This is a genomic window from Streptomyces sp. GESEQ-35 (genome assembly GCF_017948485.1).
Taxonomy (GTDB): Bacteria; Actinomycetota; Actinomycetes; order Streptomycetales; family Streptomycetaceae; genus Streptomyces.
Window position 1 is genome coordinate 57,164 of record NZ_JAFFSX010000026.1, and the last position, 55,805, is coordinate 112,968.

At 69.3% G+C, this 55,805-nt stretch carries 61 protein-coding genes, 1 tRNA gene and 3 pseudogenes (2 of these 65 running past the window's edge); 38 read left to right on the forward strand and 27 right to left on the reverse strand.

Annotated elements, in window-relative coordinates; genetic code table 11:
• The 4 genes from KCH87_RS36930 to KCH87_RS36945 all read right to left on the reverse strand — a co-directional run.
• Positions 1-155 carry the start of a triphosphoribosyl-dephospho-CoA synthase gene (locus KCH87_RS36930; protein ID WP_210592230.1) on the reverse strand. 682 nt of this gene lie to the left of the window's left edge, so the window shows 155 of its 837 coding nt (coding positions 1-155); the start codon lies at positions 153-155; its stop codon lies beyond the left edge, outside the window.
• A gap of 9 nt (positions 156-164) precedes the next feature.
• Positions 165-1,091, reverse strand: a complete 927-nt coding sequence (locus tag KCH87_RS36935) for an intradiol ring-cleavage dioxygenase (protein ID WP_210592231.1) — start codon at positions 1,089-1,091, stop codon at positions 165-167.
• An 82-nt stretch (positions 1,092-1,173) separates the two neighbouring features.
• Positions 1,174-1,734, reverse strand: a complete 561-nt coding sequence (locus tag KCH87_RS36940) for a GNAT family N-acetyltransferase (protein ID WP_210592232.1) — start codon at positions 1,732-1,734, stop codon at positions 1,174-1,176.
• Between the two features lie 50 nt (positions 1,735-1,784).
• Positions 1,785-2,231, reverse strand: a complete 447-nt coding sequence (locus tag KCH87_RS36945; RefSeq protein ID WP_210592233.1) for an ATP-binding protein — start codon at positions 2,229-2,231, stop codon at positions 1,785-1,787.
• 270 nt (positions 2,232-2,501) lie between these two features.
• Here KCH87_RS36945 and KCH87_RS36950 point away from each other — a divergent pair, with 270 nt between their 5' ends.
• The 9 genes from KCH87_RS36950 (at position 2,502) to KCH87_RS36990 (ending at position 12,295) form a co-directional block, all read left to right on the forward strand.
• Complete coding sequence (locus KCH87_RS36950; protein WP_210592234.1) at positions 2,502-3,290, forward strand: hypothetical protein; 789 nt, start codon at positions 2,502-2,504, stop codon at positions 3,288-3,290.
• A gap of 194 nt (positions 3,291-3,484) precedes the next feature.
• Entirely contained in the window at positions 3,485-4,228 is a 744-nt protein-coding gene (locus tag KCH87_RS36955) for a YcnI family protein (protein ID WP_210592235.1), read from the forward strand.
• A gap of 102 nt (positions 4,229-4,330) precedes the next feature.
• Positions 4,331-4,978, forward strand: a complete 648-nt coding sequence (locus tag KCH87_RS36960) for an SCO family protein (protein ID WP_210592236.1) — start codon at positions 4,331-4,333, stop codon at positions 4,976-4,978.
• Positions 4,975-5,430 carry a copper chaperone PCu(A)C gene (locus KCH87_RS36965; protein WP_210592237.1) on the forward strand — a complete coding sequence of 152 codons (456 nt, stop codon included), beginning with the start codon at positions 4,975-4,977 and terminating at the stop codon, positions 5,428-5,430. Before KCH87_RS36960 ends, KCH87_RS36965 begins: the two co-directional genes overlap by 4 nt.
• Positions 5,431-5,445: 15 nt before the next feature.
• Positions 5,446-7,314, forward strand: coding sequence for a copper resistance protein CopC (locus KCH87_RS36970; protein WP_210592238.1), 1,869 nt, complete (start codon positions 5,446-5,448; stop codon positions 7,312-7,314).
• A 9-nt stretch (positions 7,315-7,323) separates the two neighbouring features.
• Positions 7,324-8,628, forward strand: a complete 1,305-nt coding sequence (efeB, locus tag KCH87_RS36975) for an iron uptake transporter deferrochelatase/peroxidase subunit (protein WP_210592239.1) — start codon at positions 7,324-7,326, stop codon at positions 8,626-8,628.
• 70 nt (positions 8,629-8,698) lie between these two features.
• Positions 8,699-9,631: a prephenate dehydratase gene (gene pheA / locus KCH87_RS36980; RefSeq protein ID WP_210592240.1), complete on the forward strand. Its 933-nt coding sequence runs from the start codon at positions 8,699-8,701 to the stop codon at positions 9,629-9,631.
• Positions 9,632-10,217: 586 nt separating this feature from the next.
• The gene (serS, locus tag KCH87_RS36985) at positions 10,218-11,495 is read left to right on the forward strand and encodes a serine--tRNA ligase (protein WP_210592241.1); all 1,278 of its coding nucleotides are present in this window, start codon (positions 10,218-10,220) and stop codon (positions 11,493-11,495) included.
• On the forward strand, positions 11,492-12,295 hold the full coding sequence (locus KCH87_RS36990) for an HAD family hydrolase (RefSeq protein ID WP_210592242.1): 804 nt from the start codon (positions 11,492-11,494) through the stop codon (positions 12,293-12,295). Before serS ends, KCH87_RS36990 begins: the two co-directional genes overlap by 4 nt.
• A 108-nt stretch (positions 12,296-12,403) precedes the next feature.
• Here KCH87_RS36990 and KCH87_RS36995 read toward each other — a convergent pair.
• The 6 genes from KCH87_RS36995 to KCH87_RS37020 all read right to left on the reverse strand — a co-directional run bounded on the left by KCH87_RS36995 (position 12,404) and on the right by KCH87_RS37020 (position 16,618).
• Positions 12,404-12,508, reverse strand: a tRNA-OTHER gene (locus KCH87_RS36995).
• Between the two features lie 271 nt (positions 12,509-12,779).
• Complete coding sequence (locus KCH87_RS37000; protein WP_210592243.1) at positions 12,780-13,013, reverse strand: hypothetical protein; 234 nt, start codon at positions 13,011-13,013, stop codon at positions 12,780-12,782.
• Between the two features lie 87 nt (positions 13,014-13,100).
• Entirely contained in the window at positions 13,101-13,820 is a 720-nt protein-coding gene (locus KCH87_RS37005; RefSeq protein ID WP_210592244.1) for an ABC transporter permease subunit, read from the reverse strand.
• Between the two features lie 11 nt (positions 13,821-13,831).
• Positions 13,832-14,743, reverse strand: a complete 912-nt coding sequence (locus tag KCH87_RS37010) for an ABC transporter ATP-binding protein (RefSeq protein WP_210592245.1) — start codon at positions 14,741-14,743, stop codon at positions 13,832-13,834.
• A complete protein-coding gene (locus KCH87_RS37015; protein ID WP_210592246.1) occupies positions 14,740-15,648 on the reverse strand; it encodes an ABC transporter permease in 909 nt (302 codons plus the stop codon). The genes KCH87_RS37010 and KCH87_RS37015 overlap by 4 nt, the downstream gene beginning before the upstream one ends.
• Positions 15,638-16,618, reverse strand: coding sequence for an ABC transporter ATP-binding protein (locus KCH87_RS37020; RefSeq protein WP_210592329.1), 981 nt, complete (start codon positions 16,616-16,618; stop codon positions 15,638-15,640). Before KCH87_RS37020 ends, KCH87_RS37015 begins: the two co-directional genes overlap by 11 nt.
• Before the next feature lie 258 nt (positions 16,619-16,876).
• On the opposite strand from KCH87_RS37020, the gene KCH87_RS37025 reads away from it, so the two are divergent.
• The 7 genes from KCH87_RS37025 (at position 16,877) to KCH87_RS37055 (ending at position 22,743) form a co-directional block, all read left to right on the forward strand.
• Positions 16,877-17,719: a M24 family metallopeptidase gene (locus tag KCH87_RS37025; RefSeq protein ID WP_210592247.1), complete on the forward strand. Its 843-nt coding sequence runs from the start codon at positions 16,877-16,879 to the stop codon at positions 17,717-17,719.
• Positions 17,716-19,473: an SDR family oxidoreductase gene (locus KCH87_RS37030; RefSeq protein ID WP_210592248.1), complete on the forward strand. Its 1,758-nt coding sequence runs from the start codon at positions 17,716-17,718 to the stop codon at positions 19,471-19,473. Before KCH87_RS37025 ends, KCH87_RS37030 begins: the two co-directional genes overlap by 4 nt.
• The gene (locus KCH87_RS37035) at positions 19,470-20,339 is read left to right on the forward strand and encodes a metal-dependent hydrolase (protein WP_210592249.1); all 870 of its coding nucleotides are present in this window, start codon (positions 19,470-19,472) and stop codon (positions 20,337-20,339) included. Before KCH87_RS37030 ends, KCH87_RS37035 begins: the two co-directional genes overlap by 4 nt.
• The gene (locus KCH87_RS37040) at positions 20,336-21,283 is read left to right on the forward strand and encodes a MerR family transcriptional regulator (RefSeq protein WP_210592250.1); all 948 of its coding nucleotides are present in this window, start codon (positions 20,336-20,338) and stop codon (positions 21,281-21,283) included. The genes KCH87_RS37035 and KCH87_RS37040 overlap by 4 nt, the downstream gene beginning before the upstream one ends.
• Positions 21,284-21,405: 122 nt before the next feature.
• Complete coding sequence (locus tag KCH87_RS37045) at positions 21,406-21,954, forward strand: RNA 2'-phosphotransferase (protein ID WP_210592251.1); 549 nt, start codon at positions 21,406-21,408, stop codon at positions 21,952-21,954.
• Positions 21,955-22,000: 46 nt separating this feature from the next.
• On the forward strand, positions 22,001-22,447 hold the full coding sequence (locus tag KCH87_RS37050) for a hypothetical protein (protein WP_210592252.1): 447 nt from the start codon (positions 22,001-22,003) through the stop codon (positions 22,445-22,447).
• Positions 22,448-22,488: 41 nt separating this feature from the next.
• On the forward strand, positions 22,489-22,743 hold the full coding sequence (locus KCH87_RS37055) for an LLM class flavin-dependent oxidoreductase (RefSeq protein WP_282613044.1): 255 nt from the start codon (positions 22,489-22,491) through the stop codon (positions 22,741-22,743).
• 25 nt (positions 22,744-22,768) lie between these two features.
• On the opposite strand, the gene KCH87_RS37060 is transcribed toward KCH87_RS37055, so the two are convergent.
• Positions 22,769-23,671: an LLM class flavin-dependent oxidoreductase gene (locus tag KCH87_RS37060; RefSeq protein WP_210592253.1), complete on the reverse strand. Its 903-nt coding sequence runs from the start codon at positions 23,669-23,671 to the stop codon at positions 22,769-22,771.
• A gap of 392 nt (positions 23,672-24,063) precedes the next feature.
• Here KCH87_RS37060 and KCH87_RS37065 point away from each other — a divergent pair.
• Positions 24,064-24,461: pseudogene (locus KCH87_RS37065) on the forward strand (hypothetical protein).
• Between the two features lie 11 nt (positions 24,462-24,472).
• Here the strand turns inward: KCH87_RS37065 and KCH87_RS37070 are convergent.
• On the reverse strand, positions 24,473-24,622 hold the full coding sequence (locus KCH87_RS37070) for a hypothetical protein (RefSeq protein WP_247197361.1): 150 nt from the start codon (positions 24,620-24,622) through the stop codon (positions 24,473-24,475).
• A 1-nt stretch (position 24,623) separates the two neighbouring features.
• Between KCH87_RS37070 and KCH87_RS49660 the strand changes: the two are divergent.
• Positions 24,624-24,698, forward strand: a pseudogene (locus KCH87_RS49660) (alkylphosphonate utilization protein); the annotation flags it as partial.
• Between the two features lie 220 nt (positions 24,699-24,918).
• Here KCH87_RS49660 and KCH87_RS37075 read toward each other — a convergent pair.
• Both KCH87_RS37075 and KCH87_RS37080 read right to left on the reverse strand, forming a co-directional pair.
• A complete protein-coding gene (locus KCH87_RS37075; RefSeq protein WP_210592254.1) occupies positions 24,919-25,224 on the reverse strand; it encodes a helix-turn-helix transcriptional regulator in 306 nt (101 codons plus the stop codon).
• Between the two features lie 51 nt (positions 25,225-25,275).
• Complete coding sequence (locus KCH87_RS37080) at positions 25,276-25,578, reverse strand: hypothetical protein (RefSeq protein ID WP_210592255.1); 303 nt, start codon at positions 25,576-25,578, stop codon at positions 25,276-25,278.
• 195 nt (positions 25,579-25,773) lie between these two features.
• Here KCH87_RS37080 and KCH87_RS37085 point away from each other — a divergent pair, with 195 nt between their 5' ends.
• Both KCH87_RS37085 and KCH87_RS37090 read left to right on the forward strand, forming a co-directional pair.
• On the forward strand, positions 25,774-26,580 hold the full coding sequence (locus KCH87_RS37085) for a class I SAM-dependent methyltransferase (RefSeq protein ID WP_210592256.1): 807 nt from the start codon (positions 25,774-25,776) through the stop codon (positions 26,578-26,580).
• Entirely contained in the window at positions 26,577-26,984 is a 408-nt protein-coding gene (locus KCH87_RS37090) for a hypothetical protein (RefSeq protein WP_210592257.1), read from the forward strand. Before KCH87_RS37085 ends, KCH87_RS37090 begins: the two co-directional genes overlap by 4 nt.
• 54 nt (positions 26,985-27,038) lie before the next feature.
• Here KCH87_RS37090 and KCH87_RS37095 read toward each other — a convergent pair whose 3' ends face one another.
• The 9 genes from KCH87_RS37095 to KCH87_RS37135 form a co-directional block, all read right to left on the reverse strand.
• The gene (locus KCH87_RS37095; protein ID WP_247197362.1) at positions 27,039-27,920 is read right to left on the reverse strand and encodes an anchored repeat-type ABC transporter permease subunit; all 882 of its coding nucleotides are present in this window, start codon (positions 27,918-27,920) and stop codon (positions 27,039-27,041) included.
• Entirely contained in the window at positions 27,917-28,690 is a 774-nt protein-coding gene (locus tag KCH87_RS37100) for an anchored repeat-type ABC transporter ATP-binding subunit (RefSeq protein WP_374199084.1), read from the reverse strand. Before KCH87_RS37100 ends, KCH87_RS37095 begins: the two co-directional genes overlap by 4 nt.
• Positions 28,683-30,200, reverse strand: a complete 1,518-nt coding sequence (locus KCH87_RS37105) for a TIGR03773 family transporter-associated surface protein (RefSeq protein WP_210592258.1) — start codon at positions 30,198-30,200, stop codon at positions 28,683-28,685. The genes KCH87_RS37100 and KCH87_RS37105 overlap by 8 nt, the downstream gene beginning before the upstream one ends.
• Positions 30,200-31,732: an anchored repeat ABC transporter, substrate-binding protein gene (locus tag KCH87_RS37110; protein ID WP_210592259.1), complete on the reverse strand. Its 1,533-nt coding sequence runs from the start codon at positions 31,730-31,732 to the stop codon at positions 30,200-30,202. Before KCH87_RS37110 ends, KCH87_RS37105 begins: the two co-directional genes overlap by 1 nt.
• A gap of 97 nt (positions 31,733-31,829) precedes the next feature.
• Positions 31,830-33,494, reverse strand: a complete 1,665-nt coding sequence (locus KCH87_RS37115; RefSeq protein ID WP_210592260.1) for a choice-of-anchor M domain-containing protein — start codon at positions 33,492-33,494, stop codon at positions 31,830-31,832.
• Complete coding sequence (locus KCH87_RS37120) at positions 33,494-34,135, reverse strand: choice-of-anchor M domain-containing protein (RefSeq protein ID WP_210592261.1); 642 nt, start codon at positions 34,133-34,135, stop codon at positions 33,494-33,496. The genes KCH87_RS37115 and KCH87_RS37120 overlap by 1 nt, the downstream gene beginning before the upstream one ends.
• Positions 34,136-34,259: 124 nt before the next feature.
• Positions 34,260-35,141, reverse strand: a complete 882-nt coding sequence (locus tag KCH87_RS37125) for a metal ABC transporter permease (protein ID WP_210592262.1) — start codon at positions 35,139-35,141, stop codon at positions 34,260-34,262.
• Positions 35,138-36,004: a metal ABC transporter ATP-binding protein gene (locus tag KCH87_RS37130; RefSeq protein WP_308299001.1), complete on the reverse strand. Its 867-nt coding sequence runs from the start codon at positions 36,002-36,004 to the stop codon at positions 35,138-35,140. Before KCH87_RS37130 ends, KCH87_RS37125 begins: the two co-directional genes overlap by 4 nt.
• An 11-nt stretch (positions 36,005-36,015) precedes the next feature.
• The gene (locus KCH87_RS37135; protein ID WP_210592263.1) at positions 36,016-36,957 is read right to left on the reverse strand and encodes a metal ABC transporter solute-binding protein, Zn/Mn family; all 942 of its coding nucleotides are present in this window, start codon (positions 36,955-36,957) and stop codon (positions 36,016-36,018) included.
• Between the two features lie 256 nt (positions 36,958-37,213).
• Between KCH87_RS37135 and KCH87_RS37140 the strand changes: the two genes are divergently transcribed.
• The 18 genes and pseudogenes from KCH87_RS37140 to KCH87_RS37220 all read left to right on the forward strand — a co-directional run bounded on the left by KCH87_RS37140 (position 37,214) and on the right by KCH87_RS37220 (position 52,511).
• Positions 37,214-37,525, forward strand: a complete 312-nt coding sequence (locus KCH87_RS37140; protein ID WP_210592264.1) for a DUF1490 family protein — start codon at positions 37,214-37,216, stop codon at positions 37,523-37,525.
• A 12-nt stretch (positions 37,526-37,537) separates the two neighbouring features.
• Positions 37,538-39,763 (forward strand): cation-translocating P-type ATPase, encoded by a 2,226-nt coding sequence (locus KCH87_RS37145; RefSeq protein WP_210592265.1) that lies wholly within the window; start codon positions 37,538-37,540, stop codon positions 39,761-39,763.
• 120 nt (positions 39,764-39,883) lie between these two features.
• Positions 39,884-40,372 (forward strand): Fur family transcriptional regulator, encoded by a 489-nt coding sequence (locus tag KCH87_RS37150; RefSeq protein WP_308299002.1) that lies wholly within the window; start codon positions 39,884-39,886, stop codon positions 40,370-40,372.
• The gene (locus tag KCH87_RS37155; RefSeq protein ID WP_247197363.1) at positions 40,369-40,593 is read left to right on the forward strand and encodes a hypothetical protein; all 225 of its coding nucleotides are present in this window, start codon (positions 40,369-40,371) and stop codon (positions 40,591-40,593) included. Before KCH87_RS37150 ends, KCH87_RS37155 begins: the two co-directional genes overlap by 4 nt.
• Positions 40,594-40,612: 19 nt before the next feature.
• Positions 40,613-40,909, forward strand: a pseudogene (locus KCH87_RS50245) (GTP-binding protein); the annotation flags it as partial.
• Between the two features lie 112 nt (positions 40,910-41,021).
• A complete protein-coding gene (locus tag KCH87_RS50250) occupies positions 41,022-41,624 on the forward strand; it encodes a GTP-binding protein (RefSeq protein ID WP_308299003.1) in 603 nt (200 codons plus the stop codon).
• 2 nt (positions 41,625-41,626) lie between these two features.
• Complete coding sequence (locus KCH87_RS37165; RefSeq protein ID WP_308299007.1) at positions 41,627-42,652, forward strand: hypothetical protein; 1,026 nt, start codon at positions 41,627-41,629, stop codon at positions 42,650-42,652.
• Positions 42,653-42,705: 53 nt separating this feature from the next.
• Positions 42,706-43,098, forward strand: coding sequence for a (2Fe-2S) ferredoxin domain-containing protein (locus KCH87_RS37170; RefSeq protein WP_210592333.1), 393 nt, complete (start codon positions 42,706-42,708; stop codon positions 43,096-43,098).
• A gap of 43 nt (positions 43,099-43,141) precedes the next feature.
• A complete protein-coding gene (locus KCH87_RS37175) occupies positions 43,142-43,468 on the forward strand; it encodes a metalloregulator ArsR/SmtB family transcription factor (RefSeq protein ID WP_210592334.1) in 327 nt (108 codons plus the stop codon).
• A gap of 56 nt (positions 43,469-43,524) precedes the next feature.
• Positions 43,525-44,100, forward strand: coding sequence for a GNAT family N-acetyltransferase (locus KCH87_RS37180; RefSeq protein WP_308299004.1), 576 nt, complete (start codon positions 43,525-43,527; stop codon positions 44,098-44,100).
• 130 nt (positions 44,101-44,230) lie between these two features.
• Positions 44,231-45,721 carry a Y4yA family PLP-dependent enzyme gene (locus KCH87_RS37185; RefSeq protein ID WP_210592269.1) on the forward strand — a complete coding sequence of 497 codons (1,491 nt, stop codon included), beginning with the start codon at positions 44,231-44,233 and terminating at the stop codon, positions 45,719-45,721.
• The gene (locus KCH87_RS37190) at positions 45,718-47,061 is read left to right on the forward strand and encodes a pyridoxal-phosphate dependent enzyme (protein ID WP_210592270.1); all 1,344 of its coding nucleotides are present in this window, start codon (positions 45,718-45,720) and stop codon (positions 47,059-47,061) included. Before KCH87_RS37185 ends, KCH87_RS37190 begins: the two co-directional genes overlap by 4 nt.
• Before the next feature lies 1 nt (position 47,062).
• Entirely contained in the window at positions 47,063-48,289 is a 1,227-nt protein-coding gene (locus KCH87_RS37195; protein ID WP_210592271.1) for an aminotransferase class V-fold PLP-dependent enzyme, read from the forward strand.
• Positions 48,290-48,337: 48 nt separating this feature from the next.
• Positions 48,338-49,093, forward strand: coding sequence for a trans-aconitate 2-methyltransferase (locus KCH87_RS37200; RefSeq protein ID WP_210592272.1), 756 nt, complete (start codon positions 48,338-48,340; stop codon positions 49,091-49,093).
• A 347-nt stretch (positions 49,094-49,440) separates the two neighbouring features.
• Complete coding sequence (gene rpmF / locus KCH87_RS37210) at positions 49,441-49,611, forward strand: 50S ribosomal protein L32 (protein ID WP_210592273.1); 171 nt, start codon at positions 49,441-49,443, stop codon at positions 49,609-49,611.
• Between the two features lie 4 nt (positions 49,612-49,615).
• Positions 49,616-50,788 carry a GTP-binding protein gene (locus KCH87_RS37215; RefSeq protein WP_210592274.1) on the forward strand — a complete coding sequence of 391 codons (1,173 nt, stop codon included), beginning with the start codon at positions 49,616-49,618 and terminating at the stop codon, positions 50,786-50,788.
• Between the two features lie 350 nt (positions 50,789-51,138).
• Positions 51,139-51,306: a DUF5990 family protein gene (locus KCH87_RS49675; protein WP_247197364.1), complete on the forward strand. Its 168-nt coding sequence runs from the start codon at positions 51,139-51,141 to the stop codon at positions 51,304-51,306.
• 434 nt (positions 51,307-51,740) lie between these two features.
• Positions 51,741-52,511: a hypothetical protein gene (locus KCH87_RS37220; protein ID WP_210592275.1), complete on the forward strand. Its 771-nt coding sequence runs from the start codon at positions 51,741-51,743 to the stop codon at positions 52,509-52,511.
• An 18-nt stretch (positions 52,512-52,529) separates the two neighbouring features.
• Here the strand turns inward: KCH87_RS37220 and KCH87_RS37225 are convergent, their stop codons facing one another.
• The 4 genes from KCH87_RS37225 to KCH87_RS37240 form a co-directional block, all read right to left on the reverse strand.
• The gene (locus KCH87_RS37225) at positions 52,530-53,168 is read right to left on the reverse strand and encodes a hypothetical protein (RefSeq protein ID WP_210592276.1); all 639 of its coding nucleotides are present in this window, start codon (positions 53,166-53,168) and stop codon (positions 52,530-52,532) included.
• Between the two features lie 9 nt (positions 53,169-53,177).
• Positions 53,178-54,074: a hypothetical protein gene (locus KCH87_RS37230; RefSeq protein ID WP_210592277.1), complete on the reverse strand. Its 897-nt coding sequence runs from the start codon at positions 54,072-54,074 to the stop codon at positions 53,178-53,180.
• Positions 54,075-55,023: 949 nt separating this feature from the next.
• Positions 55,024-55,386 (reverse strand): glutamate ligase domain-containing protein, encoded by a 363-nt coding sequence (locus tag KCH87_RS37235; protein WP_210592278.1) that lies wholly within the window; start codon positions 55,384-55,386, stop codon positions 55,024-55,026.
• Positions 55,386-55,805 carry the 3' portion of a C39 family peptidase gene (locus tag KCH87_RS37240; protein WP_210592279.1) on the reverse strand. It continues 102 nt past the right edge of the window, so 420 of the gene's 522 nt are visible here — the last part of the coding sequence; its start codon lies off the right edge, out of view; its stop codon occupies positions 55,386-55,388. Before KCH87_RS37240 ends, KCH87_RS37235 begins: the two co-directional genes overlap by 1 nt.

Consider the following 55,805-nt stretch of genomic DNA (forward strand, 5'->3'; position numbering starts at 1 on the left):
TTGGCAGACCAGCGCAGGGCTCGGTGGTCCACCCGCGTGACGCGGGCGCCGAGGTCGCGCGGGTCGGGCAGGCCGGGCTTGGGAGCGAGCGCCAGCTGTCCGGTCAGCGCGGCCACGGCGGCCTGCGCCAGCGTCTCGTCCTCGCGGCTCGTCATCGTCGTACCTTACGAAGACGCCGAGGCGGACGGGGCGTCGCTCGGTGGCGTACCGGTCGGCGGCGTACCGCCCTCGCCGCCACCGCCGCTGCCCGCGCCGGTGTTCTCGGCATCCGGGTCGACGCCCAGGGTGAGGAAGCCCTTGTAGCCCTTGGCGGGATCCGTCTTGTGCACGGCCTTGAGGGTGAGCAGGCCGCTGGACGCGCCGCCGCCGTCGTACACCATGTCGTTGTCGAGGGTGGTGTAGCTGCCGGAGTGCCGGGAGTAGGGCTCCAGGGTGAAGATCTCCTGGGCGATCTCGTCGTCGAAGAAGAACTGGCCGGTGTAGTTGACCTTGCCGCCCTCGTAGGTGCCGTCCTCCTTCTCGCCGCCGGTGTGCACCTTCACGTGGATGTGGCAGGTGCGCGGGGTGTACCAGCCGGGGAAGATCGTCTCGAACTTGACGACCCCATTGGCGTTCGCGATCTGGTAGCCCCGAAGGTAGGTCTTGTCATTGGCCGTCGAGCCGTCCTCGCTCTCGGCGGGGGCCGAGCCGCCGGGGTTGGCGGTGGTGTAGCCGGAGTAGTAGCCCCAGGCGTCGCAGTGCCAGATCTCCACGGCCGCGCCGGGGACCGGGGTGCAGCCGTCGGTGGCGTCCACGACGGTCAGGCGCAAAGTCAACGGGACACCGCTCTTGCCCTCGGTGATGTCCTTCCGCACCAGGGCGCCGTCGAGGTAGTACGGGCCTTCCGTGACGCTCGACATCAGCGTCATACAGGCGTCGCTGCTGCTGCTGGCGCTCGCGGAGGCGGTCGCGGTCGTTTCGGCGGTCGTCGCCGCGTCGGCGAACGCCGACTGGTATCCGACGACCGCGAGGCCGCCCGCAGCGACCGTGCCACCGGTCACCGCGAGGGCGCGCCGCCGGGTGATCGTGCCGTTCTTGTGGTTTCCCGTCATGGTCCGGAACGTATGGACGGCGTCCGTCAGGGAGATGGGGCGGCGCTGTGCACTGGCTGTGAATGCCGAGGAACCTGAAACGTCACAGCCGGAGGTCGTCGTCGTGCAGGATCCGCTGGAACATCCGGTGGTCGCGCCACTCTCCGTTGACGTGGAGGTAGCGCGGTGCGGTGCCGATCGGCTCGAACCCGCATTTCTCCAGCACGCGTTGGGATCTGGTGTTGTCCAGCAGCGTGGTGGCCTCGATCCGGTGCAGTCCGACGCTGTCGCGTGCGATGCGGCACACCTGCTGTACGGCGGCGGTCGCCAGGCCGTGGCCCTGGTGGTCGGCGGCGACCCAGTAGCCGAGGTAGGCGCTACAGAAGGGCCCCAGGGTGATGCCGGTCAGCATGATGGTCCCGGCGATCCGGTCACGTGAGTCGAAGACCCAGGGGACGAGCCGGCCCTCAGTGAACTCCCGCATCCGCACCTCAAGGAGTTCGGCCTGTCCCTCGACGGTGAAGAAACCCTCCGGGCGGCGCGGCTCCCAGGGAGCGAGGAAGTCCCGGTTCTCGACGTAGGCCGCACAGAGCGCGGACGCGTCCGACGGTGCGGCGAGCCGGAGCGTCACACCGCCCGGCAGCTCTTCTGTTCCGATCTCCATCCGCCCAGCCTAGAGATCAAGTCACCGTCGGCGGGCGGGATCCGGCGCGGCTACACCGCGACCAACTGCGCGTCCTTCTTCCACTTGAGGATCTTGTCGAAGCTCACCACCGCGCCGCCCCGTCCCGGTTTGTTCCCGATCTGGACATGGTCGGCGAGCTCCCGGATGAGCCACAGGCCACGCCCGTGCTCGGCTTCGCTGCGGGAGGAGCGCAGGCTCGGCCGGCCGGTGAAGCCCGGACCCGAGTCGACCACTTCGATACGGCACTTCTCGCCATCGAGGTAGGCGGTGACGCGGTAGGCCTCCGAGGAACCGCCGTGCCCGGCGTCGCCGCCGTGCTCCACGGCGTTCGCACAGGCCTCGGTCAACGCGACGGAGAGGTCGTACGAGATGTCCGGGTCGACGCCCGCGCTCTCCATCGTGCCGAGCAGGAGCCGCCGGGCGAGCGGAACGCTCGCAGCCTCGCGCCGCAGATGGAGTGACCACCAGATGCTCATGCTCCAGCCTCCTGGCCGCGGCTCGACATACCGTTACGTATTGCCGTAAGTGCCCGGGTGTAAGCGCATCGTTGACGTGATGCCGCCCATACGGCCGATGCGCCGCAGGTGGCGGTCGGTGTATGCGTGTGGCGCTGAACAGCGCATCCGGGGTGACAGTGCTCGGGACATGTGCGGGCGGCTGGTACCGGAAGGTGATCTTCCGGTCGTACGCCATCTTGCGGACCTGCCGTATGGGACCCATAAGGCCAGTGCAATGATTGGCCCGCCATGACTGCCCCCCACCAGCGCCGGGCGCACTCCGGACGTGATCTCCGGATCCTGAGGGCCGCGGTGTTCGCCGCGGTCTGCGTCGTGCTGGCCGCTGCCGGGCACACTCTCGCCTCCTGCGCCACGGTGCCGCTGTGGACGCTCGGCGCGGGATTCCTGGGGGTCGTCGTGGTGGCGGCGCCGCTCGCCGGGCGGGCGCGCTCGCTGCCGGGCATCGCGACGCTGCTCACGCTCGGGCAGGTGGCACTGCACACGTTGTTCGGGCTGGGGCAGCACGGCTCCACGGCCCCGCCCTCGACCGACACCTCCTTGGTCGCGCAGGCCGCACGCATCGTGTGCGGGTCCGCCGCGACGGCGATCAGCCCCGCGCAGGCCCAGCGGATCCTCACCGAGGCGCGCATCCACCCGGCGGGTACCCACACCCAGCATGCGATGGACGCCGTGCCCGCGGACTCCGGCATGTCCCTGTTGCCGTCCCTGCCGATGCTGCTCGGCCATGTCCTCGCGGCGATCGCCGCCGGATGGCTGCTGCGCCGGGGGGACCTGGCGCTGCTGCGGCTCATCGAGCTGTCGGCGCACGGGGTCGCCGAGGGGGCACTCGTACGATCCCTGCGCGGGGCGCTCGCCCTGGCGCGCGCACTGTGCGCCGGGTTGCCGGCCGCACCGGAAGCCGGTCCGCGCCTGCCGCGCACCATGCTGCCCGCGCCGCCGGGGCCCCACACCACCGCACTCCAGCACACGGTGATCCGGCGCGGCCCGCCGGCCGCCACGCTCGTCCTCGCCGCCTGACGCGACGCGCCCACCACTTCGCTTTCACTTCGTACCGAGTACCGAGTACCGAGTACGGATCCGGAGAGGCCGCCGTCGCGCGGCACACGCGCGTGCCTGTGGTCATGGGGGCTCGTACTCAATGAGCCGCCACGCGCGCGTACCCCTCTTCCCCACCGGAATCCGCTAACTCTCACCCGAAGTGGAGTGCCCCTATGAAGGCCTCTCGTCTCGCCGCCGCCGGTGCCGTCGCCGCCTCCGCCGTCGTCGTCCTGTCCTCCCCCGCGTTCGCGCACGTCAGCGTGCAGCCCGAGGGCGCCGCCGCCAAGGGCGGTTACGCGGTGATCGACTTCAAGGTCCCCAACGAGCGCGACGACGCCTCGACCACCAAGCTCGAGGTCAACTTCCCGACCGACCACCCGCTGGCATCCGTGATGCCGGAGCCGGTCCAGGGCTGGAGCATCAAGACCACCAAGTCCAAGCTGGACAAGCCCGTCGAGTCGCACGGCGAGAAGATCTCCGAGGCGATCACCAAGGTCACCTGGACCGCCACCGGCACGGGCACCAGCAAGGGCATCCAGCCCGGCTTCTTCCAGAAGTTCCCGGTCTCCATCGGCGCGCTGCCCGAGGACGCCGACGAACTCACCTTCAAGGCGCTCCAGACCTACTCCAACGGCGACGTCGTCCGCTGGATCGAGGAGCAGCAGGAGGGCCAGGAGGAGCCCGAGAACCCGGCTCCGGTGCTCACCCTGACCGCTGCCGCCGAGGACGGCCACCACGGCGCGGAGGCGAGCGCGGAAGCGAGCCAGGAGCCCGCCGCCTCGACCACCACCACCGCCGCCGAGTCCGACAGCAGCGACACCACCGCCCGCGTGCTGGGCATCGTCGGCATCGTCATCGGCGTCGTGGGCGTGGCGTACGGCGTGCTCGCCGGCCGTCGGCGCACCGACAACGCCTGAGCCCTTCCCCCTCGGTGCGCGCCGGGCGCGTGCAACGGAGCTCACCGAGCGTCCGTACGCCCCCGGCGCGCGCCGGAGTTCACACATCTGGGACATTTTTCTATGCGTAAGAAGACGTTCGCGGCGGCCGCGCTGCTCGCCGCCGCCACCCTGACCCTCTCCGCCTGCGGCAGCGGCGACAGCAACTCACCCGTCGCCGTGGTCTCCGAAGAGGCCGGCTCGGACAAGGCCGCCACTGTCCTCGACAAGCCGTTCGAGAAGCCGGACCTCGTCCTCACGGACACCAACGGCAAGTCGTACGACCTCCGCAAGGAGACCCAGGGCCACCCGACCCTGCTCTACTTCGGCTACACCAACTGCCCCGACATCTGCCCGCTGACGATGAACAACATCGCCGTCGCCAAGAAGCAGCTGTCCAAGGCCGAGCAGGACGAGCTGCGCGTCGTGTTCGTCACCACCGACCCCGACCGGGACACCCCGAAGGCGCTCGGCAAGTGGCTCAAGGGCATCGACACGCAAGTGGTCGGCCTGACCGGCGACTTCGCCACCATCCAGGCCGGCGCCCGCACGCTGGGCATCTCCATCGAGCCGCCGCACAAGGAGAAGGGCAAGATCGTCTCCACGCACGGCACTCAGGTCATCGCCTTCTCACCGAAGACCGACGGCGGTTACGTCCTGTACGGCGAGGACGCCACCGTCGACGACTACACCACGGACCTCCCCAAGCTCATCAAGGGTGAGAACCCGTGAGGCGCCTGGCCGCGACCACCGCCGCCCTGGTGGGCGCCCTGACACTCGCGGGCTGCAGCGGCTCGGCCTCCGCCGACTCGGAACCCGAACTGTCCGTCGGCACCGCCTACATGCCGCAGCCGGTCTCCGACTCCATGGCGGCGGGCTTCCTGACGATCGACAACAAGGGCGGTACGAAGGACGAGCTGACCTCCGTCACCAGCGACGCCGGCGAGGTCACCGTCCACGAGACCGTCGACTCGTCGATGCGGGAGGTCACCTCCCTCGACGTACCCGCACACGGTCAACTCGTGTTCAAGAGCGGCGGAAACCATCTGATGTTCGAGAAGCTGAAGCGGAAGCCGAAGCAGGGCCAGACCGTGTCCGTCGAACTGCACTTCACCGAGTCCGGCCCGATCACGGTTGAGATGCCGGTGAAGCCGGCGACGTACAACCCGAAGACCGGGCACTGAGGGAGGGATCCACCTGTGACACAGACCATCGCCCCCCGCCTTAGGACCCTGGTGCTGCTGCTCCTGGCCGCGACCGGGCTGCTCCTAACCGGGGCCGGTCAGGCCTCCGCGCATGCCGCGCTGAGCGGCAGCGACCCACAGCAGGGTGCGGTGGTCGACAAGGCACCGGCCCAGGTGTCGCTGACCTTCACCGAGCAGGTCTCGATGTCCGACGACGCGCTGCGGGTGCTCGACCCCAAGGGCAAGCGGGTCGACAGCGGCGCTCCGTCCAACGTGAGCGGGACGACGTACGCCGTGAAGCTGCACAGCGGCCTGCCCGACGGCACGTACACCATCTCCTACCAGGTCGTCTCCGCGGACAGCCACCCCGTCGCCGGCGCCTACACCTTCTCCATCGGCGCCCCCTCGTCCACCTCCGTCTCTGTGTCCGAGGAGACCGTGGGCGGCGGGGTCGTCGGCTGGCTGTACGGCTTCGGGCGGTACATGTCGTACGCCGGTTTCATCGTGCTGGTCGGCGGGGCCGCCTTCGTACTGGCCTGCTGGCAGCGCGGCTCCGGCGTGCGTGCCCTGCAACGGCTCGTCGTCTCCGGATGGCTCACGCTCACCGCGGCCACCCTCGGGCTGCTGCTCCTGCGCGGCTCCTACACCAGCAGCGGGAAGGTCGGCGACATCTTCGACCTGGAGCTGCTCGGGCAGGTGCTCCAGACCAAGACGGGCGCGGCCCTCGTCTCCCGGCTGCTGCTGCTCGCCGCGGCGGCGCTGTTCATCTCGGTGCTGTTCGGCGCCTATGACAAGCGCGAGGACGAGGAGAAGCGGGACCTGACCTTCGGGCTCGCGGTCGGCGGGGTCGTCGTGGCCGCCGGGCTCGCGGCGAGCTGGGCGATGTCCGAGCACGCCTCGGTCGGCATCCAGGCCGGGATCGCGATGCCGGTCGACGTCGTCCATCTGCTGGCCGTCGCGGCCTGGCTCGGCGGGCTCACCGCGCTGCTCCTCGCGCTGTACCGGGCGCCCACGGACAACGCGCTCGACAGCGTTGCCGTACGCCGCTTCTCGACCGTCGCCTTCGGCAGCGTCGTCGCGCTGGTCGCGACCGGGATCTACCAGTCCTGGCGCCAGCTCGGCTCCTGGTCGGCGTTCACCGACACGACGTACGGACAGCTGCTGCTCGTCAAGATCGGGCTCGTGGCGCTGCTCGTCGGCGTCGCGTACATCTCGCGGCGGTGGACGGCGCGGCTGGCGGAGACGGTGCCCGCGCGGGCCAAGGTCGTCGAGAAGGAACACGCCGGTGCCCGCGCGGGCGGCAGCTCCAAGCGGGCCGCGCAACTCGCCCGGCAGCAGGCGGCCATGGACGCGGCACGGCAGAAGCGGTCACGGGACTCCGATCCGAACCGGTTCGGGCTACGGCGCTCCGTGCTCGCGGAGGCGGGCGTCGCCGTCGTCCTGCTCGCCGTCACCACGGTGCTGACGCAGACCGAGCCGGGGCGTACGGAGGAGGACGCCAAGGCCGCCACGTCCGCGGCTGCTTCCTCTGACTCGGCCTCCGGGGCGCTGACCCTGGACATGCCGTTCGACACGGGCGGGGAGGACGGCAAGGGCATCGTCACGGTCGACTTCGATCCCGCCACCGTGGGCGCCAACGAAATGCACGTCTATGTGGCGCGGCCCAACGGCCGGGCCTTCGACATCCCCGAGGTGAAGGTCGCCTTCACCCTCGAGTCCAAGGACATCGGGCCGCTGCCCGTCACCCCCGACCACATCACCACCGGCCACTGGTCGGCGAGCGGAGTGCAGGTCCCCATGGCGGGCGAGTGGAACATCGCCGTGACCGTACGGACCTCCGACATCGACCAAGTGACCGTCGACAAGAACGCGCAGATCGGCTGAACGTCCATCATGGCTGACCACACGTCCATCCCGGAGGCCCGTACCTCTGACCCGGCTCCGGAGAAGGCCGCCTCCGAAGACGGCATTTCGCGGCGGCAGCTCCTCGGCACCGCAGGTGCCACCGGGCTCGTCCTCGGGGCGGCCGGCGGCGCCGTGGGGTACGCGGCGGCGCCCTCCGAGGCCACGCCGCTCACCTCGCTCGGCGCCGAACAGGTGATGTTTCACGGGAAACATCAGCCCGGAATCACCGAGGGCCTACAGGCTCGCGGGCACCTGGTCGCCTTCGACCTGACGGCGGGCGCGGCTGGCGCGGCGGGCTCCGGGCGCAAGGAGGCGGCCGCGCTGCTGCGGCGCTGGTCGGAGACCGCCCGGCGGCTGATGGCGGGGGAGGCGGCGAAGCAGGACGACACGGATGTGGCGCGGGATGCCGGGCCGTCCTCGCTGACGGTCACCTTCGGCTTCGGGCACAGCTTCTTCGCCCGCACCGGCCTGGAGAAACAGCGGCCGGTCTCCCTCGACCCGCTGCCCGACTTCTCCTCCGACCACCTCGACAAGACCCGCAGCAACGGCGACCTGTGGGTACAGATCGGCGCCAACGACGCCCTGGTCGCCTTCCACGCGCTGCGCGCCCTCCAGCGGGACGCGGGCAGCGCTGCCCGTATCCGCTGGCAGATGAACGGCTTCAACCGCTCGCCGGGCGCCACCGCCCACCCCATGACGGCACGCAACCTCATGGGCCAGATCGACGGCACCCGCAACCCCAAGCCGAGCGAGTCCGACTTCGACAAGCGGATCTTCGTGCCGGCGTCGGGCGCGAAGGACCCGGAGTGGATGGCGAACGGCTCCTACGCCGTCGTACGACGGATCCGCATGCTCCTCGACGACTGGGAGCAACTGTCGGTCAAGGCGCAGGAGGACGTCATCGGGCGCCGCAAGTCCGACGGGGCGGCGCTGTCCGGGGGCAGCGAGACGGCCGAGATGGACCTGGAGAAGACGGACTCCCAGGGCAGTCTCGTGGTGCCCATCAACGCCCATGCCCGCATCACCCGGCCCGACCAGAACGGCGGGGCGGCGATGCTGCGGCGGCCCTTCTCGTACCACGACGGCTTCGACGCGGACGGGGTGCCGGACGCGGGGCTGCTGTTCGTCTGCTGGCAGGCGGATCCGCTGCGCGGCTTCGTGACGGTGCAGCGGAAACTGGACCGGGGGGACGCTCTGTCGAAGTTCATCCGGCATGAGGCGAGCGGACTGTTCGCGGTGCCGGGCGGGGCGGCGGAGGGGGAGTACGTGGGGCAGAAGTTGCTGGAGGGGTGAGAGTGACGGGCCCGGCGGGCTCCGACGAGACGCGAGGGCCGCGTTACCGGGGGCCCATTAGGGTGAGGTCATGCCAGCCAGCTATGCGTATCTCGGCCCTGAAGGCACCTTCACCGAAGTCGCCCTGCGCACGCTTCCCGAGGCGGCCACCAGGGAGCTGATTCCCTACGTGTCCGTCCAGTCCGCGCTCGACGCGGTCCGCAGTGGTGAGGCCGAGGCCGCGTTCGTACCGATCGAGAACTCCGTCGAGGGCGGCATCACGACCACGCTCGACGAACTGGTCGCGGGCGCCCCGCTGATGATCTACCGCGAGGTACTGCTGTCGATCACCTTCGCGCTCCTGGTCCGGCCGGGCACGGAACTGACGGACATCAAGACGGTCTCCGCCCATCCGGCGGCCCAGCCTCAGGTGCGGAACTGGCTGAAGAACAACCTGCCGGACGCCCACTGGGAGTCGGCCGCCTCGAACGCGGACGCCGCACGCCTGGTCCATGAGGGCCAGTACGACGCCGCCTTCGCCGGCGAGTTCGCGGCCGCCCGGTACGGCCTCAAGGCCCTGGAGACCGAGATCCACGACGCGGAGAACGCCCAGACGCGTTTCGTGCTGGTGGGCCGGCCCGCCCGGCCCGCGGCGCCGAGCGGCGCGGACAAGACGTCCGTCGTGCTGTGGCAGCGTGACGATCACCCCGGCGGGCTGCGCGATCTGCTGGGCGAGTTCGCCACCCGGGGCATCAACCTGATGCTGCTCCAGTCCCGGCCCACCGGAGCCGGCATCGGCAACTACTGCTTCTGCATCGACGCCGAGGGCCATATCTCGGACCGGCGGGTCGCCGAGGCGCTGATGGGGCTCAAGCGGATCTGCCTCCAGGTGCGCTTCCTCGGTTCGTATCCGCGTGCCGATGTGCGGCCCGGGGATGTGCAGCCTCCGTCGTCGTGGGCCTCGGACGAGGAATTCGCGTCGGCGGCGGACTGGGTGGCGCGCTGCCAGGACGGGCGGTTCTGAGCCCGGGTACGGGCGGGCAGACGGCACATGACGCGCGGGTTGCGGACGGGTTTCGGCCAGTCCTACCTGCTGATTTACGTTATCCACAGGAGTTATCCACAGGGTGCGATCTCGACCTGGGGACAAGTCGACAACGAAGCGCGACTCAGTCGACAAATCGGCGTGCAGGGGACAAGTTCGTCCACAGCCCCTGTGGTCACTCTTCGTCCACCCGTTTCCTTTGGCCAATCCTTTGGGGCGACCCATTTCCACCCGAAAGTGGGTGTGCGGCCGGTTTGACTCGGGAATTCTTCGGCCCCCGAGCCCGATTCGGAATGATCACTTGCTGTATCCACAGATCTTTCGCACAGCCTGTGGATAACTCTTCGGGGCCGTGGATCCCTGTGGACAACGGACCCCCCAAGTCCCGTTCCCCACAAGGAATTCGAGTCAACCAGGCGCCGCCCCGATGCCCCGTTCCAGGGAGTGAGGCGCCTTTTATTGACACACGGTGCAATTCACTCATAACCGAGCGTAAGCATCAGTTCGGACACCACTCGGAATAGTGAGTCGTGGGCCGTCAGTCCGCACCGGTAGCCTTGGCCGCGTGATTGACCTTCGCCTGCTCCGTGAGGACCCCGACCGTGTGCGTGCGTCGCAGCGCGCCCGTGGAGAGGACGTCGCGCTCGTCGACTCCCTCCTGTCTGCCGACGAGCGGCGCAGGTCGTCCGGCGTCCGCTTCGACGAGCTGCGCGCCGAGCAGAAAGCGCTCGGCAAGCTGATCCCCAAGGCCTCGGGAGACGAGAAGGCCGAGCTGCTGAAGAAGGCGAGCCAGCTCGCCGCCGACGTCAAGGCGGCCGACGCGGAGCGCGACGCGGCCGACGCCGAGACCCAGGAGCTGCTGCTCCGGCTCGGCAACCTCGTCCACCCGGGCGTGCCCGTGGGCGGCGAGGAGGACTTCGTCGAGCTGGAGACGCACGGCACGATCCGCGACTTCGGCGCCGAGGGCTTCGAGCCCAAGGACCACCTGGAGCTCGGCCAGCTGCTCGGCGCGATCGACGTCGAGCGCGGCGCAAAGGTCTCCGGCTCCCGCTTCTACTTCCTGACCGGAGTCGGCGCACTCCTCGAACTCGCCCTCGTCAACGCGGCGATCGGACAGGCCACCGCCGCCGGGTTCACGCCCATGCTGACCCCGGCGCTGGTCCGCCCGCAGTCGATGGCCGGCACCGGCTTCCTCGGCCAGGCCGCCCAGGACGTCTACCACCTCGACAAGGACGACCTCTACCTGGTCGGCACCTCCGAGGTACCCCTCGCCGCGTACCACATGGACGAGATCATCGACGCCGACCGCCTCCCGCTGCGCTACGCGGGCTTCTCGCCCTGCTTCCGCCGCGAGGCCGGCTCGCACGGCAAGGACACGCGCGGCATCTTCCGCGTCCACCAGTTCGACAAGGTCGAGATGTTCTCGTACGTCGCCCCGGAGGACTCGCAGGCCGAGCACCAGCGCCTGCTGGAGTGGGAGAAGCAGTGGCTGACGTCGCTGGAGCTGCCGTTCCGCGTCATCGACGTCGCGACCGGTGACCTGGGCTCCTCGGCCGCCCGCAAGTTCGACTGCGAGGCGTGGATCCCGACGCAGGGCAAGTACCGCGAGCTGACCTCGACCTCGGACTGCACCGAATACCAGTCCCGCCGCCTGTCCATCCGCTTCCGCGACGGCAAGCAGGTCAAGCCGCTGGCCACGCTGAACGGCACGCTGTGCGCCGTACCGCGCACGATCGTGGCGATCCTGGAGAACCACCAGCAGGCCGACGGCTCGGTCTACGTACCCGAGGTGCTGCGTCCCTACCTGGGCGGCCGAGAGGTCCTGGAGCCGGTGGCCAAGTGAGCGCCGCTTTCCCCTATCGGCTCATCGCGACCGACCTCGACGGAACGCTGCTGCGCTCCGACGAGTCGGTCTCGCAGCGCACCCGCGAGGCGCTCGCCGCGGCCACGGGGGCCGGCGCCGCGCACATCGTGGTGACCGGCCGCGCGGTCCCGTGGACGCGGCACATCCTCGACGACCTCGGCTACGAAGGCCTCGCGGTCTGCGGCCAGGGTGCGCAGGTGTACGACGCCGGGGAGCACCGTCTGCTGACGTCGGTGACGCTGGACCGGCAGCTGGCGGGCGTGGCCCTGGCGAAGATCGAGGCGGAGGTCGGGCCGCTGTATCTGGCGGCGAGCCGGGACGGGCTGGACGGCGAGGTGCTGGTCGGGCCGGGCTACGCGGTCACGGGGGCGCTGCCGTCGACTCCGTTCACGGACGTGGGCGACCTCTGGGTGGCCCCGCTGAACAAGATCTACATACAGCATCCTGAGCTGTCGGACGACGAGTTGGCGGAGGCCTCGCGGCGGGCTGCGGGGGGTTTCGTCAACGTCGCGATGGCCGGCGAGGGCATCGTCGAGTTGCTGCCGCTGGGATTGTCGAAGGCGACGGGGCTTTCGCTGGCCGCGCGTCGGCTGGGTGTGAAGGCCGCGGAGACGATTGCCTTCGGCGATATGCCCAATGACGTGCCGATGTTCGGGTGGGCTGCGTACGGGGTCGCCATGGCCAACGCGCATGAGGAGCTGAAGGCCGTGGCGGACGAGGTGACCGCGTCCAACGAGGAGGACGGGATCGCGGTCGTCCTGGAGCGTCTGCTGGGTTGAGGCCGTCGCTGGGCTGCGGGCCGTATGTGGCTGGTCGCGCCCACGCGGCGGAGCCGCATATCGACACAGCCCCGCGCCCCTTTGGGGCGCTCCAGTGATCGTGTCTTGCGGAGGATGCACGGATCGAACGTGCGCGGGCTTTCCAAGCCCGACCACGGCTGCATTTGATCAGACACAGTGCAAACCGGTGCCTTGCCACTCGGCCAATCCTCCGGGTGGGCGGCCCACGCGAGAGCGACGTCGCGTGCTCGAAGCGGCCGCCCCGGGCAGCTCCCCGTGCAGAACGGGTTCGACGGTGGGGTAACTACACCGGAACCCGCCGCGGGCTGCCCTGTCGGGAGCTGTGCGTACTGCCGTGCATGGACATCGCTCAGCTCCTCTCCCTGAACGTGGCGCCGGAGTCGCCGTCCGGCGGTGTGGACACAACCACTGTGCCTGTACGACGGGTTGGACGCCACTGATTAAAGGCGGCCGGGAGTTCGGGCTAGCGCCGCCAACGTCGCCGGCGCTTGCTGAAGAACCATCCCGCGGGCGGCTCGTCGGAGCGCCACGGCTGAGGCTCGGGCTTCTCCTTGCGCCAGCGGGCGGCGAGCATCCGGGCACGGGCGGACGGCTCGGAGGTCTCGGCGGAGCGTATGAAGTCGTCGTCCAGGACCAGCTCGTCCCAGGCGTCGTCCGACTCCGGCTGTCCGCTGCCTTGCGTCGGCTCTCCTGCCATCCTCGTCCTCCCAGCCGTGCGTCCCCGTTTGCCCAGTGTGCCCGGACAGAGGTGAAGCCCCTGTCAAGATCAGGGGCCTTTGACCTCCTACTCCTCCCCGGCCAGCGTCAGCGACCGCAGCTTCTCCCCGGCGTACCAGGTGGCGGCCACGGTGACCACCGCCAGCAGCACCGTCGCGGTCGGCAGGGCGACGTCGGACGTCACCATGTCCCCGCCCGCGACCTTCTGGGCCACGGCCAGCGCCCACTGCTGGACGCTGAGCGTGCGCGCCCCGGACACCAGGGAGCCGAACAGGGCCTCCCAGACGAGTGCGTATACGAGCCCGAAGACCACCGCGTGCCGCGACACCGTGCCGAGCAGCAGGAAGAGCGCGGCGTACGCGATGGAGGCGACCAGCGCGGCGACCGTGTAGGCGACGGCGATCTGCTGTCCGTTGCCGTTGAGGATGAAGCCCGCGATCAGGGTCGGCACCGCCGAGAACACCATCGTCACGGCGATCGCGACGATCAGCTTGGTGAAGATGATCGTGGGCCGTTTCACCGGCTTGGACAGCAGATAGACCACGGAGCCGTCGTCGATCTCCGGTCCGATCGCGCCGGTGCCCGCGATGACACCGATGATCGGCACCATGGTGGCGAGCGCGAGCCCGCCCAGCAGGTCGGCCGCCGTCTGGTCGTCCGCGCCGACCAGGCCGCGCACGATGACGGAGATCACGATGAGCAACAGGGGCAGGGCGCCCAGGATGAGGGCCCGGCGACGGCCGAGCAGGGCTCGGTAGGTGAGTCGGGCGACTGTGGGGTCGTACATCTTTCGGCCTCCTACGCCGCGACCAGATAAGAGAACACGGACTCGAGGGACTCGTCGGACGGCGAGACCGTCAGCAGACGAATGCCGTGGTCCCGGGCCACCCGCGGCAACAGGGCGGTGAAACGGCCGAAGTCGACGGCCTGGATGCGCAACGCGCCCTCCGCCAGGTCGACTTCGATGCCGGCCGTCGACGGATCGGAGATCAGCGCGGCCGCGAGGCCCCGGTCGTCGCTGGAGCGCACCAGGTAGCGGTGCGGACGGTCGGTCATCAGACGGCGGATCTTGCGGAAGTCGCCGCTGGCCGCGTGCCTGCCCGCGACGACGACCTCGATGTGGCGGGCGAGTTGCTCGACCTCTTCGAGGATGTGGGACGAGAACAGCACGGTGCGGCCCTCGTCGCCCATACGCCGGAGCAGGTCCATGAGCTGCATGCGCTGGCGCGGGTCCATGCCGTTGAAGGGTTCGTCGAGCAGGAGCAGCGAGGGGTTGTGGACCAGGGCGCTGGCCATCTTCACGCGCTGGCGCATGCCCTTGGAGTACGTCGAGATCTTGCGGTCCTGCGCGTACTCCATCTCGACGGTGGCCAGGGCCTTCTGGGCGGCCTTGGCGCCGAGGCCGTGCAACTCCGCGTTGGCGACGACGAATTCGCGGCCGGTGAGGAAGTCGTACATCGCCTCGCGCTCGGGGACGATGCCGATCTGCTGGTAGATCTGCTCGTTGCGCCAGGTCGGCTGACCGTCAAGAGTGACGGTGCCGGTGGAGGGGGCCAGGAAGCCGCCCATCATGTTGATGAGGGTGGACTTTCCGGCGCCGTTGGGACCGAGGAGACCGGTGACGCCGGGGCCGATCGTCATGGTGATGTCGTTGACGGCGACCACATTGCCGAACCAGCGCGATACGTGGTCGATGGAGAGCGTGGTCACAGTCCGACCTTTCGGTAGCGGCGCATCAGGAGGCCGTAGGAGGCGGCGATCAGGCCCAGCGTGACGAGGACGTAGACCACGCCCTCCCCGTTGGACGGGCCGATGCCTCCGGGGGAGGCCGAGGAGGCCCCCAGGAACGCCGACTGCACTCCGTCGATGAGCGTGATCGGCGAGAACAGGCCGATCCAGGCGATGGCGTCCGTGGTGGCCTGTGCGTCGGCGATGGCCTGGAGTGTGGAGACAGCGCCGTAGGAGATGGTCAGAACGGCGATCACGGCCGCGATACCGAAGCCGCGGCGCGGGGTGACCGAGGCGATGACGAGGCCGATTCCGGCGAAGAGCAGCGACAGCAGAGCCACGGAGACGAGTCCCTGGGCGAATCCCTTGGTCTGGTCGGCGAAATCGAGTTTCGCCAGCAGCGCGCCCACGTAGAGCACGACGAGCGGCGCCGCGGTGAGGATGAACATGGCCGAGGCGAGCGCGGCGTACTTGGCGCGTACGTAGTCGGCGGTCTCGATGGGCCGCGAGAAGTACAGCGGCACGGTCTTGAAGCGCAGGTCGCGCGAGACGGACTGGGGTGCCTGCGAGGCGACGTACAGGCTGATGACGGCCTGCATGATGATCGCGTAGCGCGAATAGTCGACGGGCAGGTCGTTCGCCTTGGTGGCGACCGCGACGGCCACCATGATGGCCGCGGGCACACACATCACGACGAACAGCAGCATCGGCAGCACCTTGGACTTCACCGAGCGGCCGAGGCCGTAGGAGCCGCGCAGGGACTGCGAGTAGAGCGAGCGGGTGGCGTAGGAGCGGCCGAGGCGAGGTCCGTCGTAGTTGCGGTAGCCGATGTTGTGGATGCGGGTCTTGTCGCCCGGGGGTGCCGCTACGGGGTGCTCAACTGCCATGGCCGACGGCCTCCTTCCGCTGTGCGTCGCTGTCCTGGGAAGCCTCGTCGGTGAAGACCTCGGAGATGTGGTGCCTGCGCTGTTCCATGCGGACCAGGCCGAGGCCGAGATCGGCGACGACGTCGCGGACGAGGTCGTACGTCTCCTCGCCCTGCGCGGTCAGCAGCAGGATGTGTCCGGCGCCCGGCAGGCCGCTCGCCGAGTCGAGGATGTCCACCCCGCGCGCGTGCAGCGCGTCGCGCACCGCACGGGTGCCGTCCGGGTGGTCGTCGGTGTCGGTGACCTCGATCGCGAGCGTCGTCGTGATCTGGGTGAAGTCGGTGGTGGAGCTGGAGCGCAGGAGCTTGCCGCCGTCGACGACCACGACGTGGTCGCAGGTGCGCTCGAGTTCGCCCAGCAGGTGCGAGGTGACCAGGACCGAGATGCCGAAGTCGGTGTGGATACGGCGGATCAGGCCGAGCATCTCGTCCCGGCCGACCGGGTCGAGGCCGTTGGTCGGCTCGTCCAGGAAGACCAGCTGCGGGTCGTGCACCAGGGCTTGGGCCAGCTTCACGCGCTGCTTCATGCCGGTCGAGTAGCCGCCGATGGGGCGGTAGCGCTCCTCGTACAGACCGACATGGCGCAGTGTGTCCGCCGTGCGCTCGCGCGCGGCGGCGGGCGGGAGGCCGGACATGCGTGCCATGTGGACGACGAACTCGGTGGCCGAGACGTCGGGTGGCAGACAGTCGTGCTCCGGCATGTAGCCGACTCGCTCGCGGATCGCGGCGCCCTTGGTGGCGACGTCGAGTCCGAGCACTTCGGCACGGCCTTCGGTGGCAGGGGACAGACCCAGAAGGATCTTGATCAGTGTGGACTTGCCGGCTCCATTGGCTCCGACGAGTCCGGTCACACCGGGCCCGACGTCCACGGAGAGCCGGTCAAGCGCGGTCACCCGGGGGAACCGCTTGCTCAGGCTTTCGGTCGCGATCACAGTCACGAGTAAGACGGTAGTGACGCAAACCACTCCGGTCGTCAGACCGGAGAGCCGTCTTGGCGTCCCTCTCGAGTCGTACGGAGCCCTAAGGGTCACCCTGAGGTCGAACAACGCCGGCGGTCTTTTCCACATCTGCGTGGTTGTCCACAGGCGCGCGCAGGTCTATTGACGCAGCCTCTAACAACTGTCACATTCACCAGTGTCAAGTTACGGGCACGTACCGCGGTCAGCGTGGACAGGGTGGGGCGGTGTCGGATGACGACGGCTGTTGCAGATGAACGCACCGCGGAGCTGCGGAGGTTCCGGAAGGTGCAGCGCCTCGCGTACGAGTGCGCGGAGGCGGTCGCGGCCCAGCTGAAGCCGGGGGTGACCGAGCGCGAGGCGGCGCGGATGCAGCGCGAGTGGCTGCGTGAGCGGGGTGTGCGGGACTGGTTCCATCTGCCCTTCGCCTGGTTCGGCGACCGCACGGCGTTCGTGAACTTCCGGGTACCGCTCCAGTTCTTCCCCACCAACCGCCGGCTCGAGCCCGGGATGCCGTTCATCCTGGACATGGCCCCGGTCTTCGAGGGCTGCACGGCGGACATCGGCTACTCCGGCTCGCTCGGCATCAACCCGGTGCAGGACAAGCTGATGGCCGACCTGGAAGCGCATCGTGAGCTGCTCCTGCGCGAGGTACGCGAGCGCCGCCCGCTGCGGGAGATCTACGAGGACGTGGACCGCCTCATGGTCCGCCAGGGCTACGCCAACCGGCACCGCGCCTACCCGTTCGGCGTGATCGCCCACAAGGTGGACCGGGTCGAGGAGCGCCGCTGGTCACCGCATGTGTTCGGGTTCGGCACCCAGTCCCTGAAGGGGCTGGCGAGCGATGCGCTGCACGGCCACCGCGAGGGCTGGTCGCCGCTGTGGTCGCCGTACCGCTTCTCCGACCATCCGCCGCAGCCGGGCCTGTGGGCGGTCGAACCCCATCTCGGCTTCAGGGGTACGGGCGCGAAGTTCGAGGAGATCCTGGTCGTCACCGACTCCAAGGACCCCGAGCAGAGCGCCTTCTGGCTGGACGACGATCTGCCGCACGTGCGGCGCTGGGCGGAGGACAAGTGACGGTGCTGAAGGGGGCGCGGGAGCGCTGGGTGCGGACCGGCGGGGTCGAGCTGTGCGTCGCGGAGCTGGGGGACCCGGACCGGCCCACGGTCGTCCTTGTGCACGGCTACCCGGACAGCAAAGAGGTGTGGTCCGAGGTCGCCGCCCGCCTCGCCGACCGCTTCCATGTGGTGCTGTACGACGTCCGGGGCCACGGCCGCTCCACCGCACCGCAGCCATTGCGCGGCGGTTTCACGCTGGAGAAGCTCACGGACGACTTCCTGGCGGTCGTGGAGGCGGTCAGCCCGGACCGGCCGGTGCACCTGGTGGGGCACGACTGGGGCTCGGTGCAGTCCTGGGAGTTCGTCACCGTCAAGCGCACCGAGGGGCGCATCGCGTCCTTCACCTCGATGTCCGGGCCGTCCCTCGACCACTTCGGGCACTGGATCCACGCGCGCGTGAAGCGCCCCACCCCGCGCCGGGTCGGCCAGCTGCTGGGCCAGGGCGCCAAGTCCTGGTACGTGTATCTGCTGCACACGCCGGTCCTGCCCGAACTGGCCTGGCGCGGCCCCCTCGGCAAGAGCTGGCCGCGCATCCTGGAGCGCGTCGAGCGCGTGCCGCGCGGCGGCTACCCGACCTCCTCGCTGCCGACGGACGCGGCCCACGGGGCGTGGCTGTACCGGGACAACATACGGCCGAGGCTGCGCAGGCCCCGCGCGGACGCCTACGCGCACGCGCCCGTGCAGCTCGTCACGCCCCTGGGGGACGCGTTCCTCTCGGAGAAGCTGTACGCCGACCTGGAGCAATGGGTTCCGCAGTTGACCCGCCGCACGCTCCCCGCCAAACACTGGATCCCGCGTTCCCGGCCCGACCAACTGACGGCGTGGATCTCCGAGTTCGTCACCGCCGTCGAGGGCGGCAGGCCGGAGGTGAGCGCCACGGGCAAGCACGCCGACCGGTTCGGCGGGCAGCTCGTCCTGGTCACCGGCGCGGGCAGCGGCATCGGGCGGGCCACGGCGTTCGCGTTCGCCGAGGCGGGCGCGCGCGTGGTGGCCGTCGACCGGGACGCCGAGTCCGCCGCCCGCACCGCCGAGATGTCCCGCCTGATCGGTGCCCCCGAGGCCTGGGCCGAGACCGTGGACGTCTCCGACGAGCAGGCCATGGAGAAGCTCGCCGAGAAGGTCGCCGCCGAGTACGGCGTGGTGGACGTGCTGGTGAACAACGCCGGGATCGGCCTGTCCGGCTCCTTCCTGGACACCACCCCGGAGGACTGGAAGAAGGTCCTCGACGTCAACCTGTGGGGCGTCATCCACGGCTGCCGGCTGTTCGGGAAGCAGATGGCCGAGCGCGGACAGGGCGGCCACATCGTCAACACCGCGTCGGCGGCGGCGTACCAGCCCTCGAAGGCGCTGCCCGCCTACAGCACCTCCAAGGCGGCGGTGCTGATGCTGAGCGAGTGTCTGCGCGCGGAGCTGGCCGGACAGGGCATCGGCGTGACGGCGATATGCCCCGGCTTCGTCAACACCAACATCACCTCGACCGCACGCTTCGCCGGGGTCGACGCCACCGAGGAGAAGCGGCGCCAGAAGAAGTCCGCGCGCCTGTACGGGCTGCGGAACTACCCGCCGGAGAAGGTCGCCGACGCGATCCTGCGGGCGGTGGTGAAGAACCAGGCCGTCGTCCCGGTGACGCCCGAGGCGCGCGGCGCCCATCTCATGTCCCGGTTCACGCCCCGGGCGCTGCGGGCGATCGCCCGGCTGGAGCCACCGCTGTGAGCCCCGGAATCGCCCCGCGCCGGGTCTCCTTCGACTGGACCCGCACACCACTGCACTGGATCCCCGGCGAGCCGACCGCGACCCACGTCGTCAATGTGCTGCATCTGCTGCTGCCGGCGGGGGAGCGGTGGTTCGTGAAGGTCTTCAAGGAGGGCCTGCCGCTGGTCCGGGATCCCGAACTCCTGGCGGACGTCAAGGGTTTCATGGGCCAGGAGGCCACGCACAGCGTGCAGCACTCGTATGTGCTCGACCACCTCAAGGCGCAGCAGCTGGACACCGCGGAGTTCACCAAGTACGTCGACTTCCTCTTCGAGCGGCTGCTCGGCGAGCGTCCGCCGCTCGGCGCACCGATACCGGAGCAGGAGTGGCTGCGCTGGCGGCTGGCGGTCGTCGCGGCGATCGAGCAGTTCACGGCGGTGCTCGGCGACTGGGTCCTGGCCGCCGACGGCCTGGACCGGGCCGATGCCGACGAGGTCATGCTCGATCTGCTGCGCTGGCACGGCGCGGAGGAGGTCGAACACCGCGCGGTCGCCTTCGACATGTACGAGCACTGCGGCGGCCCCGGCACGCCCCGCTACGCCCGCCGCCTCGCCGCCATGGCCGTCACGGCGCCGGTGCTGCTCTACCTGTGGGTGTGGGGGACGGCGTACCTCATACGTCACGATCCGCAGCTCGCAGGCCGCCTGCGCTACTCCCTCACCGAGCACAACAGAGCCGTGCACAAGGGCCTGCTGCCGACGTGGCGGCAGCTCGGCGCGGCGATACCCCGCTACCTCCGGCGGTCGTACCACCCGTCGCAGGAAGGGTCGTTGAGCAGGGCGGTCGAGTATCTGAGGAGGTCACCGGCGGCGAGGGCGGTCGCGTGACCAGCGAGCGGACCGGCCCCGGCTACCGGATCGAGGACCTCGCGCACCTCAGCGGCGCCACGGTCCGGACCATCCGCGCCTACCAGGACCGCGGTCTGCTCCCCCGCCCCGAACGCCGCGGCCGCGCCAACGTCTACGGCGACGCCCATCTCGCCCGGCTGCGCCAGATCGCGGGCCTCCTCGACCGCGGCTACACCCTGGCCTCCATCAAGGAGCTCCTGGAGGCCTGGGACGCCGGCCGTGGCCTCGGCGGCGTGCTCGGGCTGGTCGCCGAGGTCGGCGGTCCGTGGACCGACGAGGAGGCGGTACGGATCTCGCGCGCCGAGCTGGACGAGCGGTTCGGCGGCTCCCCCGACGATGCGGCCGTCGCCGACGCGGTCGAGCTCGGTGTGCTGGAGCCGGTGCCGGGCGACGACGACTCGTTCCTCGTGCCCAGTCCCCAAGAGCTCGCCGTGGCCGTCGAGTTGTACGCGGCCGGAGTCCCCCTGTCCGCGATCTCAGGACACCTAAGGGAGTTGAGAGGGCAGGTCGAGCACATCGCGGCCCGCTTCCTGGAGTTCACCACCGAGCACGTCTTCGCCCGCTACCTGGACGGACCGCACCGTCCGACCGACGCGGACGCGGCCGAGGCGGCCTCGCTCGTACGACGGCTGCGGCCGCTCGCCCGCCAGTCGGTGGACGCCGAACTCGCGCGGGCGATGCGCCTGTTCGCAGTGCGGCACCTGCGGCAGCACCTCGGCTCGGACGAGGCCCCGCAGACACGCGAGGAGACCCGCTCCGTGCCGATTCCGGCCGGGACAATGCAGGCTGTGGAGAAGCTGGTTGGTCCGGCGAAAGCGGCCGAGTTCATCGCGTTGGCCGCCGAACGGGAGGCGCGGGCACGCGCCTTGGACGATCTCGCCTCAAGTCACGGCCCATCAGTTGATCTTGACGAAACCCCTTGATTCGACGGCTCGTTGTCCACAGAATCGCCAATTCCCCTGTGGATAACTGTACTTGGCTGTGGATCAAACATCGGTAGCCAATTCATTCGCGTGATCCACGTCTCTCGCGGCACCCTGAGGGCATGGATGAAAGACGCACCGTGAAGGTGTCGAAGTACCTCTCGAAGCATCTGCGCCATCAGCCCGAGAGGATCGGGCTCACGCTCGACGAAGGCGGCTGGGTCGAGATCGGCACGCTGATGGCCGCGGCGGCCGCACACGGATTCCGGGTCACTCGGGACGAGCTGGAGCATGTGGTCGCCGCCAACGACAAGAAGCGCTTCGCGATCGACGGCTCGCGGATCCGCGCCAGCCAGGGCCACAGCGTCGAGGTCGACCTCGGACTGCCCCCGGCGACCCCGCCGCCGCACCTCTATCACGGGACCGTGGCCAGGAACCTGGACGCGATCCGCACCGAGGGGCTCCGTCCCATGAACCGGCATGACGTGCACCTCTCGCCCGACCGCGAGACAGCGACCCGCGTCGGCGCCCGCCGCGGCCGCCCCATCGTCCTGTCCGTGGACGCCGGCGCCATGCACCGCGACGGCCACGCCTTCCACGTCAGCGCCAACGGCGTGTGGCTCACGAAGGCCGTGCCGCCGGAGTACCTGAGGTTTCCCGAGGAGCACTGAGGCTGGCTGAGTTTCCTTACCGCCACGCACGCTGGATGATCTGTGCATGGACCACCTCCCCAGCACCGAGGCCGCCGTCACCGTGCTCCGAGAGATCGCCGCCGAGTACGCGCGCGAGATCGAGGTGATCCATGACATCGGCGCCGACCAGACCTCACGCCGCACGGCGGCAGGCATCGGCGTCACCACGGACCCGGACGGCTCCCTGCCCCACGAGGCCTACGTCGAGTTCGGCGGCTCTCCACGGGTGAGCGTCCGCCTCTACCCCGAGGACGACGCGCTGATCACGGTCGAGGGCGTCGAGTGCCCCGACATCCCGCGCGACGACGTCCCGGCCTTTCTCCGCTCCGTCTTCGGCGGGCTCGCGTATGTCACCGCGCGCCGTTTCCCGCCCGGTTACCGCCTGGTCGTGCCGCTGCCCGGAGACCGTGCGCACAAGGAGTGGACGGCGATGATCTCCCTCACTCCGTGGCTGAGCAGCCGCGTACGGTGACTGTTTCACGTGAAACCCGAACGGCCGCATACGCTCGACCCATGAGTCTGCGTCTGAGCACCGTGATCCTCCCCTACCGCCGCTGGCACGAAGGCGGCCGTTCGGCATGGCAGCGTGCTGAGCAGCTCGGCTTCCACACCGCCTACACCTACGACCACCTGTCCTGGCGCAGCTTCCGGGACGGCCCCTGGTTCGATGCCGTGCCGACTCTGACCGCCGCCGCGGCCGTCACCGACCAGTTGCGGCTGGGCACCCTGGTCACCTCAGTCAAGCCTTTTTCGCCTATCGCAGCCTGACCAGGAGAAATACACTGCTCCAACGTCAGCGCAGCTGCGCCGGGGCCTCCATGGCGATCTGCTCGAAGACCTTCTCGTCGGCAGCGAAGTCCGAGTCGGGGATGGGCCAGTGGATCACGATCTCGGTGAAACCCAGCTCCCGGTAGCGCCCCGCGAAGTCCACGAACGCGTCGAGCGACTCCAGCGGCTGGCCTCGGTCCGGGGTGAATCCGGTGAGCAGGATCTTGTCGAGTTCGTTCCTGTCCCGCCCGATTTCGGCGCAGGCGTCGGCCAGCTTCTCGACCTGTCCGCGAATGGCCTGAACCGACTGTTCGGGAGTGCCGTTCTCGTACAGCCGCGGGTCGCCGGTGGTCACCCACGCCTGTCCGTGCCGGGCGGCGAGCCGCAGCCCGCGCGGGCCGGTCGCGGCCACCGCGAAGGGCAGCCGGGGCCGCTGCACACACCCGGGGATGTTGCGGGCCTCGTGCGCCGAGTAGAAGTCGCCCTCGTACGACACCGAGTCCTCGGTCAGCAGCCGGTCCAGCAGCGGCACGAACTCGGCGAGCCGGTCGGCCCTCTCCCGCAGGGTCCACGGCTCCTGGCCGAGCGCGGTGGCATCGAAGCCGGTGCCGCCCGCCCCGATGCCGAGCATGATCCGGCCGCCGGAGACGTCGTCGAGGGAGATCAGCTCCTTGGCCAGGGTCACCGGGTGACGGAAATTTGGCGACGTGACGAGGGTGCCCAAGCGCATCCTGTCGGTGACACCCGCGGCGGCGGTCAGCGTCGGTACCGCGCCGAACCACGGGCCGTCCCGGAAGGTGCGCCAGGACAGGTGGTCGTAGGTGTAGGCGGTGTGGAAGCCGAGCTGCTCAGCGCGCTGCCACGCCTCACGGCCGCCCTCCTGCCAGCGGCGGTACGGGAGGATCACGGTGCTCAGGCGCAGACTCATGCTTCAGAGCCTAAGACGGCACTCAAGCCGTGAGGAAACCAGCCAGCTCCGCGTTGCTCGCCTCGTCGCGTAAGGCGTGAGGACACGCGAGCGGCCGGGAAACCGGCGCTCCCGCCGGGGATCGCCAGGCAGCCCTGCCTGCCTCCTGCTCGCTGCGGATCCGGTCCGGACAGGCTGCCGCCGTTCTCCGCTCGCCACGCGGATACCCGGTCGGCAGGTCCTCACGCAACCCGATCGTCCACGTCGAGGTGACGGAGCTTGATGGGCGAACGGAGCACGAAACGGCGTCACAGAAATCGTCGAAATGTCGCTCGAACGTGCGAGTTCGAGAGCGTCGGGCCCGTGGCATCCGCGCCGTCCCCGCTGTCAGTGGCAGCTGTGATGCTGGCGACATGATCCCTTGGAGCCTGCTTGATCTCGACAAGGCCCTGCGGGCCAGCTGGGGCGCCGACACCTGTTCGCCCGACGACCAGGCCGACTGGCGACCGGGCAACCCGGCGTGGGGGCACTGTGACATCACGACCTTGATCGTCAATGACGTCTTCGGTGGAGATCTCGTGGTCGGCGAGTTGTACCTCGACGGGACCCGGAGCGGGTTCCACTGGTGGAACCCGCTGCCCAGTGGCGTGGAACGGATTTGACGCGTGAGCAGTTCCAGCGCGGACAGACCGTCACGGCTTCCCACGTCGTCGAGCGCCCGCCGGGCCCTCTGCCCCGCCGCTGGGAGGAGTGTCTCCTGCTGCGTGAGCGCGTCATCAAGCACCTCGGTCCGCTTCCGAAGCCCGTCTGAGGGGGCAGGGATCAGCCCACGTGGATCAACGGGACGATGCCCTGGCCATTGGTGGCCTGGGTCAGCCGTAGGCCGGCGCCCTCGGCGAGGACGACATGGTGGTGCGGGAGCCTGCCGACGGCGGCAAGTCGGCCGAGAGGCAGGGCTGGATAACCCGACAAGGTGATCGAGAATCCTCCTCCCTGTCCGAAGTGCTCCTGTGAGTACACCTACGAGATGAACGCCCTTGCGGTGTGCCGGCAGCGGCGGCCCAACCGGCACGGCACCCGTGTCACGTGAGAGCCCGCCCACAAACGGGGAGCGCCGGACACACCGCTGACACGCCCTGTCCGGTGGCCGGTTCCCCTATCTGCCACCCGATCTCCGACTCAAGCTTCTCCACGACGAGATGTGTCGACGGCCGCCCGGCAGGAAGCCGGGCGGCCGTCGACACATCTCGTTTCGCGGGGTAGGGCGCCTATTCCTGTGCGTGCCGGATGGCGTCCAGCACGATGTGAGCCACATGGTCGTCGGTCAGGCTGTACTGCGTCTCGCGGGCCTGGCGGCGGGCCGTGACGATCCGGGAGGTGCGCAGCACCCTCAGGTGCTGGGAGACCAGCGGTTGGCTCACGCCCAGTGCGGTCACCAGTTCGTGGACATACTTCCCGCCCTCGGCCAGTTCGCGCACTATGCCCACGCGCACGGGCGATGCCAGCGCGCGCAGCAGGTCACTGGCTGCCTGTAGAGCCTGCAGCGGCTCACTGGCAGGGGAAGGAGAAGTCATTGTCACATGCACAAATTAGCATGTGACAATGATTCCCAAGGCCGCGGATTCTCAGTGGTCGTCCCAATGTCCGTCATGGACGGCGTGACGGTGGCCGTCATGCACGTAGTCGGTGTGATCGTCGTGCGGCACCGCGACATGTCCGCACCCCTCGCCATGCTGATGGTCGTGGCCTTCGTGGGCGGCATGGCCAGCTGCGGCGCACTCGTCGACGTGGTCGCCGTGGGCCCGGTGAATGTGGCCGTCATGGGCGTAGTCGGTGTGGTCGCCGTGCGGGATGGCCACGTGCCCGCAGCCCTCACCGTGGGCGTGTACGTGGTCCTCGTGCGTGCGGTGGTCGGTGGCAGTACTCATGTGGGCTCCTTGCGCATTCCTCTGGTCGACCGCGGACTCGCGGCGGACGACCCATCGCGACATTAACATATAGCAATTCCTGCATGCATTGCGGAGCCATCCCCTCGAATGCTGCGACCGAGGGTGCTCAACGGGCATCCACGAGAGTAGGTTGTCGACAACGACAATCGTTTTACAAAGTGGGAGGGGATTCCCGTGACCGAGCAACAGGCCGCCATCGGTGAGGTGTTCAGCGCGGGCGCCGAGGAGTTCCACCGCTGGTCGCCCCTGCTCTGGGACCGGATCGGGCAGGCCACTGTGGAGGTGTCGGCTCCCGCGCCCCGCGAGCGGGTGCTCGATGCCTGCTGCGGCGCGGGAGCGTCGGCGCTGTCCGCGGCCCGCGCGGTCGGCGCCGGCGGGCTGGTCGACGCCCTGGACCTGGCCGGGGCCCTGGTGGCGCTCGGCGAGCGGCGAGCGCGGCAGGAGGGGCTTACGAACCTGCGGTTCCGCCAGCACGACGTGACCGCGTGGGCGGCTCCGGACGGTGGCTACGACCTGGTCCAGTGCGCTCTCGGCGTGTTCTTCTTCCCCGACATGGACCGCGACACCGCCAAACTCGCCGCCGTGCTGCGGCCGGGTGGGCGGCTTGCGGTGACCGTGTGGGAGAAGGGGGCGCTCGGCGGCTGGGGGCAAGCCCTCAAGGGGGCGGTCGAGACGGAACGTGAGTGGCCGGGTTCGACGCAGTCCGCACAGCTGGCCCGTATCGACACCACCGACGCGCTCGCCGCCTGGCTGGAGAGCCTCGGGCTGAGCCACCCCCGTATCGTCCGCCGGGATCTCGCCGTACCTCTGACACCGGCGAGCGCCTGGGACCTGGCGGTGGGCAGCGGCACCCGCGCGCTACTCAACGGACTCGCGCCCGACGCGGCGGAACGCGTCCGCAAGCATTTCACCGCCGCGTTGGAGACGGCCGCGGTCACGGACCTCGATGTCCGGATCCTCACGGCGACGGCCGTCGCATGAGCCGTCAGCGGAGCACATCCCTGCCCGCCACCGACGGGTTCACGGCCGCGGTGTGCCGCGCCGATGACGGCTGCGGCGCGGCGGACGAGCAGGTCCTCGAAGCGCTGCGGGCCGCGACCCGGCAGGTGCCGTGCGGGTTGCTGGTCGCCACCGGCTGCCTGGGCCGGCATCTGTACTGCCCGCACCAACAGGGCAACCAAGTGGCGCGTGCGGGTCACCGCGTGGTGGTCCAGCCGTGCACCCAGGACCGTACGCCGCTCGGCCCCGCCTTCGCTTTCGGCCCGCTCACCGACCCGGCACAGGCCGAAGACCTCGCGACCTGGCTGGCGGAGGGCCTGCACCGCGGACGCCGTCCTCCGCGCCGGCTGCTTGCCGTACGTCCGTCGCACGGCACGGAGCAGTAGCGGGGCGCGCGAGGGGCCGGCCCGTCGGATCGTGGGGGAGGGCCCTTCAGGCTGTCACCGTCCCGTGGGCACGACTACGGCGTGATCCGGGCGCCGGACGAGCTTCGCCAACAGCCCGTGACGAGGCGCCAGGCACCAGGTGAGGACGAACACGCCGGTGAGGACCACGACCACGGAGCCGCCGGCGGCAAGGTCGTACGCGTACGAGACGTACAGGCCGGCGATGCTTCCCGCACAGCCGATGACCGAGGCCAGCAGGGTCATCGCCCACAGCCGGTCGGTGAGCATGCGGGCGGCAGCGGCGGGGGTGATGAGCAGGGCGAGGACGAGGATGTTGCCGACCGCTTCCAGGGACATCACGATCGTCGTGGTGACGACGACGTAGAGCGCCAGGTCGAGGCGGAACACCGGCAGGCCCGCCGCGCGTGCCGTCTCGCGGTCCAGGCTGACCGCGACCAGCTCCTTGCCGATCGCGAGGACGACGAGGATCAGAACGGCCCCGATCGCGGTCACGGTCCATACGTCCGACGCGCTGACCGCGAGGACCTGTCCGAAGAGGAAGGAGGACAGGTCGGTCGTCCAGCTGTCGCGCGTGGACACCAGGACGATGCCCAGTCCGAAGGCGAAGGCGAAGAAGACGCCGATGACGGTGTCCTCCTTCAACCGCCTGTTCTGGGAGACGAAGGCGATGAGCACGGCAGTGGTGATGCCGGCCGCCGCGCCTCCCAGGAGGAGGTTGCCCTCGAAGGCGTAAGCGAGCGCAACGCCCGGGAACGCGGAGTGGGCGACCGCGTCGCCGATGAACGCCATGCCGCGCAGTACGACGTACACGCCGACGACACCGCACACCAGGCCGATGATCGCGGCGACGGCGAACGCCCGCTGCATGAAGGGCAGTTGCCAGGGATCGGTGAGGAAAGCGACGAGTTCGTTCATGATGCGGTCACCGTGCCGATCGCCCGGTCGAGGCCGAAAGCGCGCAGCATCTGGTCGGGGTCGGCGAGGAGTTCGGGGCCGCCGTCGGCCACGACCGTGCGGTTGATCAGCGCCACCCGGTGGCAGGTGCGGGCGGCGGCCGCCAGGTCATGGGTGGTCATCAGCAGTGCTCTGCCTTCCGTGGCCAGCCGGCCGAACAGTTCGTTCAGCAGGTCCTGGGTGGGGACGTCGACCCCGGTGAACGGCTCGTCGAGGAGCAGGATGCGTGGCCCGGCGGCCAGGGCGCGGGCCACCAGGACCCGCTGGCGCTGGCCGCCGGAGAGCTCGCCGACCGGGCGCCGGCGCAGCTCGGTGAGTCCGGTCAGCTCCAGCGCCTCGGCCACGGCCGCCCGGTCCGCGGCGCCCGGGCGGCGCAGCCAGCCCGTCTGGCGGGTGCGGCCGGTGAGGACCGCGCCCGCGACGTCGATGGGGAAGTCCCAGGCGAACTCGTGACGTTGGGGCACGTACCCGATGCGCTGCCCGGCCCGGCGGCCGGTCCGGCCCTCCACTGTCACCTCTCCCTCGGCCAGCGGCACCAGCCCGAGCACGGCCCGCAGCAGTGTCGTCTTGCCGGCGCCGTTCGGGCCGATGAGACCGACCAGCTCGCTCGCGTCGACGGACAGGTCGGCCCGCTCCAGGGCGACCCTCCCGCCGAGTACGACGGTCGCGCCCGCGACCCGTAGCAGGGGGCCCGGGCTGTCGGGCAGGCCGTCGGCCGGTCTGTCAGCCACGTGCGGTCCTCCTCCTGCGTCGGGCGGCCAGCACCGACGCGGCACCCAGGGCGGTGAGAGCGGCGGCCGCCGTTCCCAGCAGCAGCGCCTGGTCCGCGCCGGTGGAGGCCATCGAGCCGTCGTCGGAGCCGTCCGCCGAGGAACCGCCCGTGGAGCCGTCGTCGGAGGCCGCCGAGCCCGTCGAGTCCGAGGAGCCGGAGGTCCCCGAACCTCCCGAGCTGTCCTTCCCCGAGCCGTCGCCCGGTTTGACCGCCGAGGGGTCGCTGTCGCCGACCACGAAGGTCACCGTCTCCGTGTCGGAGACCTTCGTGCCGTTCGCCAGCGTGCCACTCATCTTGAAGGTCAGCCGGTACGTCCCCTCCTTGGTGAACGCCCAGCCGCCGTGCGCGTGCGTGTTCTGCGCGACGTCGAAGGCGTCCGGCATCCCGTCCTTGCTGTTGAACAGGACGTTCGCGCCCGACATCGCGTCGTAGGTGTAGAGCGCGTAGGCACCCGGTCCCTCGACCGCGGTGAGCGAGAACTCCACGCCCCCCTTGGTCGCGCCGGCCTCGATGTTGTCAGTCGACCAGCCGGGCCACAGCAGTCCCTCCTGCTGCACCTGGTCGAGCAGCCACACCGGGTCGCCGCCCTTGCCGAGGAACGTGAACTCCTCGTTGTCCGGCAGGGTGTTCTTGGCGGCGGGCTTGACGTGCAGGACCACCGAAGAGGGCTCGCGCCAGGTGGTCTTCCCCGAGACCGTGCCGTCCTTGACGTGGATCTGCAGTTTGCTGTCGACGACCCGGGCGGCGAAGTCGATGTGGCCCTCGTCAAGGACTTTCGTATCGGACACGACGTCGGCGGAAGCCGGGGTGGCGGCCAGGGTGGTGCGCCGCTCGGTCTCGGCTGCCTGTGTCACGGCCTTCGCGGCAGCCGTAGAAGTCCGCTCCTCCTCGACTGGAGGCTCGTCGGCGCCCGGCTCCTCCGCGGCCGTGTCCCCGTCCTCCCCATCCGCCGCGTCTCCGACCACCACCGTGTACACGGTCCCGACGGACAGCGTCCGCCCGTCGGTGGCCGTGGCCTCGGCGGTGAAGATGACCTGGTACGTGCCGTCCTCGCTGAACTCCCAGCGGGTGGCGCCCTGTTGGCCCACCGGCAGCTCGCGCTCGTCGGGCAGGTCGTCAGCGCTGTCGAACAGCGGTACGCCCTCGTCGCCCGAGTACACCTTCAGGTCACCCGGCCCGTCGAGCCCGGTCAGCGACCACCGCACGGTGTCCCCGGCCACCGCGCCCTCGGGCACACCGGTGGTGTCCCATCCGGGCGCCGACGCGTCGGCCACCCGCGCGCCGCCGACCTCGATCACGTGAGCACGGTCCGCCGGATCCAGGGTCAGCGCCCCGCCCCCGTAGGCGATCCGGCCGAGTCCGGTCCCGGCTGCCGTGCCGTCGTCGGCGACGGCGACCCCGCCCCCTGCCAGGGTGGCCGCGAGGACCACCGCCACGGCGACCCTCTGCACGCTCCGCTTGCTCCTCATCAGGCGTCCTCCCCCAGGCACTTGGCGAGCTCGGTCGCGTTGTGCCGCATCATCGATACGTAGTCGTGGACCTTGTCGTCGAACGAGTCGCCGTAGATCGTGCAGATGCCGACGCCCTCGTCCTCCGCGACCCGGCGCAGCACGTCGGCGCGCGCCGCGAGGTTCGGTTCCAGGAACACGGACGGGACCTGCTTCTCCCGGATGGTGGTGCCGAGTTCCTCCACCTCGGCCGCGCTCGGCTCCTGGTTGGGCAGGGGCACGACGAAGCCCGCGATCTCCATGCCGTACGCCTTCGCGAGGTACCCGAAGGCGTCGTGCGTGGTGATCAGCTTGCGGTTCTTCTCCGGCACGGTGGCGAGCTTGTCGGCGACTTCCTCGTCGAGGGCGCCGAGGGTCTTCAGAAACGCGGCGGCGTTCTTCTCGTACGTCGCCTTCCCCTCCGGGTCGACCTTGATCAGCTCGGCCTCGATCCGCCGGACGTACGCCCCGGCGTTGGCGACGTCCTCCCAGGCGTGCGGGTCCAGGTCGCCGTGCACATGCTTGCCGATCACGGCCTGCGGGAGCACCCACAGCTCGTCGCCAGCCTCGCCGAGGAAGGAGTACGTCTCCTCCTTCGGCACGGTCTCCTTGGCCCGGTCGGGCACGTTGAGCACCACGTCCTCGGCCGCGAGCCGCGCCGGCTCGCCACTGGCCTCGTCGTCGGCACGGACGTACACCTTCCCGGTCTCGGCGTTGAGCGCGACGTCGGCGTGCCCGCCGTCGAGCACCTTCGCACCCGCGGGCACCTCGGCGTCGTCTCCGACGGTGAAGGTGAAGGTGCCGCTGCCGAACCGGGCGGTCTTCCCGTCGAGCGTCTCGGTCCGCCCCTCCACGGTCAGCCGGTACGTACCGGGCGTGCTGAACGCCCAGTTGACGTGCGTGTGCGCCTCGGGCGGCAGGGCGAAGGAGTCCGCGTCGTCGAGGCCGTCGGCGGAATCGACGTACACCTTGGGCTTGCCGAGCGTGTCGGTGAGGTACACGCGCAGCTCGCCCGGTCCCTCCAACTTCGTGGCGGTCGTACGGACTTGGGAACCGTCTCCCTCGACCTCGCCCTCGACGGCCCAGCCGAGCCACAGCACGTCGAGGCCGAGGTCCTCCTCCAGCTTCATGACCGTGCCGCCGTACTGCTCCAGCTTCTCGGTGATCTCGATCTTCGGGGCGGACTTCTGGGCGTTGGTGTGGACCATCTTCATGATCCCGGGCTCTTCGAGCAGCAGACCGTTGCTGAACACGATGTCGGCCCGGGTGACCTTGGTCGCGTCGCCGGGGCTCGGCTCGTAGGAGTGCGGGTCGCCGTGGTGCGGCACGATCGAGGTGACGTCGACGCGGTCTCCGCCGACCTGCGTCACGAGGTCGGCGATGATCGCGGTGGTCGTCGACACGGTCAACTCCGCGTCGGACGAACCGGTTTGAAGTCCGCTGCACCCGGAGAGCAGGGCGCTCGCCGCGACCAGTGCGGCTGCGGCGGTGGTGCGTCTGGGGTGGCCCCGCATGGGGCTCCTCCTTCTATCGAACACATCTCGAACACGTCAGTGCCGGGTACGACGGACCGGGTGGCTGCCGGGCGCCGGTCCGTCGTACGCGGAGCTTTCACTGGGCGGTACGGCGCCGTCGTACGAGGAACACCGCGCCGCCACCGACCAGCAGGGCAAGCACGGCGATGCCTCCGATCACGGCGACCTGCGCACCGGTGGAAGCGAGCCCGCCGGTCGTTGAGGTGCCGCTGCCGCCGGTCGACGCACTACCGCCGCTCCCGGAGGAGGCGGAGCCCGGGTCCGCCGCCGAGGGCGAGGCGCTCACCGAGCCGGACGCGGACGCTGACGGGGAGGCGGTCGCGGTCGGTGACCCGGAGGCCGATACCGACGGACTTGCCGTCGGTATCGCCGTCGGCTCGTCCCCCTCGCCCGGCGTCACGGTCGACGGGTCAACGTCGTCCCCGACGACCCAGGCGATGGTCTCCGTGTCGCTGACCTTCGTGCCGTCGGCGAGTGTGGCGCTGACGGCGAACGTCGTGCGGTAGACGCCCTCCTGCGCGAAGGTCCACACGGTGTGGCGGTGGGTCGGCACGGACAGGTCGAAGGCGTCCGGCAGGCCGTCCCCGCTGTGGGCGTGCATGGTCACCGAGCCGACCGAGCCTTCCGTGAAGATGCTCAGCGCACCCGGGCCCTGGACGGCGTCGAGCCGGAAGGCGACACGGCCGTCGATCTCGGAGCTCTTGAACTGGTCGGTGCTCCAGCCGGGCCAGACGAGACCGTCGAGCTGCTGGATGGGCAGCCACCAGACCGGGTTGCCGACCGGGCCCAGGAACTCGTACCCCTCCGTGATCTTCCGGCGGGCGCCCGGCTTCACATGCAGAACGACCTCGTCGGGCTCGTACCACTCGTAGTCGTGCGCCGTGCCCTCCTTGATCTGGAACTGCAGCGAGCCGTCCATCGGGCGGGCGGCCAGATCGAGATGGCCGTTGTCGATGACGTGGGCGGCCGGTGCGGTGGGCGTCGAGGGCGAGGGGCTCGTGGAGGTAGGGGGCGTCGAGGGCGTCGGAGTGGAGCCGTCGCCGGGCAGCACGTCATCCGGGTCGACGTCGTCGCCGACGACCACGGCCAGCGTCTCCGTGTCGGCGGAACCGCCGCTGGTGACCGTGAGGGTCAGACGGTAGACGCCTTCCTCGGTGAAGCCCCAGGTGGGCACGGCCCGTTCCTCGTCCTTGGCCAGGGTGAACGCGCTGTAGGCGCTGTCACCGCTGTTGAGGTGCTGCACCGCGCTCTCGTCGGTGTTGTCCATCTCGCGTGTGTAGGTGTACAGCGCGAAGCGCCCCGGTCCCTCGAAACCGGCGAGGCGGACCTCGGTGTCGCCTCCCGCCTCGGTGCCGTTCCAGCCCGGTTCGGGTGCGAAGATCTGGCCCGCGTTCTCCCAGCCGTTGAAGAAGTAGGCGGAGAGCAGTGTGTCGCCCAGGATCGGGTAGGCCGGGCCGATGAGGTCTTCCTTGGTCGCCGGTCCGGCGTGCAGCACGACCTCGGACGGCTCCCGTACGACCGCGGAGTCACCGCTGCGGTCGTCGATCTGCAACTCCAGCTTCCCGTCGACCGGTCGGGGCGTGAGGTCGAGTTCGCCCTCGTCGAGCACGACGGCGTCGCCGGCGGCGCGGGCTGCCCCGCTGCCGCCGGCGACCAGCCCTGCCGCGCTCAGGAGCACCCCGGTCGCCACGATGAGCGCCGCACCGGTGAAGGCACGTCTGTCGCGCGTCAGGGCCCGCATCACGAGCTGACGACGACGGTGTAGGTCGCGGTGGCCGACTCGGTCACGCCGCTCACCGTGCCCTGGACCCTGAAGGTGAGCTGGTAGGTGCCGGCCTCCTCGAAGGCCCAGTTGGCGTGGTTGTGGGAATCGACTGCGAAGTTCCTGGACTTGAAGGAGGTGGTGGCGGTGTTGCTGTCGTACCAGCGGGTGCTGCCCGCATAGACGCTGAAGTCCTCGGTCGTGGCGCCGTTGCGGGTGGCGCTGACGAGGCGGTAGCTGATGGTGTCGTTGGTGAAGACACCCGTGGTCAGGTGCTCGGCGGAGATGCCCGCGAACAGCACTCCGGCCGCGTCGGCGGCGGCTTCGGTGTCCGGCAGCAGCCAGATCTGGCTGCCCGATCCCAGCCAGCCGTGGCCCGGGTTGGCGACCTTCGCCGCCGCCGGCACCGCCAGCGTGACGTCCGCCGGCTCGTACTCGGTGTCGGTCTCCTCGTCGTGGACATGCAGGTGCAGGTCGGAACCGTCCCACTCGGCGTCGAGGACGTCGACGTGGCCACTGCTCAGCGTGGTGGCGGCGAAGGCGGATGTGTTGAGGCCGGCCGTGGCGATCGCGGCGGCGGCGATACCGGTGACGGTCAACAGGCGTCTGCGGGTACGCAAAAGAAACCCCCCATGGGTCATGTTCATGCCCGCACGGGCACAACCAAGACGATAATCGTTTTCATAAAGGGTTGGCAATGGGATTGCCGCGTACTCGTGTGACAGTTGGTCAGGTGACAGTTGGTCAGGCGGACTCGGGCTCGGTTCTCCGCGTTCCCCACTGCCGAGTCCGGTACGTGCCCACCAGTCGGCAGACGAGGTAGATCGTGAACGAGATGGTGGTGACGTAAGGGCTGATGGGGATGCTGCTGCCCAGGGCGAGCAGGATCCCGCCCTCGATGGAGGCCACCGCGAAGACCGTGCTCAGCACGGGCAGCAGTACGGGGGACGCGGTGATCCGGGCCGCGGCTGCCGCCGGGGTGACGAGGAGGGTGAGGACCAGCAGCGCCCCGACGATCTGCACCGACAGCGCGACCGCGAGCCCCAGCACGATCATGAAAGCGAAGGACAGTGCGCGGACTGGCACCCCCCGGGCCTCGGCCACCTCGGGGTCGGCGCTGGCGAACGCGAGCGGCCGCCACATGACCGCCAGCGCCACGAGCACCACAGCCGACGTGCCGAGCAGCCAGGACATCTGCGGTGTGTCGACGGCGACGATCTGTCCGGTGAGGATGCCGAACTTGTTCGCCGCCCGGCCCTTGTACAGCGCGAGGAAGAGCACGCCGAGGCCGAGGCCGAACGGCATGAGGGTGCCGATCACCGAGTTGCGGTCCCGGGCGCGGGAGCCGAGCACGCCGATGGTTCCGGCCGCGATGAGCGAGCCGACGATCGAGCCGCCCACTATGTTCACGCCCATCAGCAGCGCGGTCGAGGCACCGGCGAACGACAACTCGCTGATGCCGTGCACCGCGAACGGCAGGTCCCGCATGATCACGAAGACTCCGACCAGGCCGCCGACCAGGCCGAGCGCTGCGCCGGCGATCAGGGAGTTGCGGACCAGGGCGAGCAGTTCGCCGTAGTTGTCGAAGCTGAAGATCTGCTGCCAGACCCCCTCGGCAATCGTCATGGCCGTACTCCGTGTGAGGGTTCAGCGTGATGCGGCGGCTCTGCCACCTCGTCGGGCACGCCCACGACCGTGATCCGGCCGCGGACGCGGATGACGTCGACCTGTGTGCCGTACAGCTGCGACAGCGCCTCCGAGGTCAGCACCTCGTCGGGTGTGCCGACCCGGAAGCCTCCACGGGCGAGGTACAGCACGCGGTCCACCAGTCCCAGAACCGGGTTGATCTCGTGGGTCACGAACACCACGGCTGTGGCGTGGGAGCGGCGCCGGGCGTCCACCAGGTCCGTCACGGCGCGTTGGTGGTGCAGGTCGAGGGAGAGCAGCGGCTCGTCGCACAGCAGGATCCGCGGGTCGGTGGCCAGGGCCTGGCCGATGCGTACGCGCTGCCGCTCGCCGCCGGAGAGCAGGCCGACGGGGACGTCCGCGTACGCGTCGGCCCCGACCGAGTGGAGGACCTCGTCCACGCGACGGCGTACGGCGCCCGTGCGCAGCCGGGGTCCGAAGCCGTGCCCGTCGATGCCGAAGCGGACCAGGTCACGGGCGCGCAGCATCGCATGGTCGGACAGAGTCGCCTGCTGCGGGACATAGCCGATGTGCCTGCTGCCCTTGCGGGGCGGACTGCCCAGGACCGTCAACGTCCCGGCGGACAGCTGCCGTTGCCCCAGCAGGGCGCGTACGAAGCTGGTCTTGCCCGATCCGTTGGGCCCGAGCACGGCCAGGAACTCCCCGGGCCGTACGTCGAGATCCAGGCCCTGCCACAGCACGCGCTCGCCGTAGGAGAGGGCAGCTCCGCGCAGGCTGATCACCGCGGCGTCCGCGCCGCGGTCCTCCGCCCTGCTCTCGCGGGCACGGGGCAGGGAGGCCACGGTGTTCCGCCTCACTTGCCCAGCGCGCTCGCGAGCGCGTCGACGTTGGCGGTCATCCAGCCGAGATAGTCCCTGCCCTCAGGGAGGGTCTCGGTGACGGGGACGACGCCAATCCCGGCGGTCTTGGCCGCCTGCTCGACCTTCTCGGTCTGCGGGCCGGAGGTCTGCTCGTTGTAGACCAGCGCCTTGACCTTCTTGTCGGTGAACAGCGCCAGCGTGTCCTGCAACGTCCTCGGGGAGACGTCGTCGCCTTCCTCGATGGCCTCGCTGAACTCCTCGGGCGTCTTGTTCACCAGGCCGCTCGCCTCGGTCAGGTAGAGCGGCACGGGCTCGGTGATGGCGATCGCCTCGCCGCCGCGATCGGTCTTGATCTGCGCTTCCTTCGCCTCCAGCGGCTCCAGCTTCGCCTTGAAGGCTGCCGCGTTCTTTGTGAAGGTGGCGGCGTCGTCTGGGTCGGCCTTGCCCAGCGCTGTGGCGATACTGTCGGCGAGCTTGCCGACGGTGGGGAAGTCGTACCAGACGTGCTCGTTGAGCTCCCCGCCCTCCGGAGCGGTCTTCCCGGAGACCTTGACGGCGTTGATCACTTCGGCGGACGAGTTGTCGCTGCTCTTCAGCATCCGGTCGATGAAGTCGTCGTAGCCGCCGCCGTTTTCGATGACGACCTTCGCCTTGGACAGCGCCAACTGGTTCTGCGTGTTGGCCTCGTAGGAGTGCGGGTCCTGGGCGGGGTCGCTGATGATCGACGTGATGTCGACCTTCCCGCCGCCTATCTGCTTGACGATGTCGCCGTAGACATTCGTCGAGGCCACCACGGCGACGGCGGACGCGGAAGCGGGGCTCTGCCCGGCATCGGTGTCGCTGGCGGAATCGGACGAGCTGCCGCAACCGGCCAGGAGGACCAGGGAAGCACCGGTGATGAGCGGCGCCAGGCGCCGGATTGAGGACGCACGCATGAAGGATTCCTCCGCAACCAGGTGAGATATCCACCGGGCTCAACCTGTCCCGGCGTCAGCGCCACGCTAGATGGAAACGGATATCAAGACCATCTTTCAGCCATTCCATATGACAATCATTGCCGGGAATTAACCCTCTGTCGCCTCAGCCTGGCGCGATACGGCTGGTGCGCGATATCCGCTGCGGGACGAGAATGGACTTACCGCGCCGAAGACGGATGAATCCCCTCCGCAGGCTCCGCGGAAGGAGGCCATGATGCATCCCGCCGCTTTCGCGGGTGCGGTCGTGGGCCGCATCACGCACTACGCCCTGTCTGGAACCGCCGGCGTACTCGTTCTCCGGGGAGCCGCCAAAGCCGCACCCAAGGCGAAACCCGTGGCCCGCCGACTCCTGGTCAACGGCATCGCCGGCGGCATCACGACGGGTCGCCGACTTGGGGAAGCCGCCGAGGAGGCCCGCCTGAAGGCAGGAGACCTGCTGGCGGAGGCCAGGGAGCAGTTGGGCGAGGAGGCGGCGCCGCCCTCGGCGGTCGGTGTCGAGGGGCACGCCCACGACCACGAGCACTGAGAGGCGGTCGCCATGTCCGGCACGTCCGCCCCTGGAAATGTCCCCGTGCCCGGCTCCGGGGTGGTGGTGCGGTCCGCCGCCGCAGGCCGTGTACGGCTGATGGTTCCCTGGCTGAGGGCGAGGCCCGGCTGCGCCGGGATCGTCGATGAGCGGTTCACCGATCTGCCGGGTTTCCGGGCGCTGCGCATCTTCCCGCGTACCGGTGCCGTGATCGTCTGGGTACAGCCCGACCTGGTCGACGCAAACCGGCTGGTCGCCGCCCTCACCGAAGCACCGCCGCCGGGGTTGCCCGCCAGAGCCAGCAGCTCCGTGCCCGACTCCTCCACGGGGGAAATCGCGCGGCTGGTGGTCGGCGGTGCGGTGCTCGCCCTGGTCGGACTGCGTCGACTGCTCGGCCGACCCCCATGGGCCCCGGCGGGCTCGGCCGGTCTCCTCGGCGCGGTCACCGTCTTCACCGGGCTGCCGTTCTTCCGCGGTGCCGCACGCACCCTCGGCGGCCGACGCCACGCGGGCACCGATCTGCTGGTGACGACGGCGACCGTGATCTCGCTGGTCCTGCGCGAGAACGTGGTCGCGCTGATGGTGCTGTGGCTGCTCAACATCGGCGAGTTCCTGCAGGCCATCACCCTGCGGCGGACCCGGCGCGCCATCGAGGAGCTGCTCTCCATCGGAGAGGAGCGGGTCTGGCTGGTCCGCGACGGCGTGGAGGTGGAGGTCGACCTCACGGAGGTCAGGGCGGGGGACGTGGTCGCGGTCTACGAACACCACCGCATCCCGGTCGACGGCACTGCCGAGTCCGGCGAGGCACTGGTCGACCAGGCAGCGATCACCGGCGAGGCGCTCCCGGTCTACGTGCAGCCCGGCACCGAGGTGTATGCGGGCACCCTCGTCTCCACCGGCTCCATCACCGTACGGGCCACCTCGGTCGGACAGGACACCGTCGTCGGGCGGATCATCACCCGGGTCGAGGAGGCGCAGGCCGACCGGGCCCCGATCCAGACCGTCGCCGCCGCCTTCACCCGCCGCTTCGTGCCCGTGTCGTTCGCGCTCGCGGGGATCACGTACGTGCTGACCCGGGAAGCCCGACGGGCGATGACCATGCTGCTCATCGCCTGCCCCTGCGCTGCGGGCCTGGCCACCCCCACCGCGATCAGCGCGGCCATCGGCAACGGCGCCCGCCGGGGCACCCTCATCAAGGGCGGCACCCACCTGGAAGGGATCGGCCGCGTCACCGCCGTGGTCTTCGACAAGACCGGCACCCTCACGCTCGGCCGCCCCTTGGTCACCAGCGTGGTGACGCTCGACGAGGCGGTCACCGCCGACGAGGTGCTGAGCCTGGCGGCCTCCGGCGAGTTGCACGCACGGCACCCCCTCGCCGAAGCCATCGTCCGGCGCACCGAGGAACAGCACCTGCACATCCCGATCCACCAAGCCTGCGAGGTCGTCCTCGGCATGGGCGTGCGCGCCGAACTCGACGGCAGCCGCCTGCTGGTGGGCAGCCCCGCTCTGCTGCGCCGCCACGGCCTGGACCTGTCCGAGGTCGCCCAGGACTGGACGAGCCGACTGCGCGCCGCCGGCGAGACCGTCATCTGCCTCGCCCACGACGAGAAGCTGATCGGCATGCTCGGCCTGTCCGACGCCGTACGCGGCGGAGCCGACACCGTCGTCCGCCAGCTGACCGACCTCGGGGTGACCCGCATCGTGCTGCTGACCGGCGACGCACCGGAGACCGCCCAGGCCGTCGCCGACACCCTCGGCATCGCGGAAGTCCACGCCCACGCCCTGCCCGAGGCCAAACTCCAGCTGATCCGCGACCTCCAGGCAGAAGGCCACAGCGTGGCCATGGTCGGCGACGGCACCAACGACGCCCCCGCACTGGCGCTCGCGGACGTCGGCATCGTCATGGGCGCCCACTCCTCCCACGTCGCGCTGGAGACCGCCGACATCGCCCTCGCCGGAAACGACCTCCGCCAGGTCGCCGCCGTCGTGGAACTCAGCCGGCACACACTGCGCGTCGTACGGCAGAACTACACGCTGTCCATCGGCGTGAACCTCGCCGGCCTCGTCGCGAGCGCCGGCGGCTCCGTCAACCCCGTCCTGGCCGCCCTGCTGCACAACACCAGCAGCATCGCCGTGGTCGCCAACTCCGCCCGGCTCGTCGGGCACACTCCGCATCTGCCGAGCGACGCCGCCGCACGCCTGCGCGCTGCACCGCTGGAGGAACGGCGCGTGCACTGACCGCCCACCGCCATAAGCGCCACCCCCGAGGTTCGCGCATGCCTCCACACATGAGCTATCGTTCATGTGGATATGGCTTTCATTTTCATTTAGCCGACGGCTCTGGCGGTGAGACTTGGCGTGAGCGACCGGACAACAGCCCAACAGCGCCCCACTCGGCAGCGGTTGGCCCTGATGGAATCTCTGGCGAACTGCCACGACTTCGTCTCCGCGCAGGATCTGCACGCCCGTATGACCGATGACGGCGCACATATCGGACTGACAACCGTGTATCGCGCGCTGCGCGACCTGGAGGCCGCGGGCGCCGTCGACGTCGCCCAAGCCGGCGCCGGTGAACGGCTTTACCGGTGGCGCCCCACCGAAGGACACCGCCACTACCTGATCTGCCGCGCCTGCGGCATCAGCAGACCGGTGGACTCCGAGGTCGTCGAGGAGTGGGCCGCACGGATCGCCTCCGCCTGCGGATTCGCTGCGGTGGAGCACACCGTCGAGCTCACCGGTGTCTGCGCCGGCTGCCAACCCACCACGGACGAAGGAGAACTGCCGACATGGCCAAGGGATTTCGGCCAGGAAACCCCGCGACACCGAACCCACAACTGCGCGAGTTGAAGGAGACCGTACGCACCCTGCTGGGCCTCGACGACGACACCGCCGTCATGATCCGCCAGCTCGCCTGCACCGAACCGGGCTGCCCGCCCCTGGAGACGGTTGTCGCCGTCCTTCCGATGAACGGGCCGGCCCGCCGCTGGACCCTGCACCGACCCACCGAGCAGATCACCGAGGACGATCTCCGGACCGCCCTGCTCAGCCCCGCGCCCGAAGGAGCCTGACCCGATGACCCAAGCGACCATGACAGACGAGCCGCGCGACGAGCGCGTACCCGTCACCGTACTGACCGGCTTCCTCGGCTCGGGCAAGACGACTCTCCTCAACCGCATCCTCACCGAGCAGCACGGTCTGCGGATCGCCGTGATCGAGAACGAGTTCGGCGAGGTCGGCATCGACGACGCCCTCGTCCTGGACGCCGAGGAAGAGATCTTCGAGATGAACAACGGGTGCATCTGCTGCACCGTGCGCGGGGATCTCATCCGCATCCTGGGGGCACTGATGCGGCGGCGCGAGAAGTTCGACCACATCCTGATCGAGACGACCGGCCTCGCCGACCCCGCGCCGGTGGCGCAGACCTTCTTCATGGACGACGAGATCGCCGGACAGCCTGCGTCTGGACGCCATCGTCACCCTCGTCGACTCCGCGCACGTGCTCCAGCACCTGGACGAGGTCAAGCCGGAGGGCGTGGAGAACGAGGCCGTCGAGCAGATCGCCTTCGCCGACCGTATCGTCCTCAACAAGACCGACCTGGCCGACGAGGCGACGATCGCCGAGATCACCTCCCGCATCCGCGCCATCAACAGCGGCGTACGGATCATCCCCGCCCAGCACGCGAAACTCGACCTCCAACAGGTCCTGGATGTAGGCGCGTTCGACCTGGAGCGCGTGCTCGCCGACGACCCGACCTTCCTCACCGAGACCGAGCACCAGCACGACCTCACGGTCACCTCGGTCGGTATCGACCTGCCGGGCGAACTCGACGAGGGCCGGCTCAACGCCTGGCTCGGCCAGTTGCTCCGTACGAAGGGCGTGGACATCTTCCGCTCCAAGGGCATCCTCGCGATCGCGGGCGCGCCCAAGCAGTACGTCTTCCAGGGCGTGCACATGCTGCTGGACGGGGAGTTCGGACGGGACTGGCGGGCCGGCGAGGAGCGGCGCAATCGGCTCGTCTTCATCGGCCGCAACCTCGACCGGGACGCGCTGGAGCGTGGTTTCGCCGGGTGCCTGGCCACGGCGGGAGTGACCGCGTGAGCGTGAGCGTGCAGTCTCCGCTGGCCTGGGATATCGCCGTCGACGATGCGCCCGTCGCGCTGAGCGCCCGCGGCGACCTGGTGGCTGTCGCCGGGGCTGAGGGGACGGTGCGTGTCCTGGATGCCGCGATGGGCGCAGAGATGGGAGCCCTTGAGCTGCCCGGCGGTGCGCTGAGCGTCGAACTCGCCCCGGACGCACAGCACTTGGTGGCCACCGGGCCGCTAGGGTACGCGCTGTGGCGGCGCACGGACGGGCGTACGACGGTACGCGAGTCCGGCGTGTGGTCGGCCGCCGCGGCATGGGCGGACAACGACCGCGTCGCGGTCGCATCCGGCCGCCGGGCCCTCGTGCTCGAAGCGGACGGTGGAGAGTTGTGGTGTACGGACCCGGCCGCGTCGACCGTCACCGACCTCGCCTGGATGCGACAGGGGCGGCGATTGGCCGTGGCCGCGTACGGGGCGGTTCACGGGTACGAACGGCACACGACCAAGCCCGTAGTGATGTATCCGTACGTCGGCTCGCACCTCGCGCTCGCCGTCGCGCCGACGGGGAAGTGGATCTGTAGCGGCAACCAGGACGCCTCCATCCACATCTGGCGCGCACGCGACGGCAGCGAACTGACCATGTCCGGTTACCCGGAGAAGGTCTCCCGCCTCGCCTTCGACGAGACCGGCTTCTGGCTGGCCGCAGACGGCGCACCGGACGTGACCGTATGGGACTTCTCCGGCAAGGGCCCCGCCGGTACGGCCCCGCGCTCGCTGCGCTGCCATGAGACCGTCACCGCGCTCGCCTGGCGGCCGGGCGCCGCCGGTCAGCTGGCCAGCGGCGGCGCGGACGGCACGGTGGCCCTGTGGCACGCCACGGCCGGACGCCCCCAAGCCCTGCTCAATCCGGCCCGCACCCTCGACGGCGACGGTGACGGCACGGCGGTGGCGGCGCTGGCCTGGGCGGGCCCACACCTGCTCATCTCCGCGCAGCGCGACGGCCGGATCCGGGCGCACGCTCTGCCATCACGGACGGCGCTGTGAGCGGGCGCAGGGACGCGATCGGTGCCGCTCGTGGCAGGACTCGTACGGTGGTGATCGGCGCCGCGGGCTCGCGGCCCTGCACCCTGGTCGTGTGCCGGGGCTGCTGCTGCGGCAATCCGCGCAAGTATCCCGACGCCGATCACGCCTGGCAGTTGGAGCGGCTGCAAGCCGGTGCCGATGCCTCCGGCGGCCGGTTCACCGTGCGTACGACAGACTGTCTCGGCCCCTGCGACCAGGCGAACGTCATCGTCGTCCAGCCCTCGGCCGCCGGGCGCCGGGCCGGGGGTCAGGTGACCTGGATCGGCTTCGCCATGGACGACACCTGCACCGAGGAGCTGCTGGACTGGGCGGCCGCCGGAGGCCCGGGCGTCGCCGAACCGCCTGCCGCGCTGGAACTGCAGTTCGTCCGGCCGCCGCGCGAGGCACGGGCCCGTGCACGCAGGTGAGACGCCCCTCTCCACGCAGGGGGCCGATGGCGGCGGCCGTGACATCATCGCGGCCGCCCGCCTCGACGACGTCACGGCCGCCTCGGTCGCCGCCACGCTCCAGGCGCTGGCAACCCCGTCCCGGCTGCTCATCCTCACGGCACTCCGGCAGTCCCCGTACCCGGTCGGTGAACTCGCCGCCGCCGTCGGCATGGAACAGTCCGCCGTCTCCCACCAACTGCGGCTGCTGCGCGCCCTGGGCCTGGTCACCGGCCGACGCGACGGGCGCCGCGTCGTCTATCGCCTCTACGACGACCATGTCGCCCAGCTTCTCGACCAGGCCGTCCATCACATCGAGCACCTGCGGCTCGGCGTCCGCGACCCCGGTTGATCCTGCGCTGTGCGCGACACCGGCGAGCGGCGACGGGGTTCTGGAAGGCTGATCACATGACGGCCCCCCTCCACACCCCGGAGCACTCCCCCGAGTTCCTCCAGATCACCCGGCCCGAGGGGATCACGCAGGACCTGAGACGGCAGTTGATCGACTGCTGGACCGCCGTCGTCAACGCGGGGGGCGCGGTGATCGCGCCCGCGATTCCACTGCCTCCAGTCACCGTTCGGGACATCGGTCCGGCGGCGGACCGGCTCATCGCCGACCTCGATCCGGAGCGCGGCCGACTGCTCGTCGCCATCATGGACGGAACTCTCGCGGGGTGGCTGATCGTTCGCCGTGATCCGCACCCGCTGGTCGCACACTTCGGAGTGGTCAATCACCTCCAGACCCGTCCGCGTTTCCGCCGACAGGGAATCGGCGCCGCCCTGATGAGGCACGTCAGAGGCATGGCCCGCGACGACATGGGGCTGGAACAGCTGCAGCTCAGCGCGCGGGCGGGACTCGGCCTTGAGGACTTCTACCGCAGCCTGGGGTGGACGGAGGTGGGCCGATGGCCGGGTGCGCTGCGCGTGGCCCCGGCGACGACCGTGACGACATCCCTATGTGTCTCAGCCTCTGAATCGACCTGATCCGGACATTGCCCGGCCAGCAGTTGTACTGACCATGGAAACGGGGCACAAACGGTCTGTTGAAGGGCAGATGCTTACGAAGGGTCGCCACGTCCGGTCAGCATTCCTCACCAGGGAGGAACGGGTTGGGATGAGCGACGCCCCTTTGTACCTGGAAGCGCAGCTCGACAGGACGCCGGCGTCACTGCTGCGGTCCGCCGCCTTCCTCCACACCCTGGTGGACGCGCTCGGCTCCCCGCTCAATGTCATCCTGCCGGAACAGATCGCACAGAACGCCGATCGGTTCGGCTCCGTCCTGCACCGCCACCAGCTCGCCGGCCGGGTCTTCTTCGCCCACAAGGCGAACCGCTCCAGCGCCCTGGTCCGCCGTCTCACCACGACTACCGCCGGCATCGACGTGGCCTCCCTGGCCGAGTTGCAGCACGCCCTCGGGGCCGGATTCACCGCCGACCGGATTATCGCGACCGGGCCCAAGGACCCGGAGTTCCTCTGGCTCGCCGCGCGGTCCGGAGTGATCGTCAACGCCGACGGGGCCGCCGAACTCCTGATGGCCGCGCGCCTTGTTCGGGCATACGAGCTGCCGCGCCTGCGCGTGGTGCTCCGGCTGTCCGAGTTCGAGACGTCCGGCGCCCGGGTGCTGTCCCGGAGGAGCCGCTTCGGCACGTCCGTGAAGGCCCTCGGCGACCTGCTCGACATCCTCGATGCCCAGCAGGACTCGCTCGAACCGATCGGCGTCGGCTATCACCTCGACACCACCGGGCTCGACGAGAAGGCTTCCGCTCTGGAGGGCTGCCTCCGGGCGGTGGAGGAGTTGCGCCTGCGGGGCTTCGGGCCGCGCGCGATCGACGTCGGCGGCGGCTTCGGTGTCAACTACCTTGCCGATGGCGCCCAGTGGGACCGCTACACCAGCGCCCTCACCACCGCCGTCATGGGTGGGCGCGCACCCATGACCTGGGGCGGGCACGGTTACGGCCTGCGGGCGGAGAACGGCACCCTCAAGGGGGCACTGGGCCTCTACCCCGCCCACCGGCCACTCGCGGGGGCCGCCTATCTGGACGAGCTGCTCTCCCGCCCCGCACTCGGTCTCGGCCGCCCGCTGGGCACCCTGCTGCTGGAGAGTCTGTGTGATCTGTACGCCGAGCCCGGCCGGGCACTGGTGGACCAGTGCGGCATCACCCTTGGCCGGGTGCTGGAGGTGCGGGACTCCGAAACCGGCGAGCGTCTGGTGCGGCTTGCGATGAACACCGGCGATGTCGGCCTGGAGGACCACGGCGTACTCATTGATCCCGTGCTGGTGCGGCGCGGCAGCGCCCCTGCGGAGAATGAGAGCCCCGTGGCCGTACATCTGATGGGCAATCTGTGCCTGGAATCGGACCTGATCACCCGCCGGACGGTCTTCCTGCCCGCGCTGCCGCAGCCGGGCGATCTGCTCGCGTTCCCCAACACGGCCGGATACTGCATGGACTTCACCGCCACCGGCGCCCAACAGCAGCCCGTAGCACGCAAGGTCGCCGTGAGCGAGGCGGGCGACTCCTGGCGCTGGTGCCTCGACGAACAGTACTGGCCTCTCACGGCGACCGTGGGACGTACGGAATCGGACTCGGGGGGACGTACGGCATGAGGTACGACAGCATCACCGACGCCATCGGCGGCACCCCGCTGGTGCGCATCGACCCGGACGTGCACGGTCTGCGCACCATCGATCTCTACGCCAAGCTGGAGATGCTCAACCCGTTCGGCTCCCTCAAGGACCGGGCCGCCTGGAACATGGTCCGCGACGGGCTGGCCGGAGCCGTCGAGCGTGGCGAGACGGTCGTCGAGCTGTCCAGCGGGAACACCGCCAAGGCCCTCGCCCTGATCGCGGGCATACACGGACTGCCCTTCAAAAGCGTCACCAACCGCATGCGCATCCCCGAGATCAAGGACCTGCTCCTGCTGCTCGGCGCGGAGATCGAGGAACTGCCCGGCCAGAGCGAATGCCTCGACCCGACCGACACCGGCGACCCCCTCACCGTGTTCCACCAGCAGCTGACCCGGCCCGGCAGCGCGCATCTGCACACGGACCAGTACTTCAACCCCCTGAACGCCGAGGCTCATGCGCAGGGCACCGGCCCGGAGATCATCGCGGATCTCGACGGCCGCGCCCCGGACTGGTTCATCACCTGTGTGGGCACTGCCGGTTCGTCCACCGGTGTGGCCTCTGCACTGCGCGCCCACGACCCGGCCGTACGCGTCATCGGGCTGGTCGGCCAGAAGTCGGACTTCATCCCGGGCATCCGCACCGCCGACGAGGTCCAGGAGGTCGGCCTGTTCGACCCGGCCGTGTACGACGCGATCGAAGAGGTGAGCTCCGACGAGGCCATTGACGGGATGCTGACCCTGCTGCGCCGCTGCGGGCTCCTCGCCGGACCGACCGGCGGGGCCGCCTACCAAGGCGCGGTACGCCATCTCCGACCGCTCGACGCGGAGTTGACGGACAGCCAGTCCCATGGCCGCCCTGAGCGGCGGACCGCCGTGTTCATCGTGTGCGACCGCGTGGAGAGCTATCTGGGCTACGTGCGGCAACGCCGGCCGGAACTCCTGGGCCGCCCGCCCGTGAAGAACTCGGTCGCCAAGGTGACCGCCGCCGAACTGGGCGCGGTGACGAGTGTCGGCGTCGACGAGGCCCGCAAATGGATCGAGACGGGCGACCCCCTGGTCGTCGACCTGCGTGGCCCCTTCGCGTACGGTGCGCTGCACATCGACGGATCCGTCAACATCGTCGACGAGCTGTTCGAGGAACTCCTGCGAGGCGGCCTGCCCTTCAGTAGGAGCAGGCCGGTGCTGCTGGCCTGCCCGGTGGGCGAGAAGTCGGCCCGGTACGCGGCCCTGCTGACGCGCATGGGCCACCCCGACGTACGCAGCCTGGCCGGCGGGATCATTGCGTGGCGGGACGCGGGTGCTCCGCTGGTGCGTGACTGACATGACCGAGCTCGCCCAGGTGGCCGACCCCGTCGCGGAGATCGGGCAACTGGCCGCGTGGCAGCGGCCGTTACGCGAACAGTTCCCCCTCGTCGTACGGAATCCGGAGCTGGCGTACCTGGACAGCGCGGCCACCGCACAAAAACCGCAGGCCGTCCTGAACGCCGTACAGACCTACCTCACCACCTCCAACGCCAACGCGGGCCGCGGCTCCTACCCCTGGGCCAACACCACCACGGCGATGGTCGAGCGCACCCAGGGCCAAGTGAAGGAATTCCTTGGCGACGCGGACCCGTCCCGGTCGTCGGTGCACTTCACGAGCGGAACCTCGGAAGGGCTTCGTACCATCGCACGGGACTGGTTGCCCGCCCTCCTCTGCGACGGCGACGAGATCGTCGTCCCGTTCGGCGATCACCAGGCCAATCTCGCGCCCTGGCTGGAGACCCGGGAACTGATGGCCCGCCAAGGGGTGCGGATCGCCGTACGGGAGCTGCCGTATCAGGTGAGCTCGGGCGATTACGACCCCCGGGCCCTCTCCCGGATCGTCGGGCCGCGCACCCGCTTTGTGGCCGCCACCCATGTGCACCACGTCTACGGCGCCGACATGAACATCCACCGCCTGCGCGAGGCGATCGGCCCGGACGTGGCCATTTGCCTGGACGCCGCGCAGAGCGTCGGACATCTGCCCGTGTCCGTCGCGGCCGACGGCGGTCTTGACGTGGACTTCCTGGTCTTCTCCGGGCACAAGGCCCTCGCCCTGCCGGGAACCGGAGCGATCTGGGCCCGGGGCCGACGCGGACCGGAATTCCGGCCCGGCGGCTGGCAGGGCACCCCCAACACGGCCGGCATCGCAAGCCTGGCGGCGGCGCTCGACTGGCTTGACGCCGCCGGGACCGACCGGATCGGACGCTGGACCACTGCACTGGCTGCACTGCTGACCGACGGGCTGACCCGCATGGACGCGTACGAGGTGCTCGGCTGCCCAACCAGCCTCGCCGCCGCCTCCGCCGTGCAGCGCAGGAACGGCATCGTGACCTTCCGGCACCGTGAGATCGGCTCCCAGGACCTGGGGTTCATCCTCTTCAGCCACGGCTTCATGGTGCGCTGCGACGACCACTGCCAGGCCGGGCCAAGTCCGCGGGACGCCTCGGTGCGCGTCAGCCTCCACGTACACAACACACCCGAAGAAATGGAGAAGTTGCTCGCCGCGCTCGCCGAACTGCAATGATTTTCATGAGCAGGATGTGGCCACGGCAGCAGAGGCAAGTCGAGCACCATGAACGTGAGTACGGTGACCGCCGCGAGGTGGGTGGAACGCTGGGAGTGCCAGCAGCAGCAGTACGCGGTCGACCGGGAGGAGAGGTTCACCGTCATCGCGGACGTGGTCGAGCACATGACGCTCGGTCGCCCGGCACCTCTGGTGGTGGATCTCGGCAGCGGGCCCGGCTCCCTGGCCGCGCGCCTGGCGGACCGGCTGCCCTCCGCCGAGGTGGTGGCCGTCGACGCCGACCCGCTCCTTCTGGAGCTGGGCAGGGTTCACCACGGCAGCGTCCTGCGCTACGTGGAGGCGGTGATCGGTGAGCCGGGCTGGCTCGACGCCCTGGCCCTGGACCGCCCGGTGGACGCGGTCGTGTCCACCACCGCCCTGCACTACCTGGGCCGGCGGACCCTGCGCGGCGTCTACCGCGACATCGCCGAACGGCTGCGTCCCGGCGGCGTGTTCGTCAACGGGGATCACATCAGCCCGGATTCGGCGACGATCCGCGACCTCGCCACCGACATCGGCCGCCGCCACTCCGAGAGACGCCTCGCGTTCACCCACGAGGACTGGCAGTCCTGGTGGTCCGGGATCACCGCCGACCCGGAACTCGCGCGCCTGCTCGCGCGGCGGGGCGAGCGCCGCCACCCACCCTGCACGGAGGATGACCTGCCCCTGGCAGGCCATGTGGAACTGTTGCGCAAGGCCGGATTCCGCGACGTCGGGACGGTCTGGCAGTTCGGCAACAGCCACGTACTGGTGGCCGTGCGCTGAGGGCACGGCCACCACGAGAACCGGCTCACCTTGATGGGGACAGTCCTGCTCGGTCCGGGGCGTGGCCGGTGTCAGGTCGCCCCAGGCCCGGCTTCGCCGGCCTGGCGGAGCACCGCTCACGCCGGCACAGCGCCCACGACGCAGGCCGAGCCCCCGTCACATCGGGATCTCGAAGTGCCCGGTGGCGACGCCCGGACCGTGTTCCCCGGAGGCGCGGGCGTCGAACACCTCCTTGGCCAGGCTCCTCCAAAAGGGTTCCGAGCCCTCGATGGGCATCTTTAGTAATGGGATCCATTTTCATGTAGCGTCTGACCCGGCCGCCTGCCCGCCCATCCAGGAGGACTCACATGGCTGTTCCCAAGCGGAAGATGTCCCGCAGCAACACCCGTCACCGCCGGGCCCAGTGGAAGGCCACGACGCCGCACCTCGTGCCGGTCACCGTGGACGGCGTCTCCTACCTGGTGCCGCAACGGCTGGCCAAGGCGTATCGGCGCGGCCTGCTGCGCCCCGAAGGCTGAGCCCATGCCGCACGGCCGACTCCCCGTCACCGTTCTGTCCGGCTTCCTCGGCGCCGGGAAGACCACGCTCCTCAACCACGTACTCGGCAATCGCGAGGGCCTGCGCGTCGCCGTCATCGTCAATGACATGAGCGAGATCAACATCGACGCGGCCCTTGTGCGCGGCGGCGACGCCGCCCTGTCCCGCACCGAGGAGCGCCTGGTCGAGATGACCAACGGCTGCATCTGCTGCACCCTGCGCGACGACCTGCTCGAGGAGGTCGACCGGCTGGCCCGCGAGGGACGCTTCGACTACCTCCTCATCGAGTCCAGCGGCATCTCGGAGCCCATGCCCGTCGCGGCCACGTTCGCGTTCGCCCGCGACGACGGAACCACACTCGGGGACCTCGCCATCCTCGACACCATGGTCACCGTCGTCGACGCCGCCAACTTCCTGCCGGAGCTGGCGAGCGGGGACGAGCTGACCGAGCGCGGACTCGACCAGTACGAGGACGACGAACGCACCGTCAGTGACCTACTCATCGACCAGGTCGAGTTCGCCGACGTCATCGTGGTCAACAAGCTCGACTTGGTCGAGGACACAACCGCCGACCGGCTACGGGCGGCCCTGACCCGTCTCAACCCGGTCGCCCGCATCGTCCCCGCCGTGCACGGCCGCGTGGCGGCCGGTGACGTACTCGGTACCCGGCTCTTCGACGTGGAGCAGGCCCAGCAGGCCCCGGGCTGGGTCAAGGAACTCAACGGCGACCACGTCCCGGAGACGGAGGAATACGGCATCTCCTCGACCGTCTTCCGCTCCGAACTGCCCTTTCACCCGGGCCGGTTGTGGACCCTCGTGAGCGAACGGCTCGACAGCGGCGACTTCGGGGAGGTCCTGCGGTCCAAGGGGTTCTTCACCCTGGCCAGCCGCCCTCATGTGACGGGCCTGTGGTCACAGGCCGGCTCCGTCGCACGCTTCGAGCCCTCCACCGCACGGGACAGCGAGGCTCCCTACGCCCAGGAACTCGTCTTCATCGGCACGCAGTTGCGCACCAAGGCCCTGCGGGCCGCCCTGTCCGCGTGCCTGATGACGAGCGGGGAGACGCTCCCACCTGGCGATCCCTTCCCCGTCTGGGAGACCTACGGCATCGACGACGCCTGCGAGCACGAGCATTCCGAACTCGCAGAGGCGTCCTGAGGAACCCCGGGCCCGGCGGTGAACGCGGCCACGACACCGCCGGGCCCGGTACGGACACGGGCGTTCGGTGGCCACGCTCGGCGCGAAATTCCGACCCTGGCGCCGGCCTGGGGGCCGGCAATGTTTTCCGTCCCGAGGACTGCGTGTGACCTGCCTGTATGTGGCCGGCAGCACACTGAAACGCACACGGTTTGGGGGGTCGTCACCGTTTCGGCCTTCCAGCAGGTCCAAGTGAGTTCAGTGCCGCAGAGCACAGGGACGCAGGCCCCGGAGATGCAACTCATCCAGCGCCAGCTTGCGCGCCCGCCACTGGGCTCCTTGCGCCCCCGCTCCGCGGCCGAACCAGGCAGTTGTCGTGCGCGCGGGACGCGACGATAGAGGATGCGACCAACGGGGATCCCGGCGCGCTCGGCGAGGGCGCCGTCGCTTGGTCTCTCGGTCTGATCGACGCATGCGGCGGGCCTGTGTGCGCACGGGTCGTACCGCCGCGCATCACCTGGACTGCCAGAGCCGCGTGAACCAGATCACCGTTCACCAAAGTCCGCCCCGGTCCAATCGCAGCAACTGAGACCAAAACTGAGACCAGAGGAGGCGACGTTTCGCCTGGTCAGGTGCGGTCTTGGAGACGGTGGCGTCTTGCATCGGCGACGGGCTCTCGTTCCGGCTCAGCTGACATCCTCCTCACCGTCCAAGTGCGATATCCGGGCCGAACGTGATCGTGGGCGACGGGCCTGCCACGTCGTGCGCGGCGTGAGGACGCCACACGAGAGGGAACCGCACTGGGTCAATGCTGACCACCGTCTTCCGTGGCGGGCTTGGCCCACCCTCCGGAGACGGACCAGGACCACCTGGCAGACGGCTAAGGAGGCCATGCCGACCGAGTCCAGGCACTGGCCTGCTCCGGACTGAATGCGTCAGCATTGGGTCGGCACGACCGGTAACGTCTTCTAGCGTGACCGAGACTGGTGTTCAGCCTGAGCCCGCCGACGAGCAGACCACTGCCGAAGACGTAGGGCGACCTTCTCTTCTGGATTGGCAGAAGCGGCTCAATGCCTCCACCGGTCATCGCGCGATCGCACTCGGAGAGCGAGTCAAGCGAATAGCGTACCTATTCCAGGGAAATGTCGCGCAGTACAAGTCTCTCGTTGCCGAACTGCAGGACCCGGCGGTATCCGGTCCGATTTTCGATGTCCGCTGTCCTGAGGCGCACGACGAACTTCTCTCAGAGGCCGAGCGTCTCCTGCACAACGCCCTTACCGCGATGAGTACGCGAGTTGATCAGCAGCGCTGTTTCATGGAGAAGCACTTCCACGACGACTCGGTGCTGATGAATGAATATGGCGGAAAGGTCGCCTCTCTGTTTAAGAGTGACCCGCAGGCAGATTTCTTAAAGGGGCTTCGTAATTACATTACGCACACCCAGCTTCCTGTAGCGCAAAGTAATCAGACGTTCGGGCAGAACTCATGTGAGATCACCTTTATCCTGCCCGGGGAGTCCTTGCTCGAGTGGAAGGGCTGGAACAGTGCGCAGCGCCTGTGGATCGCTGGACAGGGAGATGCTGTCGCCATCGTTGATGCGGTCGATACCTATGCCTGTAAGGCCGGGAATTTCGATAAGTGGTTGTTCGCTCGAATCGCTCTTAAATTCAAGGCTGACATCGATGGATATGTGCGTGAGTGCGCGGAGTTCAATCGTGAACATGATCGAGTATTCGGTAGTTAGTTGGTCAGTGGCACTGCTTCAATTCTCCGTGTTCTCGCGGTCGGCTGCCTGAGCCTCCGTGAAGGTGCCGAATTCGGTGGAGCGGCTGATGAGCGTAAGGTCCACATCGCCGGCGGTGAACCGTTCGGTGAAGTAGTGACCGGTCGCGGCCTTCGGTATTAGACCCGTTACCGATAGGCGGCAGGCGCCGTCGTGTCTGGGGCTGCGATGCTGGTTCTCCACACGTGGCGTGTTGTCGTACAGGAACCCGATCTCGGCTGTTCTGGAGTTCTCAGGGGCAGCGATCGCGGCGTTGCTGGAACGGGAGGTGCTCTCCGCGGTGCGGAGGGTGGCGTGCAGGCTCCAGTAGGTTTGCTCGATCGTCATGTAGGCCGCTATAGGACCGCGGTTCCCGCCGGCCGGTATGTGGCTCTCCGGGCTGGGAATTAGCACCGCGCGCCATGTGCCGTTCACCCACGCTCGGCCGCTCATCCGGTGAATCAGAGGCCAGTGCCAGGCCCACTTGTCGAAGACGAGGACGCCGTAGCCGACGGCCGCTGGTATGTACGTGAACAGATACCTGAACTCAGATGGGTACAGCCCCAGGACGAGCAGGACGCCCGTGTAGAGGGTTGCGGCGATGGTGGCACCCGTGCGGAGTGTGCTTGCCGGGCTCATCTTCCCCCTTTAGTAGTTGAGGTAGTACAAGGCACTGTTGATCAGATCCCGCGCATCGGCCTCATCCCATTTCTGGTCCTCACCGAAGACCTTCTTTACTTCGTTGGGCTCCACCATGTGTCGCGTACCGAACCAGGCGTTCGTTAGTTGGCTGCGGACGTTGAGCAGACTGTTCCGTACGGCGTCATCGAATCCGCCCCCGAGGAACACATGGTTGGGCACGTTGTAGATCAGACACTCGGAGAAGTACGACGGCAGCTCCTTGATCACACCTTGTGCCGAGAGGTCGTTCTCCACGTTCTTCAGCACCCGCACGACGAACTTGTACCGCCGGCTCGTCAGGCCGTTCTTCGTACGCCCGTTGGCGAGCTGCAGCTCTGGCCAGTTGACGATCTTTTTGCCGTCCTGGCCAAACACGACGCTTCCTTCGCGCTTGCCTCCGGTAGCTGTGCTGTCGAACAGCACATACTTGAAGCATGGCACGACATCAATGCTGGGGCGGCTGCCGATGACTTCCGGAACGTAAAACGCGATGTTGTGATCGGCATCGACCGTCCCGAAATGCTCATCAAGCGCCTCGTGGACCTCCTTGCGGAGTCTGTCCGTCGTCCACGGACCTGTGTACGCGTCCGGCTTGTTGAACCACGACGTACCGTCGTAGTAGAAGCACTCGTTCAGCTGCACCTTGATGTCAACATCGCTGTCGCCGCGGACGTTGGTCTTGTTCGGATAGGAGCCTTTCGCCTCGACGGTCAAATCGACCCCTTGGAACGGTTCGTGCAGAGAAATCGCTCCCTGCACCATGCGCTCCGCTCGCTCCAGGCGGTCTTGTTCCGACTGGCCTGGCGGATTTGGCCACTTGCTGATCAACGTGAGCCGCTGGTCGTAGGTCAACTGCCGCGGCATGTAGGTCCTCCCCCGCCCCGAGCCTTTCCTTGACAACGACAGCCTAGGTACAGGCACTGACAAACCCGCCCACCAGCAACAACTTCTGATTGGGGGCGGACGGACCCGCTGTGTCGGGGTGCTGTGGCCTCTGCCGCGACTAACGGCTCACGTGTGGACGAACGGCTGGCGTGATGCGGGTGTCTGCTGATTCGCCCGCTGCCTCAGGTACGTCTTCCCAGTCCGTGGTGGGGCGGGAGTGTGCCAAGGCCCGCGTGGCAAGCAGAGTGCCCAACGGCCGGATGCGATGAGACCGCTGTACCCATTGCTGGTCTTTTTGTTATTTTCACGCATGGATGCGGAGGAATCTCCGAACCAATCGCACTGTGATGCCGGAAACGGCAGACTCGCTCCCGATCCGCCGTTCTGCGGCGGATCGTTGGGTTGCGTCTCGGGGGCGTGGCGCTCGACCTGTCCTTCTTCAGCACCCGCGGGCCGGGGTGCAGTGCGCGTCGTCAGGGGAAGACGTGCACATCATCAGGCGATCGGCACAGGACAGACAGGAGTTGGCGCGCGATCGGGCCCCTTGGCGCGTCGAAGTGCCTGTGTACGAGTCCTTGCTGCATCTGCTGCGTGCTTCCCTGCCTGAATTCCTGGGCAGTCTCATGGCCGCCACAGTGCTCACCATCGTGGGCTGGAGTGTGAAGACGATCCGCGACCGGAGGCGCGTCCGACGGACGCGGGACGACACGCCCCAACTCGGCGGCCCTGCCACCGATACTGACCGCTCGTCGGCCGCCTGAGCCTGGTTGTCCCCGTTGGGCTCAACGGGGACAACCGGCTGGCACGACGACCCCGCCCTACCTGCCAATCAGCCTTCTAGAGATCAACTCTTCCCAGGATCGCCATAAGCCGCGAGTACGAGCCATAGTCGGGCCCTGCGCTGGCGGACAAGCAGGCCGGCGGCTGCTCACAAGCCGGTGATGGGCTGCCCCGTAAGTGCTTGGGCGATCTGCCAGAGCTGTCCACCGCGGGACGCCTTCACGAGAACGACGTCGCCGGGGCGGAGGATGGAGGCCAGGTAGGCGGCGGCGGTGCCGTTGTCGCCGACCATCGCGATGTCCGGCACGCCTGCCGCGCCTGCCGCGAGGGCGAGTTGCTTGGCGAGTGTGTCGCCGACCGCCACGATGAGATCGACGCCGTTCTCGGCTGCCATGCGCCCGACCTCGCGGTGGGCTTCCACGGCTTCGTCGCCCAGTTCCAGCATCTCTCCGAGTACGGCGATCCTCCGGCCGCCTGCGGCCTCGGTCGTGTCGCCGTCTGCCTCGGGCATCAAGACTCTCCGTTGTTCAGGGGCGCGAAGGTGATCGCGCGGCCGGCGTAGGAAGGGGACAGGCGACTCAAGGGGACTCGATCGTGCGTCTGGCCCCAGGCTGACGGGTCCCGGATGAAGATCGTCGGGTCGGGACCGTCCTCGTAGCCGCGAAGGATGACGAGGTGGCCTCCCGAACGGCCATCGTCGGGGAGCTGCTCGGTGACGGACACGATGACGGGTGCGTCATCGAGGCGGCCGAGCAGGTCCTCGACCGGCACGGGCTCCGCGGTCGCAGGGACACCGAGGTCGGTAGCCAGGCTCGCGATCCCCGCGTGGAGCGCCCCACGCGGGGTCAGAACCTCGTGCTTGACCGCGAGTTTCAGGAGTTCCGTGACCGTGGGTGCCTTGCGCCCGTAGGCGAGCAGGATCATTCTCAG

Coding starts and splice junctions, on each gene's coding strand:
- KCH87_RS36935 (WP_210592231.1), bottom strand. CDS start 1,091: ATGACGGGAAACCACAAGAACGGCACGATCACCCGGCGGCGCGCCCTC.
- KCH87_RS36940 (WP_210592232.1), bottom strand. CDS start 1,734: ATGGAGATCGGAACAGAAGAGCTGCCGGGCGGTGTGACGCTCCGGCTC.
- KCH87_RS36945 (WP_210592233.1), bottom strand. CDS start 2,231: ATGAGCATCTGGTGGTCACTCCATCTGCGGCGCGAGGCTGCGAGCGTT.
- KCH87_RS36950 (WP_210592234.1), top strand. CDS start 2,502: ATGACTGCCCCCCACCAGCGCCGGGCGCACTCCGGACGTGATCTCCGG.
- KCH87_RS36955 (WP_210592235.1), top strand. CDS start 3,485: ATGAAGGCCTCTCGTCTCGCCGCCGCCGGTGCCGTCGCCGCCTCCGCC.
- KCH87_RS36960 (WP_210592236.1), top strand. CDS start 4,331: ATGCGTAAGAAGACGTTCGCGGCGGCCGCGCTGCTCGCCGCCGCCACC.
- efeB (WP_210592239.1), top strand. CDS start 7,324: ATGGCTGACCACACGTCCATCCCGGAGGCCCGTACCTCTGACCCGGCT.
- pheA (WP_210592240.1), top strand. CDS start 8,699: ATGCCAGCCAGCTATGCGTATCTCGGCCCTGAAGGCACCTTCACCGAA.
- KCH87_RS37000 (WP_210592243.1), bottom strand. CDS start 13,013: ATGGCAGGAGAGCCGACGCAAGGCAGCGGACAGCCGGAGTCGGACGAC.
- KCH87_RS37005 (WP_210592244.1), bottom strand. CDS start 13,820: ATGTACGACCCCACAGTCGCCCGACTCACCTACCGAGCCCTGCTCGGC.
- KCH87_RS37015 (WP_210592246.1), bottom strand. CDS start 15,648: ATGGCAGTTGAGCACCCCGTAGCGGCACCCCCGGGCGACAAGACCCGC.
- KCH87_RS37025 (WP_210592247.1), top strand. CDS start 16,877: ATGACGACGGCTGTTGCAGATGAACGCACCGCGGAGCTGCGGAGGTTC.
- KCH87_RS37045 (WP_210592251.1), top strand. CDS start 21,406: ATGGATGAAAGACGCACCGTGAAGGTGTCGAAGTACCTCTCGAAGCAT.
- KCH87_RS37050 (WP_210592252.1), top strand. CDS start 22,001: ATGGACCACCTCCCCAGCACCGAGGCCGCCGTCACCGTGCTCCGAGAG.
- KCH87_RS37055 (WP_282613044.1), top strand. CDS start 22,489: ATGAGTCTGCGTCTGAGCACCGTGATCCTCCCCTACCGCCGCTGGCAC.
- KCH87_RS37060 (WP_210592253.1), bottom strand. CDS start 23,671: ATGAGTCTGCGCCTGAGCACCGTGATCCTCCCGTACCGCCGCTGGCAG.
- KCH87_RS37075 (WP_210592254.1), bottom strand. CDS start 25,224: ATGACTTCTCCTTCCCCTGCCAGTGAGCCGCTGCAGGCTCTACAGGCA.
- KCH87_RS37080 (WP_210592255.1), bottom strand. CDS start 25,578: ATGAGTACTGCCACCGACCACCGCACGCACGAGGACCACGTACACGCC.
- KCH87_RS37090 (WP_210592257.1), top strand. CDS start 26,577: ATGAGCCGTCAGCGGAGCACATCCCTGCCCGCCACCGACGGGTTCACG.
- KCH87_RS37095 (WP_247197362.1), bottom strand. CDS start 27,920: ATGAACGAACTCGTCGCTTTCCTCACCGATCCCTGGCAACTGCCCTTC.
- KCH87_RS37105 (WP_210592258.1), bottom strand. CDS start 30,200: ATGAGGAGCAAGCGGAGCGTGCAGAGGGTCGCCGTGGCGGTGGTCCTC.
- KCH87_RS37110 (WP_210592259.1), bottom strand. CDS start 31,732: ATGCGGGGCCACCCCAGACGCACCACCGCCGCAGCCGCACTGGTCGCG.
- KCH87_RS37115 (WP_210592260.1), bottom strand. CDS start 33,494: ATGCGGGCCCTGACGCGCGACAGACGTGCCTTCACCGGTGCGGCGCTC.
- KCH87_RS37125 (WP_210592262.1), bottom strand. CDS start 35,141: ATGACGATTGCCGAGGGGGTCTGGCAGCAGATCTTCAGCTTCGACAAC.
- KCH87_RS37135 (WP_210592263.1), bottom strand. CDS start 36,957: ATGCGTGCGTCCTCAATCCGGCGCCTGGCGCCGCTCATCACCGGTGCT.
- KCH87_RS37140 (WP_210592264.1), top strand. CDS start 37,214: ATGCATCCCGCCGCTTTCGCGGGTGCGGTCGTGGGCCGCATCACGCAC.
- KCH87_RS37145 (WP_210592265.1), top strand. CDS start 37,538: ATGTCCGGCACGTCCGCCCCTGGAAATGTCCCCGTGCCCGGCTCCGGG.
- KCH87_RS37180 (WP_308299004.1), top strand. CDS start 43,525: ATGACGGCCCCCCTCCACACCCCGGAGCACTCCCCCGAGTTCCTCCAG.
- KCH87_RS37185 (WP_210592269.1), top strand. CDS start 44,231: ATGAGCGACGCCCCTTTGTACCTGGAAGCGCAGCTCGACAGGACGCCG.
- KCH87_RS37190 (WP_210592270.1), top strand. CDS start 45,718: ATGAGGTACGACAGCATCACCGACGCCATCGGCGGCACCCCGCTGGTG.
- KCH87_RS37195 (WP_210592271.1), top strand. CDS start 47,063: ATGACCGAGCTCGCCCAGGTGGCCGACCCCGTCGCGGAGATCGGGCAA.
- KCH87_RS37200 (WP_210592272.1), top strand. CDS start 48,338: ATGAACGTGAGTACGGTGACCGCCGCGAGGTGGGTGGAACGCTGGGAG.
- rpmF (WP_210592273.1), top strand. CDS start 49,441: ATGGCTGTTCCCAAGCGGAAGATGTCCCGCAGCAACACCCGTCACCGC.
- KCH87_RS37215 (WP_210592274.1), top strand. CDS start 49,616: ATGCCGCACGGCCGACTCCCCGTCACCGTTCTGTCCGGCTTCCTCGGC.
- KCH87_RS37225 (WP_210592276.1), bottom strand. CDS start 53,168: ATGAGCCCGGCAAGCACACTCCGCACGGGTGCCACCATCGCCGCAACC.
- KCH87_RS37230 (WP_210592277.1), bottom strand. CDS start 54,074: ATGCCGCGGCAGTTGACCTACGACCAGCGGCTCACGTTGATCAGCAAG.
- KCH87_RS37235 (WP_210592278.1), bottom strand. CDS start 55,386: ATGCCCGAGGCAGACGGCGACACGACCGAGGCCGCAGGCGGCCGGAGG.